Here is a 57,427-nt window from a genome sequence, read left to right on the forward strand (position 1 = left end):
CAGGTGAGATCGAATTTTACATAATTCGTTTCTCCACCTAAAAGGGAGCATATCAAAAGCAGGTGACTTTTTTGGTTTGCGCTGCATTAGATCAAGCCTAAGGCCCCAACGGCAGAAAAAAGCAGGGAACCCAACATGGCGATTAACATCAACCAAACGGCGATCATTGTAATTTTTTGAAAGCGCGTCTTCTTTTTCTTTTGCATATTCTCGATCCTTTACTGCCAAAAAATAATTCCTTCCTAGTGTAATCAATTTGGCGCGAAATTTCAAACTGAACAATGGCGTGGTACAATGAAGCGGCGAGAAAGGGTGGAAATGGATCGTGGAAATTAAGCAGTTACTATTGGAATTTCTGATCGGGGCGGCCTTTTGGGGCTTGGAATGGTTGGTCCAGCGGCTGTTTGGTCGCCCCAAGCAACACTCCCGGGCTGGCTGGGCTTTGCTCTTAATGGCCTTGACGGAAGCCAACCTGGGCTTTTATTGGTTTGCCTACCCGATGATTGGGTGGATGGTGCTCGGGATTGGGCTGGTGATTTTGCAGTTGACGGCCCGCCGGGAGTTCTTATACCAACGCTACTGGCCAGCCTTTTGGCGCTTGTCGTTTTTGTATGCCAGCGTAGTTTGGGCGGGCTCGTGTTTTTTGATGCAGTTGCCAACGCCGTAGTGGCTGGCCAATCGTTTGATCAGGCGGTGGCAAGGGGCGCTGAGTGGTGCTGGCTGGGCCAAAAAATGTTCCAAAATAATGAAGAAAGCAAAAATAATTTCGGCCGACAGCCGGCTTAAAGACGCGAAATTGGGTGACCGATATCGCGTTTTTTATTTTTTGGGGGAATTCAGGAAATTGCGTGGTGAGAAGTGGGGGATTGTGGTAGACTTGACTTGTGATCGCAAGGGAGGTGGCTGCTTTGTTTATGGGTGAGTTTAATCACACGATTGATACAAAGGGGCGCCTGATTATTCCCGCTAAATTCCGCCAGCAATTGGGGGAGCGGTTTGTCATTACCCGCGGTTTGGATCAGTGTTTGGCTGGTTGGCCGCTGAGCGAATGGGAAAAATTACAAGCCAAATTGCGGGCCTTGCCGATGACGAAGAAAAATGTCCGCCAGTTCGTCCGCTTTTTGTATGCGGCCGCGGTGGAATGTGAATTTGATAAACAAGGCCGGGTCAACCTGTCGGCAACCCTGTTGGATTATGCCCAATTAAAGCAAGCGTGCGTAGTCGTGGGGGTGGCCACCCACTTTGAAATTTGGGATACAGCCACCTGGCAAACCATCAATCAGCAGGCCGCGGCAGATTTTGCGGCGGTGGCTGAGGAATTGGATTTTGATTTTTAAGCACTTCGGGTAGCCAAAGGAGGATCTGGTTAATGGAATTTGCACACGTCACCGTTTTGTTGCACGAAGCGGTCGATGCCTTGGCGCTTCAGCCAACGGGGACTTATGCGGACGCAACCTTGGGTGGCGGGGGCCACAGTGGCTTGATTGCCAGTCAATTGCAGCCAGGGGGGCACTTATATTCATTTGACCAGGATCAAGTGGCGATTGATTACAACCAGGTTAATTTAAAAGCGCCGTTGGCGGCGGGGACCGTAACCTTGGTTAAAGCTAACTTCCGCCAGTTAAAGGCAGAATTGGCAGCCCGCGGCGTGACGGGCTTGGATGGGATTGTTTATGATTTGGGGGTTTCATCGCCCCAATTTGATGATGCCAAGCGGGGCTTTTCTTACCAACACGAGGCCCCCTTGGACATGCGGATGAACCAAGCCCAGGCCCTGTCAGCCAAGGAAGTCGTGAATGAATGGTCGTATGCCGATTTGGTGCGGATCTTGTATCGTTACGGGGAGGAATCCTTTGCCAAATCGATTGCCCGGGCGATTGAACGCCACCGGCAGCAAGCGCCGATTGAAACCACGACGGAATTAGCCGAGATTATCAAGGAAGGGATTCCCGCCAAGGCCCGTCGGCACGGTGGGCACCCGGCTAAAAAGAGCTTCCAAGCGATTCGCATCGCCGTCAATGATGAATTGGGGGCTTTAGAAAGCTCCTTGGAGCAAGCCCTCGACTTATTGAACGTCCACGGGCGCATCGCGGTGATTACCTTCCAATCCTTGGAAGATCGGTTAGTCAAGACGATGTTTAAAGAACGCACGTCGCTTCCGGAATTGCCCCCAGGTTTACCGGTGATTCCTGCGGCCAGCCAACCGGCTTATCGCTTGGTGAATAAGAAACCGATTTTGCCTTCGGCCGCGGAATTGGCGGCCAATCACCGCGCCCACAGTGCAAAACTCCGAATTATTGAACGCGTAAAGAAGTGAGAATAGGAAAGTGGTCTGAATGGATGAAAATACGGCACGTGAACTGAGACAGCAAACCCAGCCCACCCCCGCGGCGCAGCCAACCGCAACGGCGCAGCCAACGGTGGGGCGGGTTCCGTTTTCAAAATTTGAAATTCTCTTAGGGGTGGTCTGCACGGCGCTAGTGGCGTGGATGGTCGTTAGTTTAATCTCGGCCAAAATTGCGTTGAACAACCACCAGCACACTTTGCAACAGGTTCAAAACCAAATTGCCAAGGTTAACAGTTCAAATACCAGCATCCAGCAAGAAATTGCCGAGGCCACCAGTCAAGCGAACCTGCAAAAGGTTGCGAAGAAGTACGGTTTGACCGATGCCAATTCAAGTGTAAGGAACGTTAACCGATGAATGAACAACAGTCTCCGAAACGAACGGTAAAAGAGGAAAGTCACCGGAATCACCGGGCCTTTGGATTAGGCCTGTTTCTGATTACGCTTTTGATTTTTTCCTTGTTTATCGTTCGTTTTGGCTATATCGCAATTTTTAAGGATGTTAAAAACCATAACCTAAAAGCGGCTGCCCAACGGATGTATACCAATACGCAAATTATTACCGCTAAGCGGGGCACGATTTTTGACGCTAATGGTAATGCGATTGCCCAAGATACCAGCAAATATACCGTCGTGGCCGTCCTTAGTCACACGATGAAGGAACCGGATGGCAAGCCGCTCTATGTTAAGGATAAGGAGCACACGGCGCAGGTTTTGGCTAAGTATTTGAAGGCAAAGCCGCAGCAAATCAAAAAAACTTTAAATACCAAGGGCGCCTTTCAAGTCCAGTTTGGCCCGGCTGGTAGCAATCTGTCGGTAGCCACGATGGAAAAGATCAAGGCGGAAAAGTTGCCGGGGATTTCCTTTATTAAAACGCCGGCCCGTGAATATCCGGAAGGGCAGTTTGCCAGCCAATTGATCGGCTTGGCGGTCCCCAAGACCAATCACGGGACCACAAAATTAGTGGGCCAACTCGGGCTGGAAGCCACGAAAAACAAGCTATTAAGTGGGAAAAATGGGCTAAAAAAGTCGATTAATGACGTTTACGGGACCCAAATGGCGGACTCGACCAGCCTGGGCCGACCGGTCCAAAATGGGGCCAATATTACCACGACCTTAGATAACAGTCTGCAACACGACCTTGAAACCCTGGTCGGAAAAGTGTATGGCAGTGCCAAACCAGCAGGGTTAACCGCCGTGATCATGGAGGCCAAGACTGGTAAAATCCTGGCGGCAACGCAACGCCCCAATTACAAGTCAGATGCGCCGGCGTGGACCAATGCCTTGGTGCAAGATACCTATGAACCAGGGTCAACGATGAAGATGCTGACCCTGGCCGCGGCGATTGATTCGGGCCACTTTAATCCCAATGCCACGTATAACTCGGGGGTCTGGAATATTGGCGGCGGCCGGGTAACTGACTGGATAACGTCTGGTTGGGGCAGCATTTCTTACAAGGAAGCCTTTTATCGGTCCAGTAACGTCGGGTTTGCCCACATTGAACAAAATATGGGCTCTTCGACTTGGATGACCTACCTCAAGCGCTTTGGCATGCTCAAAAAGGTGGGGGTCTATGGCATGGGCGGTGAACAAGCCGGCTATACCAACTTCAAAGGAACCTTGGAGCAGACCAACACCGCCTTTGGGCAGGGGATTACGGTCAACGTGATGGAAATGGTGCAGGCCTTTTCGGCGATTGCCAATCACGGGAAAATGGTCAAACCGTATTGGATTCAAAAGGTGGTTGATCCGAAATCGGGCAAAGTTCTCAAGCGCGTCAAACCCCAAACGGTCGGCCACCCCATCAAGGCCAGCACTGCCAAGCAAGTGCTTAAGTACATGCAAGGGGTGATTTATAACAAGGTCGGGACCGGGGGTGCCTACAAAGTTGATGGGTACCGGATTGCCGGGAAGACCGGGACGGCCCAAATTGGGGGTGCCAGTGGATATGAAACGGGGTCGACGGCCTACATCTATTCCTTTGCTGGGTTTGCCCCCGCTAAGGATCCCAAGTACATCATTTACATCACCATGAAAAAACCCACCAAGGTCAATGGTTCGGCCGAGCAGACGATTGCTTCGATCACCACGCCGTTGATTAAGGACTTGCTGGAGAAAGAAAAGCTGAAGACCGCCAAAGAACAAGGCCTGGTGAAGTTGCCGAACTTGGTCGGGATGACCACGGCGGCGGCCCAAAAAGGGATGACCAATAAAGGCCTGATTCCGGTCGTCTTAGGTAGCGGTGAAAAGGTCCAGGCCCAATCGCTGGCCGCGGGCAACCAGGTAACCTTGCATAACCGGGTCTTCTTATTGACCGGGGGGCAAGTTAAGATGCCGGACTTGACGGGCTGGTCGCAAGCTGACGTCAGCCGCTTGGCCCAGGTGTTGGGTTTGAAGTTGGAAAGCAGCGGCGGGGGCTTTGTCAATAAACAAAATCTCAAGAAGGACAGTGTCGTCAAGCCCGGGCAAACCTTACGGGTCACCTACCAGGACCGGGGCAGTGTGACGGCGAAAAAATAACACCAAAAAGAGGAGGAGATTATGATTTTTAATATCTTGTTATGGGGTGGCGTGGGCTTCGCCCTGTCATTTCTAATTACCTTTTTGTTGATGCCACGATTGATTGCCTACTTCCGGGCAAAAAAAGAGGGGCAACAGATTCGCGAAGAAGGGCCAACCTGGCACCAAGTTAAGGCAGGCACGCCGACAATGGGGGGCCTGTTATTCTTGATCAGTACGGTGATTGGGACGTTGGTGGCCGGTTTTGCCACGAACCTGCTGAACAACACCCTGTGGGCCTTGCTCTTTACCTTGGTGGTCTTTGGCCTGATTGGGATGTGGGACGACAGCATCAAGATTTTTAACCACCAAAACGAAGGCTTTAAACCCTGGCAAAAGTTCTTAGCCCAAGTGATCGCGGCAATGATTTTTACCGTCATTTACCAGCACGAAGGCTTCCAAATGGGCTTTGGCAATATGAATCTCGGCTGGTTATATGGTCTGTTTATCATTTTCTGGATGGTCGGGTTTTCCAATGCCGTTAACTTAACGGACGGGTTGGATGGCCTGGTTGATGGCCTGGCCACCGTGTCGTTTGCGGCCTACCTGGTGATTGCGTTAGTGCAAGGGCAAGGGGAAGTCGCCTTGTTCTGTTTGGCAATGATTGGGGGCTTAGTGGGCTTCTTTAAGTACAATCACAAGCCCGCCAAGATTTTCATGGGGGACATGGGGTCCTTAGCCCTCGGGGGCGCTTTGGCCGCGGTGGCCTTGTTGCTGCACCACGAGTGGTCCTTGTTGTTAATTGGGATCGTCTATGTGATTGAAACGGCCAGCGTGATCCTGCAGGTGGCGTCCTTTAAGACGACGGGAAAGCGGATTTTTAAAATGACGCCGATTCACCACTCCTTTGAAATGGATGGGTGGAGTGAATGGAAGATCGACGGGGTCTTTTGGGCCTGCCAATTATTAATCAGTGCCATTACGGTCGCAGTCATCTGCTTTATTTAAGAAAGGTTTATGAAGGAAACAGCAATGAAAAACATCAGTAAGTATCAAGGAAAAAAAGTCCTGGTAATTGGGTTTGGGATCAGTGGGATCAACGCGGCCAAGTTGTTGGTTAAACTCGGCGCTACGGTCGTGGCCAACGACCAAAAGGTGCCGACTGACCCAAGCATCGAAGCCGATTTACAAGCTGCGGGGATTGAAACGCTAACCGGGTCTAACCCCTTGAGTTTAGCCGACGCGGGCTTTGATTACGTGGTCAAGAACCCGGGGATTCCCTATGATGTTCCGTTAGTGGCCAAGTTTGTAGCCCAGGGGACCCCGATTATTACCGAAGCGGAATTGGCCGCCGAAATTTTCGCGGGCAACCTAGTCGCGGTTACGGGAAGCAATGGGAAGACTACGACGACAACCTTGATTCAAAAGATGTTGGCCGCTGGTTTGCCCCACCGGGTGGAATACGCGGGCAACATTGGGGTCTCTTTCTCCAAGGTGGCCCAAGAATTGACCGCCAGCGACACGATTGTGACGGAGCTCTCCAGCTTCCAACTGTTGGGGGCACCAACGTTGAAGCCCCACGTGGCGGTGATCACGAATATTTTTGCCAACCACCTCGATTACCACAAGACGCGCCAAAATTACGTTAACGCGAAGTTAAATATTACCCGTCATCAGACCAAGGAAGATTACCTGGTTATTAATTGGGACCGGGAAGAATGGCAACAATTGGCCCGGCGGACGGACGCGACGGTGGTCCCGTTTTCCCGGGAGATGAAATCGAAGGCTGGTGCCTACGTGGAAAATGGCAACTTCTGTTGGCGCGGTGAAGTGATCATGCCGGTGGCCAAGCTGCGGTTGATCGGGCCGCAAAACGTGGAGAATGCCTTAGCCGCCATTGCCGCAGCGAAGCTCAGCGGGGTCGCCAACGAGGCAATTATTGAGGTTTTGACGACCTTTGCGGGGGTGCGGCACCGTTTGCAGTTCGTGACGGAATACCAAGGCCGCCTCTTCTACAACGATTCCAAGTCCACCGATATTGAAGCAACGGAGGTAGCCTTGCAAGGTTTTAGTCAACCGGTGATTCTCTTGGCGGGGGGCTTGGACCGGGGCTACACGTTTGAACGATTGGTGCCATACTTTAAGGCCCACGTGAAGCACCTGATTGTCTTTGGGGAATGTGAAGACAAGATGGCTGCAGCCGGAATGGCGGCCGGGGTGCCGGTGACCCACGCCGCGGATGCAGTGGCAGCCGTCCCGGTGGCCTGGCAATTAAGTGCGCCTGGTGACGTGATCTTATTGTCCCCGGCCAATGCCAGCTGGGACCAATTCCCGAGTTTTGAAGTCCGGGGCGATAAGTTTATCGCTGCGGTCGAAGCATTACAAACCGAACCAAAGGAGGGTTAAGCATGCGATTAATGGTTTCTGGCGGGGGGACCGGGGGACACATCTATCCCGCCCTGGCTTTAATTGAACGCTTAAAGGAACTCGATCCGACAACGGAAGTCCTCTACGTTGGGACGACCCGGGGCTTGGAAAACCGGATTGTTCCTGCGGCGGGACTAAAATTGGTGACCTTGCGGACCCAAGGCTTTAAGCGGTCTTTATCCCTTGAAAACTTTAAGACGGTTTATTTGTTCTTAAAGTCGGTTCATGAAGCCAAAAAGTTGATCAAAGACTTTAAGCCGGATGTAGTGCTAGGGACGGGGGGCTACGTCAGCGGGGCCGTGCTGTATGCGGCGGCCAAGCTGCATGTCCCAACGGTGATCCACGAACAAAACAGTGTTGTGGGGGTCACCAATAAGTTTTTAAGCCGCTACGTCAATGAGATTGCCATTGCCTTTGAAGCAGCGCGGGACCAATTTCCGGCGGACAAGGTCACCTTGGTCGGCAACCCGCGGGCCCAACAAGTGGCCGCCCAGCACCAATCAGATTTTCGCTGGTCGTCGATTGGCTTGCAAGATGACGTGCCGACTTTAATGGTCTTTGGGGGCAGCCAAGGGGCGCCAAAGATCAACCAAAGCGTCGTTGAAGCGATTCCGACCTTTAACCAACGGCCCTACCAGGTCCTGTTTGCGACCGGCCAAAAGCGCTATGACGCGGTCCAAAAGGCGTTGGCGGATGTGAAAGTAGGTGCGAACGTGAAGGTTGTGCCATACATTGAGGACATGCCAAAGAAGTTGCCAAAAGTGGCGACCTTGGTTTCCCGGGCGGGCGCAACCACGATTGCTGAGATTACCGCCATTGGGGTGCCGACGGTGATGATTCCCAGTCCGTACGTCACGGCCAACCACCAGGTGAAAAACGCCCAAGCCTTGGTTGACCAGGGAGCCGCGCGGATGATTGTTGAAGACGAATTATCGGGCGCAACCTTATTAGCGGCGGTGGATGATTTGATGACCGATCAGGCCTTGCGCGCTAAAATGGCAGCGCAATCCAAGGCGATTGGCCACCCGGATGCGGCGGACGCCCTGATTAAAGTCTTAAAAAAGGCCCAACAAGACTAGTTTTTTGTTTCCATGAAAGGGGGGACCCCAATGGCCACGGATTATCAAAATAATGACCAACACCGGCGTTACAATGAACGCTTGGCCCGGTTGGAAGAGCGGAGTGTAATTGCCTTACAGCAGGGGAAGAAAACCCGCCGCCCGCGGTTGAAAAAACGCTTGCCTCAAATCAAGCAGTTTCGGCTGCGCAGTAATCTGCGGCGCATTTTAAGCATTGTGGTTCCCTTTGGCTTGATTTTGTTGTTTATGCTTTATATCGTCTCACCCTTGGCCCGGATCAAGACGGTGACGGTAACGGGGAATCACCATCTAACCGCGCGCCAGGTGCAAGCGGCCACGCAAGTGCGGCCGGGGCGCTTTATTTGGGCGACGTTGGCGATGAAACCAGCTCGCTTGACCCAGATTCAACACCGGAATTCCCAATTAAAGCAGGTCAAAATTATCTTGACGGGACCGCAAAGCGTCGAAATTGCGGTCAAGGAATATGATGTGATTGGCTTGGTCAATGCCGGCAAACGCCCGCAGCTTTTGTTAAGCAACGGCAAGTTCCGGCCGGTCACGGGCCAGGTGGATCAATTTGTGGCTTATGCGGGCTTTAACGATCATTACCCGATGCTAAAGACGACGGCCAAACGGATTGGTAAATTAGCCCCGGCCGTGCGCAACGGGATTTCGGAAGTCACTTATTCGCCGACGACCTTGGATAAACAACGCCTGAAGTTACTGATGAATGATGGCAATACCGTCTTTGTCAAGGCCAGTGAAATTGATGAAAAGATGAGTTATTATCCGTCAATTGTGGCCAACACCGATGGCAACCGGGTAATTAATCTGGAATTTGGCGCGTATTCTTATGAATACAGTTCAAAAGATAAGTAAAATGACAGGGTTTTCACGCCGGACGCGTGGTCTTCCTGAGAAAAGGTGGTTAAATCGCGGTGAAATCCCGATTGAACCACCTTTTCTCGCATAATCTGTGGTAAAATTTAAGCATAAATACCATTAGAAAATAATAATAAAATTAATATTCAGTATTAGGAGGGTTCCGGAGAGATGAATAACTCACAAATCTATGTTGGTTTAGATATTGGAACCGCCTCGATCAAAGTATTGGTGTGTGAAAACGTCAAGGGAAAACTAGAAGTGGTTGGGGTTGGCTCTCATCCGACTGGCGGCCTCAGCCATGGGGCAATTGTCGACATTGATAAGACGGCGCAAGCCATTAAGGCGGCGGTTGAACAAGCCAAGGCCAAGTCAGGCGTCGATATTCAAATGGTGACGGTAGGGTTACCAGCCAACTACTTAAAGCAAAATGAAGTCCACGGGATGATTACGGTTGCCGATCAAGGGCAACCCCGTGAAATCAGCGACCGCGACGTCTTGGCGGTCACTCAATCGACTTTGTCGCAGGCGTTGCCGCCGGAGCGTGAAGTGATTGATTTGGTGGCCAAGGATTTTGCGGTTGATCAATTCCGGGGAATTCAAGACCCCCGTGGAATGGCCGGGGTGCGGTTAGAATTGTGGGCCACGCTGTATTCTGGTTCGAAGACAATTGTGCACAACACTAAGAAAGCGGTCGCTGCCGCGGGGCTCAAGCTACAAGACTTGGTGGTGGGTCCAATGGCCACCGGCTTCAACCTCCTGTCTGATGGTGAACAAGACTTCGGGACCTTGTTAATGGACTTTGGGGCGGGCCAGACGACGACCAGCATTATCCATGATCACCAGTTAAAATTTGCCTTCGTTGATCCAGAGGGAGGCAAGTACGTGACCAAGGATATCTCAACGGTCCTCAATACCTCGCAAAAGAATGCGGAACGGCTGAAGCTTGATCATGGCTATGCTTTGGCCAGTGTGGTTGAAGATGACGTTCAATTAGCTGTCGATGTGGTTGGCAAAAGCCAGCCAGTCAATTACACTGAAAAGTATCTGGCCGAAATTATTGAAGCGCGTTTGCGGCAAATCTTCCGGCGGGCCAAGGATCGCTTGGATGCGATCGGGGCACCAGAATTACCAGGGGGCTTGGTCCTCTTGGGCGGTGGCGCTGCGATGCCAGGTTTGCGCGAATTGGCCAGTGAATACTTCCCTGGCAATATTCGCGTGGTGGTCCCAGAACAAATGGGGATTCGCCATCCGGGGTACGCGACGGCCCTTTCGTTGACGATGTACGAAGCCAGCTTGAGCGATGTAGCGCGGCTGATTAAGCAAACGCTGCATGATGACGCTCTGATTGAAAGTCCCAGTCAGCGGACAGTTAATCAACCAGTGGCTCCGCAGCCCGCACCGGCTAAAAAGAGTAAGCCCTTGAGCTTCCGCCGGCCAGCGGCCCCAGCGGCAAAGCCAGCGACCCCGCCATCTGAAGAAGCACCCGCACCGGCACCGACGAAAAAAGCCAGTGCCAAAAATGGGCTGCGCAGCTTCTTCAGCAACTTTTTTGATTAATAAACCACATACGGAGGAACACTTTTTATGGATAACGTAACCAGCACTGACCAAATGGAACTAAAAGGCGCCAGCATCAAAGTCATTGGGGTTGGTGGCGGTGGGGGCAACGCCGTCAACCAAATGATCAATGAAAAGGTCAAGGGGGTTGACTTTATTGTTGCCAACACTGATCTGCAAGCCTTAGATGGTTCCGCGGCGCAAACGAAGATTCAACTGGGGCCTAAATTGACCCGGGGGCTGGGGGCCGGCTCTAACCCTGAAGTTGGTTCGAAGGCCGCACAAGAAAGCGAATCCCAAATTTCAAAGGTCCTGGAAGGGGCCGACATGGTCTTTGTTACCGCCGGAATGGGCGGGGGCACTGGGACGGGGGCGGCTCCCGTCATTGCCAAGATTGCTAAAGATTCCGGGGCCTTAACGGTGGGGGTCGTGACGCGGCCCTTCTCCTTTGAAGGGAGTCGCCGGGCCCAGTTGGCTGAAGAAGGGTTGGAACGCTTGAAGAAGAGCGTCGATACCTTGATCGTGGTGGCCAACAACCGGCTGTTGGAAATGATTGATAAGAAGACGCCGATGATGGAAGCCTTTAAGGAAGCTGATGATGTGCTGCGCCAAGGGGTGGAAGGGATCTCAGATTTGATCACCAACCCGGGGTACATCAACTTGGACTTTGCCGACATTCGGCACACGATGACCAACCAAGGTTCTGCTTTGATGGGGATTGGTTCGTCGACCGGCGAAAATCGGGCCAGCGAAGCAACGAAGAAGGCGATTTCTTCGCCGCTGTTGGAAGTGTCAATCGACGGGGCCGAACACGTCTTGGTCAACGTTACTGGGGGCAAGAACTTATCAATGTTTGAAGCCCAAGAAGCTTCCAGCGTCATTCGCCAAGCGGCCAACACCAATGTGGACATTACCTTCGGGATGGCCTTGGATGACAACCTGGGCGATGAAGTGCGGGTCACGGTCATTGCCACCGGGATTGACAAGAAGAAGCAAGAACAACGGCGGGCGGCCCAAGAACAATCGCAAACGCCTGCGGCAGAAGAAACTAGTGAACCGGCGCCAACCGCTGGCACTAGGGCCCCAAGTGAACAAGCGGCGCCAGTCAAGGAAGATCCGTTTAGTGGTTGGGATGATGATTTAGGTACGGAATTGACCAACCGCCAAACGGATAACTTCAATAACGTGGAAAAACCGGACTTTAGTGTTCAAAACGATAATTTGAGCAACGTCGATGACGGGGGCGAAGATTTATCAACGCCGGCCTTCTTTAAGAACCGGCGCAAGTAATTGACAAGGGGGTAAGCAAATGGCCGGTAAATTTTTGAGTAATTTCTTTGGCATCAGTGACGAACCGACTGCTACGGAGTACTACGCCGAAAAGAGTCCAGCCACCCCGGTCAAACCAGTGGTCCAACCCAGTAATCATAAGGTGGTTTCGATTCAGCAGGGCTTGAATCGGGAACCCGGCCGGATTGCGTTGTTCGAACCACGGATTTACAGCGACGTCAGAGAAATTGGCAAGCAATTGTTGAATGGGCAAGCGGTGATTGTCAACTTTACCCAAGAAGATCAAAAGACCGCGCTGAAGACGATTGATTTCTTAAACGGGGTTGTGTTTGCCATTGACGGGAAGATGAAACGGATTGGGGAGCAAATTTTCTTGTGCACCCCGAAGAATTATGAGGTCAGTGGCCGCACGATTGATGGGCACCGGGATACCCCGGACCTGTAAGCAGTGGCCCGGACGGCTTGAGGGGGAATAGTGTGATTAGTTTTTTAGTAATGGTGGTCGGCTCCCTGTTGGACCTGTACACCATGGCGATTGTGGTTTGGTGTATTTTAACTTGGTTCCCAGGGGCGTTGAATTCCACGTTTGGCCAGTGGCTGACTAAACTGGTAGAACCTTATTTAGGCTTCTTTGAGCGCTTGATTCCATCGATTGGTGGGGTTAGCTTTGCGCCCGTAGTGGCCGTCTTGGTCCTTTGGTTGGCTCAATCGGGACTGCGGTTCTTAGGCCAGTTGCTGGTGGCAATGTAAGCTTGGTCCCCAAGCGCCGCGTGGGTGAAGGAGAGAAAAATGGCACGTGATTTTCGACAGCACTTCCGGGCGGAAGAAGGGGCGTTTATTGATCAGGTTCAGGATTGGCTCCAGCAGGCCAGTGGCGAATACCGGCCGGTGCTAACGGATTTTGCTAATCCCCGCCAGGTCTACATTGCCCAAACCTTGGTGAACCAAGTTGATGACGTAAAATTAGCGCACTGGGGTGGGTATCCCCGGGCGGAAATGCAACGCTTGTTGTTTTATCCGGCTTACTTTGAACCGACGGCCGCTGATTTTAACCTGGCCTTGTTGGCGCTAGCTTATCCGGTGAAGTTTATGGAACTTCATCATCGGCAAGTCATGGGGACTTTAATTGGTGAAGGCTTAGAGCGAACGGCCTTTGGCGACATTTTATGTCAGGAGCAGCGCTTTCAAGTGGTGGTCAAGCAAGAACTGGCGCCCTTTATTCGCCAGGAAATTACCCACGTGGGTAAGGCGCGGGTTAAGTTTGTCCCTGTTGATTTTGCGGTCGTGTTAACGCCGGATGTGGATTGGGAACCATTGCAGACCACGGTAGCGTCCTTACGCTTGGATGCCGTCGTGGCCGCGGGCTTTAATTATTCGCGGAACCGGGCCAAGCAAACGATTGAAAAGGGCTTGGTGCGGGTCAACTGGGAAACGATTGATCGCCCGGACTATGAGTTAGACGAATATGATTTACTTTCGGTTCGCCACGCTGGGCGGCTGCGCTTGCAAGCGGTTGGTAATCGGAACCGCAAGGATAAATTGCGCGTGGAAATGGCGATCGTGAAAGCATGATTTGGAGGAATTTGAAATGACGTTAACGGCGGATGAAATTGCAAACAAGAAATTTGACACCAAGATGCGGGGGTTCAACCCGAATGAAGTTAACGACTTTTTGAAGCAAATGGCTGCTACGGTAGCGGATTTGACCGAAAAGAATCGTGAACTGAGTGAACAAGTCAAGGCCAACGAAGAAAAGCTCAAGTACTTCACGGACTTGAAGGATTCTTTAAACAAGTCGATTTTGGTTGCCCAAGAAGCGGCTGATAAGGTGAAGAGCAACGCGAAAAAAGAAGCCGAAATTGTCGTTCGGGAAGCCCAAAAGCAAGCGACCGATATTGTTTCGGAGGCCAACGACAAGGCCAATGCGGTGATTGAAAACGCGGCCAGTCAAACGCGCAAGTTGACGACGGAAACCAATGACTTGAAGAAGCAAACCCGGATTTTCCGCCAACGCTTGCAAGTCATGTTGGAATCCCAATTAGAAGTCGTTAAGAGCAAGGATTGGGACGAGCTGCTGGCCAATGACGATTTAAGTCAATATGATGAAATTGAAAAGATCTTGGGCTCAAGGGTTGACAAGGTTTCAAATGAGAGTGTAGAATCAACGGCAACTGATCAACCAGCAGTCAGCGCGGCAACGCCCACGCCACAAGCAACGGCCGCGGCGAGTGAAGCACCGGCCCCAGAGGGCGAAACGGTCGTTATCTTCCCGGAAGCAACGGAGAAGTCGGCTGACTAATGGTAAAGGCTCCAAAGCAATGACGAGGACGGGCAAACGGCAACGGATGACAGCGAACCGGTGGATGGTGCAAGGCCGGTGATCCAGCTTGTTTGTAAATCACCTCGAGTGTGTCGCTGATCCGTAGGCGATGCCGGTTCATGACCGTTAGCAAATGACTGAGTTTAGGGGGCAACCCCTAGAGAACCAGGGTGGTACCACGAAGACACTTCGTCCCTTTTGTTGGACGCAGTGTCTTTTTTATTTCGGTTGGGCCAGGGGCCGTGATTGGCAAAACATAGCAATTTCTAAGTCCGATCGGCTTGGAAAAATTAATTAGGGGGAAAGCAAGATGCGCGTTAAGGACACCTTAAACTTGGGGAAAACCAAGTTCCCGATGCGGGGCCGCTTGCCGGAAACGGAAGGCAAGCGCGAACAGCTGTGGGAAGAAAATAAAGTATATCAACTGCGGCAAAAGTTAAACGAAGGGAAGCCAACCTTTGTACTGCACGATGGCCCACCATACGCCAACGGGAACATCCACGTTGGCCACGCCATGAACAAGATTTCCAAGGACTTTATCGTCCGTTACAAGTCAATGAGTGGCTACCGGGCGCCATACGTCCCCGGTTGGGATACGCACGGGCTGCCAATTGAACACCAATTGACCAAGGCCGGTCACGACCGTAAGAAGATGTCAACGGCGGAATTCCGCAACCTGTGTCGGGACTTTGCCTTAGAACAAGTGCAAAAGCAAATGGCCGGCTTTAAGCGCCTGGGGGTCAGCGGGGACTGGGAACACCCTTATTTGACTCTGCACAAGGAATTTGAAGCGGCCCAAATCAAAGTCTTTGGTGCCTTTGCCAAGAAGGGCTTGTTATACCAAGCTAAGAAGCCCGTTTACTGGTCCTGGTCTTCCGAATCGGCTCTGGCCGAAGCGGAAGTCGAATACCACGATGTTGTAGCCAAGACGGCCTTCTTTGTGGAACAAGTCAAAGATGGTAAGGACCTCTTGGATGACAATACTTACATGGTGGTTTGGACGACGACGCCATGGACGATTCCCGCCTCAGAAGCCGTCGCGGTGAACGCGGATTACGAATACGTCGTGGTCAAGCCAGCCAATGATGACCGGAAGTTTGTCGTGGCCGGCAGTCTGCTGGCTAGTCTAACGGAAAAGTTAGGCTGGGAAGACGTCGAAACCCTACAAGTCGTTAAGGGACAAGCGTTAGAAGGGATGACGACCAAGCACCCATACTTGGACCGCGAGCTGTTGGTTGGGTTAGGTGATTACGTTACCGATGATACCGGGACGGGGTTAGTTCACACCGCGCCTGGTTACGGGGACGATGACTACCGCTTCGGGAAGCAATACGACTTACCGATCTTTGCCCCAATCGACGACCAAGGGAAGCTGACGGCCGAAGCGGGCGAGGGCTTTGAAGGGGTCTTCTACCAAGACGCGGATGATATTTCCCTGGCCAAGTTGGCGGAAAATAATGCGCTCTTGTTGCAAGAACCGCTTAAGCACTCCTACCCATTTGACTGGCGGACTAAGCAACCAATCATTTTCCGGGCGACTGACCAATGGTTTGTTTCCATTGACAAGATGCGTGATGAAATTCTCGCGGCAGTTGACGAAGTGGAATACAAGCCAGAATGGGGGAAGGTCCGCCTCTACAACATGCTCCGCGACCGGGGCGATTGGGTGATCTCCCGGCAACGCGTCTGGGGGGTTCCTTTGCCAATCTTCTACGCGGAAGACGGTACGCCAATCATGACCGAAGAAACGATCAACCACGTTTCCGATCTCTTCCGGGAATACGGGTCCAACGTCTGGTTTGAACGGGAAGCCAAGGACTTGCTGCCGGACGGCTTTACCAGTGAACACTCACCAAATGGCGTCTTTACCAAGGAAACCGACATCATGGACGTTTGGTTTGACTCGGGTTCCTCCCACCAAGGGGTCCTGGCTGAACGCGACAACCTGACTTACCCGGCTGATCTGTACTTGGAAGGTTCTGACCAGTACCGGGGTTGGTTTAACTCCAGTTTGATCACCAGCGTGGTGGTCTCGGGTCACGCCCCGTACAAGCAGATCTTGTCGCAAGGTTTCACCTTGGATAAGAAGGGCAACAAGATGTCCAAGTCCCTGGGGAACGTGATTGATCCGGCCAAGGTGGTCAGTGACATGGGGGCCGAAATCATCCGGCTCTGGGTCATGTCCGCAGACACTTCCGCTGACGTGCGGGTTTCGATGGGGACCTTCCAACAAATTTCGGAAGCCTACCGGAAGTTGCGGAACACCTTCCGTTTCTTGTTGGCCAACACGGCTGACTTTGCGCCAGCCCAAGATACGGTTTCCTTTGAAAAGCGGCTCGAAGTTGACCGTTACATGACGGTGAAGTTCAACCACTTCTTAGCGGCCATGCGCCATGACTTTGACCAATACGACTTCTTGAATGCTTACAAGCGCTTGATTAACTTTGTTAACAACGATTTGTCGGCCTTCTACATGAACGTGGCCAAGGACGTGCTCTACATCGAACCAGCCAAGTCCTTAGCTCGGAAGTCGATGCAAACGGTCTTCTATGAAATTCTGACGACCTTAGTCAAGTTGTTGACGCCGATTTTGCCACACACGACCGAAGAAGTTTGGGAATACATGGATGAACCAGAAGCCTTTGTTCAATTGACGGAGATTCCAGAACCGCAAAGTTTTGCGGATGAGACCGCCTTACTGAGCCGGTGGGAAGCTTTCATGGAATTACGTTCGCATGTCTTAAAGGCTTTGGAAGAAGCCCGGAATGCCAAGCTGATTGGGAAGTCTTTGGAAGCCAGTGTCGTTTACTACCTGACGCCAAGCCAGTTAGAACTGGTCAACAGCTTGGATGCGGATGCCGCCTTGCTGTTTGGGGTTTCGAAGTTAACTTTAGCTGCCGCCGATGAAGCGCCAGCTGAATTGGAACGCTTCAGTGACCAAAGCGCCGTGGCTGTAGCCGCTGCGCCAGGTGAAGTCTGTGATCGGTGCCGGATGACCAGGGAAGACGTCGGCAGCGACGAAGCTTACCCAACCCTGTGTGCCCGTTGTGCTCACGTTGTGCGGGAAAACTTCCCGGCAACGGTAACGGAAGGTTTGGAAAAGTAGTCATTCCGGCGCTGAGGGCGCGAATGTTGTAAAATAAGAGGCTGGGAGAAAACTATGTTTTCTCCCAGCCTCTGTTGGTTTTTCGAATATTACACAGATCACGTGGGAAATAACCGCAAGCCTAGTGGATAAGTATGAACGAAGAACGACGCGTACCGCGCCAACCTTCGTCCTAGCTTATCCATCCGGCTTGCCGAGAAGGTTATTTCCCACTCCCTTATTTGCATTGAGGGGGCAGATTTGAAAAGCCCGGCCGAAAATGGTATTTTGGAAAAATAAGTTAATGAAAACGGAGGGAACAGCGTGGAAGGAACAGTAACAAGATTTGATCGGGCCAAGGGCTGGGGCTTTATTGAAGTCCCAGACGAAGGCGAAGTGTTTGTCCACACCCAAGCCATTGAACCCGCCAGCCGGGGCTTGATGCAACCGGGCCGGGTGGTTGAACTGGTCTTGGTCGCTGGCCGGCGGGGCTGGCAAGCGGCTCACGTGCAAGTAAAGGCGGTGCGCGGAAATGAAATTTGAAGAAACCCTGTTGAGTCGTCAACCCGTGTTTGACGGGCGGCTGATTCAAGTCGAAGTCCAACAAGTTAAAACCCCCAATGGCCGCCAGGCCCGCCGCGAAGTGGTCCACCATGCCCCGGCCGTGGCGTTGCTGATGATTGATGAGGCCGACCGGGTGATTTTAATGAAGCAATGGCGGGCGCCCATTCAAAAGTTGACCTATGAAATTCCGGCCGGGAAAGTCGACGCGCGCGATGGGGGGGATCCCCGCCTGGCCGCGATCCGGGAAATGAATGAAGAAACCCGCTTGCAAGCGGCCCGCCTGGAAAAAATCAATGGCGCCTATACCTCAATTGGCTTTTGTGATGAATATATGACGACGTACTTGGCGACGGGGCTGAGTCCAGTCGCGGATCAATTGCCCCAGGATGCGGATGAAGAATTGGCCATGGTCAAGCTTGATCGGCCAACGGCCCTGACGATGATCGAGCGCGGTGAAATTGAGGATCAAAAAACAATTAGTGCAATTTACTATTGGCTCGCCCGGGGGTAAAGTATGCCAGAAGAACCATTAACCCGCAAAGAATACCGGCGCCGCCAGGCCCAAGCCGCCCAGGCTGCACCGTCGACTCCCTCCCCGCGTGATCTGAGTCGCGAAGCCCACTTGCAGCAAACCAAGCAGGCCTTGGAAGCCGAGCGGACAACGCGCTTAAAGCACCGGTTAAACTGGGCGATCGGGGGCTTGAGTGTGGCGATCGTAATTGTCTATTTGATCTTATTCTTTGTTGGATAAGCAAAACGGAGGAAAGAACATGAAATTCGGAATTATTTGTGCCATGCCAGAGGAAATCAAAACGCTGATCGCCCAACTGGTCGATGAAAAAGTGACAACGTTAGGCGATAAGCACTACCACCAGGGAAAATTAAGCGACCAGGCCGTGATTCTGGTGGAATCTGGCATCGGCAAGGTGGAAGCGGCCTTGACGGCGGAACATTTGATTGTCGACTTTGGGGCCGATGTCGTGATCAACTCTGGCTCCGCGGGGGGAATTGGCGCTGGCTTAAAGGTCGGCGACGTGGTAATTTCCACGGCCACGGCCTACCACGATGTTGATGTGACGGCCTTTGGCTACCAGTATGGGCAATTGCCCGCTGGTCAACCCGCGGTCTATGCAGCTTCTAAGAAGTGGGGGGCGGCCTTGGCCCAAGCGGGCGCGGCTACGGGGTTGACCATTAAGCAGGGCTTGATCGTAACTGGTGATCAGTTTGTGGCCAGCCAGGCCCAAATTGCCAAGATCAAGGCCCACTTCCCGGATGCGTTGTCCGCTGAAATGGAAGGCGCCGCGGTGGGCCAGGTAGCCTTTGATCACCAGGTCCCATACGTGGTGGTCCGGGCAATGTCGGACACCGGGGACGAACAGGCCAGCGGCTCCTTTGACGAATTTATTTTAGAAGCTGGGCGGCGTTCGGCCGCGATGCTGTTGCACTTATTTGCAGCCATGAAAGAAGGTAAGTTGGATTAATGGCGGAAATTTATCTTGATAATGCGGCGACGACGCCGATGACCCAGCCGGTGATTGACACCTTGGTCGAAAATCTGCACCAATCCTGGGGGAATGCCTCAACGGGCTATGGCTACGGCCGGCAGGCCAAGCAGGTCTTAGAAGACGCCCGGCACGTAATTGCGCAGAGCATTCACGCCTTGGATGATGAGATTGTCTTCACTAGTGGGGGCACGGAAAGCGATAATACGGCGATTATTCAAACCGCCTTGACCCGCCAGCATTTGGGCAAGCACATTATCACGACCGCGATTGAACATGAAGCGGTCCTCAAGCCGATGAAGTACTTGGAAGCCCAAGGGTTTCGGGTCACTTACCTGCCGGTCGATGCAGCCGGTCAGATCTCCTTGGCCGACTTTGAAGCCGCTTTGGATGACGAAACGATTCTGGTCTCGATTATGATGGGTAACAATGAAGTCGGCAGTCGGTTGCCGATTGCCGAAATTGGGGCCTGCTTGGCTGATCACCAGGCCTGGCTCCATACTGATGCGGTGCAAGCCTATGGGCTATTAGACATTGATGTCCACCGCGATCACATTGACCTTTTGTCGACTTCGGCCCATAAACTCAATGGCCCCAAGATGCTGGGCTTCTTGTACCGGCGGCGCGGGATCAACTTCCCGAGCTACTTAAAGGGGGGCGACCAGGAGACCAAACGCCGAGCCGGCACGGAAGACGTGCCAGCGATTGCGGCCTTTGCCAAGGCGGTCGCCCTGGATACCCCGGCGGAAAAAGCCGCCCGTCAGGCGCGCTACTATGATTTTAAGCAGCAGATCATCGCGGGCTTGACCGCGGCGGGGATTGACTTTGAAATCAACGGCAGTGTGGCGCCAGATAACCTCAATCACGTGCTGAACCTGTGGTTAAAGGGCGTTTCGACTTATATTATGCAGACCAACCTTGATTTGGCTGGGATTGCGGTGTCGGGGGGCTCGGCTTGCACGGCCGGCAGCCTGGAACCTTCGCACGTCTTAACGGCGATGTACGGGGCGGATTCACCGCGAATCAGTGAATCGATCCGGGTCAGCTTCGGGGCTTTAAATACCGCGGCCGAGATCGAGCAGTTTGTCGCGACCGTGGTGAAGATCATTCGCCGGATCAAAGGATAAATTGGGGGAAGATTGATGGAATACCAAGCACAAATCAAGTTGGCTGGCGATGCCGATACCTACCGGATCAGCCCGCAAATCAAGCCGTACACGCTGTTAGACCTGGGCTTTGAAAAATCCAAGCGGGGCAATTACAAGTACAGTGGTTCTTTGGATCGCACCAATCCCTTTCAGCCGGCAGCCCGGTTGATCATTACCGTAGCCGGTGATTTAAGCGGCTTTAAGATGGAGACGGTGAATGCGACGGGATTCAATAAGGTCAACATCTTTACCCACGCCCGCCAGGCGGAATTTACCCTCCAATACCACTTCATCTTGGATGAAATGGTAACGCGGGGGATTTTCGAAAAGATTTAAGCTGCCCATGAGCAAGAATAAGGGCTTTGCCATGACCTTTGGGCCAATCTTTGGTACAATGGTCGTTACTGGACATGCGACCTTCAATCGTAATTCGTTCCAGAATCTATGAGAAATGATGGTGAGAATGCATGGCTGATAACAGTCAAACCCGGGTTGTCGTGGGGATGAGCGGGGGCGTGGACTCTAGTGTCACGGCCCTCTTGCTCAAGCGCCAAGGCTATGATGTCGTGGGCGTCTTCATGAAAAACTGGGATGATACCGATGAAAATGGGGTTTGTACGGCAACGGAAGATTACAAGGACGTCGCCAAAGTTGCGAGTCAAATTGGGATTCCGTACTACTCGGTCAACTTTGAAAAAGAATACTGGGACCGGGTCTTCACGTACTTTATTAACGAATACAAGAAGGGCCGGACGCCGAACCCCGATGTAATTTGTAACAAGGAAATCAAGTTCAAGGCCTTTATCGAATACGCGACCCAATTGGGGGCCGATTACGTGGCAACGGGGCACTACGCTGACTTGATGCGCGATGAAAATGGCAATACCCACTTGATGCGGGCCAAGGATACGCATAAGGACCAGACCTACTTCCTGTCCCAATTGGATCACTCCCAATTGGCCAAGGTAATGTTCCCGCTGGCCCACTACACTAAGCCAGAAATCCGCCAAATTGCCAAGGAAGCTGGCTTGGCGGTGGCTGATAAAAAGGATTCCGTGGGGATTTGTTTTATCGGTGAAGATGGCCACTTCAAGGAATTCTTGGGGCAATACCTGCCGGCCCAACCTGGGAAGATGGAAACGCTGGACGGCAAGGTCGTGGGTGAGCACGCCGGCTTGATGTACTACACGATTGGGCAACGGCGCGGCCTCGGCTTGGGCGGCACCAAGGAAAATAATGATCCATGGTTTGTCGTGGGGAAGGACATGGCCAAGAATGTCTTGTACGTCGGGCAAGGCTATGAACATCCGAACCTCTACGCCACCCACCTGGAAGCGTCGGACCTTCACTGGGTCGACGACGTGGTGACCCGCTACGGGCGTCATTTCCACTGCACGGCCAAGTTCCGTTACCGTCAGGTCGATGAAGGGGTGACGGTGACGATTGCGGATGATGATTCGATGGTTACCGTCGAATTCGATGATCCGGCTCGCGCTATCACGCCTGGTCAAGCGGTTGTCTTTTACGACGGTCAAGAATGCCTGGGTAGTGCCATTATTGACCGGGCCTTCAGTGGACAAAAGCAGTTGCAATACGTTTAAAATTTTGAAAGACCGGGAGCAACCGGTCTTTTTTGCGTCCTCCATTCGTAGATGGGTGTGTCGAATTGTGGTATAATGATTGGTATGAAAGACATGAATAGACTAACGTATGGACGGACTTCTGTCTATAATCTTAATTACCACATTGTTTGGGGAACCAAGTACCGGAATAAAGTTCTAAATGGGCGAGTTGAAGAAGCATTTAAGCGCATCGTCTACGAAATCGCTGACAAGTATGGCTTTAAGATTGCCCACATGGAAATCGGGAAAGACGATCACGTTCACTTGTTAGTGAGTGCTCCGCCAAAGCTATCGGTCACGAACATCGTCCGTTGGCTTAAAGGTGGGACGGCCTACCAACTTTTCCGTGAATGCCCCGAATTACAACGAAGTTACTGGAAAAAAGAAGGACGACATTTGTGGTCGCCAAGCTATTACGTAGAGAGTATTGGGGCCGTTAACGAGCAAGCGGTGGCTAAATACATCGACGATCAACGAAAGAAGGAGGAATAGCTAATGGTTAAGCTACCAAAGAAAACTAAATATCTACGGGTCCGCAGGTTTCGTTTGGTAGCTACCCCAGCGTTGATTGCCAAGCATTCGCGTAATTTGGAAGTTGAGAACCAGCTTCATAATTATGCCGTACGTTACCTCGAAAGGACTTACGGTTGTAAGCATTTAGGGCGACCTTTTCCAACCACTAAAATCGATAAAGCCTTTCTGATCAAAGATGAAATTATTCCCAAATTTGCGCGGGATATTTACCAGCATGAAGGCCGCTGGAATGGTAAGCAGCTTGGTTTACATTCGCAAGCGGCGCAAGAATTCTTAGTCACCTTGATTACCAACTTTGGTGAGTATCGGAAGATACTTAAGAAGGCTGCTAAGATGACCGACGAAGAAAAAGAAGCCTACCGTAATAATCGTGATGGTAACAATCCACAACACCGTTCTTGGTATCGGAAAGGTTCATTATCTTACTTACGCAACGGAGCGAGTCACAAGACGGTTTCTTTACCGGATAACGGTCAAATTGAAGTCTTGTCACCCCACTGGATTAAGATCCAAGATTACGGCGAAATCCAAGTCGTTGAGAATATTCAACATTTAGCAACCGCGCGGCTAGTAACGTCTAAAATCAAGCGCAAGGACGATGGAACTTACGAACTCCAATTAGTGCTTAAGAATGAAATTGAGCGGAAACCGCCGCGTACCATGATTGGCGCCGACTGGAATATGAAGGATAACAAAGTCTTTCACACTTCTGATGATGAAAAAGTTTACCTTAATTACCTTGAATTGCCAGATAAGCGATTAGTTGACGTTAATGTCAAAGCAGACCAGTATGAGACAACCATCAATAAGCTTAAGCGTTGCCGTTCGATCAAAGAAAAGCACCTTAGCGCAGATAGTAAGCAACTTGCGGACTTGAGTAAGCAAATCCGTTATTACTCGGCTCGGCGGGCCAACTTACTAACGGAGCGGTACCGTCAGATTGCGTGGCAGATGTTTGCCAAGTATGACTTAATTGTCATTGAAGAGCTTGATGCCAAAGAAATGCGCAAAGAGAATCAAGCGTGGTCAGAGGCCGCTAATCGTGGTAAAAATCGCAAGTTGGCAAAAATCAAGCCTTATGAAATCGCATTGCTTTTGAAACAAGTGGCCGATCGAGAAGGCAAAACCCTCCTGAAAGTTGATAGCTATAAGACCAGTCAAGTGGAATTTGGCACGCAATACCAAGAAAAGCATGACCCGAGTGAACGGCAGTGGATTTCAAAGCACACCGGTAAGCTCATTGATCGTGATTTGAACGCTAGTCGCAACATTCTAACTTGGTCTCTTGATCCCAAGAAGCATATTAAATATCGCGAACGTCAAGCGGCAATCAAAGCTGCTAAAAAAGCCGGCATCGCTAAAGACAAATTACCTAAAGCGATTCCGGCTAGTGCATTAGTGACGGTAAACTAATGAATCAACGGGCGGGGCAGAACCTTGCCGTCCTTAAGGCTTCGAGAGTTACTGTTGGCGTATCACCCTGAGCGTGCAAAACGGGTGCGAAACAGTAATTAAGATCAAACTGATCTCAACGGCGTTAGTCGTTGCATTGCCTAAACGTCTTCTGAGCTTAAGAGGTACTTAGGTGCCTTTTGAGCCAGAAGCTCGGTCATTTATGGCCGAGTAGTTCACACACGCTAAAAGGCGATAAAATTTCGGCTTTTTTGGTAAAAGTTGACCCGGGCTGGCGAATATTTGCTATCATAGACCTAGAATTTTGGTAAAAGGATTGATTGGTGCACGATGACGAAGCTTTATTTTATTCGACACGGCAAGACAGAATGGAATCAGCAGGGCCGCTACCAAGGGGCCCATGGTGATTCACCGTTGTTGGCGACCAGCTTAAAAGAAATTGATGCCTTGGCCACTTATTTGGCACCAATTCCCTTTGCCCACGCCTATGTTTCCCCGCTTCCCCGTGCGCAGGCCACGGCGCAGCGCTTAGTGGCGGCTTTACCTGAGCCAGTTGCGCTTACGACCGATGAGCGGTTGCGCGAGTTTGATCTCGGGCAGATGGAAGGAATGAAGTTTAGCGAGGTGGAGGCGCGCTGGCCGGCCCAGCAGGAGAATTTTCACCGCCACCCCGATCGTTATGATGCCGCCTTGGTCGGGGGCGAAAGTTTTCCCCAGGTGATTGCCCGGTTTAAAGCGGCGGTGCACGATTACGTGACCCAGTTCCCGCAGCAAAATATCTTGGTCGTCTCCCACGGGGCCGCGTTGAATGCGGGCGTCAATGGGTTGTTAGGCCTTCCCTTGGCCCATCTGAAGGATAAGGGGGGCTTGAGCAATACTTCGACGACGATTTTAGCGACCGCCGATGGGGAGCATTACCAGTTGGTGCAATGGAATGAGACGGGATACTTACACAAGGATCACGTTGATCCAACCGATACGATATAAGTTCCGGGGTGGCTTAGGTCCCTCGGAGAATTGAGAGGTGTAAAGATGACAGAAAAAGTACAAAAGCAAACCGAACAACTCGTTCACCGGTTGGTCGAAGCAATCAATGAGGCACCGGACAAGTTCAATAACTACTACGATTTGGGCTCGTTATTAACGCGGTTGCAAGACTACGAACAAGCCGAAGAACTCTTTATGAAGGCGCTGGGGATTTTTGAACCCAAGGGGGACCAAAAGGCGGTCAACTTGCTGAAGTATGGGCTAGGGAATCTGTATTATTCCGTTGGTCACGTGGACCGGGCGATCAGTTACTACAACCAGATTGAGGATGCCAAGCTCAAGGGCGACGCTTACTTGATGTTAGCCCAAAGCTACATGAAAAAGCAAGCCTACAAGCAGGCCGTCGCCTATGGACTGACGGCCCTGGATTTGCGGCCCACTGATCCAGAAATCGCCCAAGTCCTGGGGGACTCGTGCTTGGCGCTGGGCGAATTTAAGCCGGCTAAGGACTACTATGATCGGATTTTAAAGCGGCACCCGGGGCGGGCCGATACCCAGTTTAATCGGGGCCTGGTTGCCATGGCGTTGGGCGAACCGTACGAATCTTTCCTGACGCAAGCCAAGCAATTGGATCCAGACTACTACGCGAAGAGTGAACAAAAGATTGCCGAAATTGAGCACACTTTGCAGGCGTTGGGCGGTCATGACGAAAAGTAAATCAACACCGGAAGGGTCATTGACGGGGGTGGTAAAGCGAGTCGCCTTCGCCGATGGCTTCTTTCGTATTTTGGAAGTAATGGTGCTGACCACTGACTTACCTTGGCCGCAGCCAATGATTACGGTCACCGGCCCCGTTGGCACGGTCAGCGAGGGCCAGGTTTACCGGTTTGTGGGGTATTTGACCACCAACCGGCGGTACGGCGCCCAAATGGTGGCCCGCTTTAGCGAAACGGTGGCAAATTAAGAAAGGACAACGGGATGGCGTGGGATAAATTACCAGTAGAACACAGTGAGAAGGTGACCACCACTGGGCCGACTTCGCTGATTGGCAAGGTCAAGGTGGTCATTTTTGAGCGGGGCTTATTCCGGATCTTAGCGGTTAAAGTGGAAGAGGCCAATTTTGAATGGGACCAAAGCGAGATTACCGTCAAAGGTCAGTTGGGCGAAGTGGTTGAAGGTGATCGCTACGAATTTGAGGGCCGGGTGGTCGAAGACAAACGCTACGGCTTGCAGTTTGCTTCTTCGGGTGTTCACGTCGTTTTGCCGCAAAATCCGCCCCAGTTAGCGACCTTTGTCAAATACCACGGGGTAACGCTGCACGCTCCCAAGAAGTCGAGTCAGGCGGTCTTTAAGGGCCTAGGGGAGCAGGCAATGAAGCAGGTCACCGATGATCCGCAAGTTTTAAAGACGATCACCGGCTTTGGGATTGGCGATCAGCAGCGGTTGATCGATTTTTTTACCAGCCACGACTTTGGCAATACGACCGGGAAGATCATTGAACAACTGAAGGGATACGGGCTGTCTGAGCGGCTGGTCAACGTGGTGTTTGACCGCTTTGGCACCCAGACGTTGACGCAGTTGACCACTGATCCGTACGCTCTGTTAAAGCTAGAAGATGGTGAGCTGGGCTTTGAGCGGGTCGATGAGTTGGCACGACGTTACTATCAGGTATCCGCGACCGATTCACGCCGCTTGCAAGCCGCCCTGCTGACCAGTGCCCGGCAGTTGACAAACCAAAGCGGGGACAGTTGGGTCGATCAGGAACGCTTGTTAAGTGCGGCCCTGCGCTTGGTTAGTCGCAGCGGGCAAGTCAGCCGCGCGCAAGTCAGTGCGGCCTTTGCCAGCCTGCTGACGGCAGAAAAGTTGGTGGCCGATGGGGAGCATATCTATCCGGCGGCCCTGGATACGGCGGAATGGCAGATTGCCGCTTGTTTGCATGAATTGATTGAAAAATCAACCCTCAAGGCGCCGACGCCCAAGCGCCTGCAGGCCAAATTGGCGGCGGTGGAAGCCGACCAGCCCTACGAATACGATCAGATCCAAAAAGAAGCGATTGAGCTGGCGTTGACCAAACCGGTCATGTTGCTGACCGGAGGGCCGGGGACCGGGAAGACCACGATCGTCAAGGGAATTGTCCAAACCTTTTTAAAGTTGCACCCGAAAGCCCAGCCCAGTGAGGTCTTGTTGGTGGCGCCGACTGGCCGGGCCGCCAAGCAAATCAGTGCGGTGACCGGGATTGAAGCTTCAACGATTCACCGTTTGCTGGGGCTGACGGCGGAAGTGACCGACGAAACACTGGTTAATGAAGTCCATGATGAATTGCCGGGGCAATTATTGATCGTCGATGAAATGTCGATGACCAGTTTGACCTTGTTCGCGGCGCTCTTGCGCGCGGTTGGCCCCAAAACCCGGGTCGTCTTGGTCGGCGACTTTGATCAGCTGCCATCGGTCGGGCCCGGGCAGGTCTTTCGGGACTTGCTGGCGGTCCCAGCCCTACCCCAGATTCGCTTGACCCAGATCCACCGCCAGGCGGCGGATTCGTCGATTATCCCCTTGGCGCGGGCGATTAACGCTGGGGAAGTCACAGCCGAGCTGTTTGCCCCGGCGGATCCCGCCAAGTATCAGCGGCGGCGTTTTTTCCGCGCACCAATCACCGCGGTCCCGGCGATGATTACGGAGGCAGTGAAGCTTTATCACGAGCGCCATGGTTTGTCCTTAATGGAAATTCAAATCCTGGCCCCGATTCATGCGGGACCGGCCGGGACGCAGTATTTAAACACCTACTTGCAAGCGCAGCTGAATCCTGAAGCCACCGATAAACCTCAGGTCACCTTCGGCAACGGCCGGGTTTTTCGGGTTGGCGATAAGGTGATGCAGACGGTCAACGATCCAGATAAGAACGTCTTTAACGGCGACCTCGGGATGATCCAATCAATTGAAGGGACGACCGCGGAACATACCAACCGCCAGAGCAAGGCGGCCTTAAAATTAATCGTCGATTTTGATGGCACGGAAGTTGAGTACACCCGGCCGCAAGACGTGGGGGCCTTGCAGTTGGCCTATTGTATGACGATTCATAAGGCCCAGGGGAGCCAGGCGGCGGTCGTTATCTTGCCGCTGGTGCCGGAATATTTCCCGGCGAGTCCGAACGCCCCGACGATTATGCAGCGCAACTTGCTGTATACGGCGGTGACCCGGGCCGCCCGCGCCCTGATGTTGATTGGTGATCCGCAGGCCTTTGTCTACTGTGCCAATACGCCGCCCAACTACCGGCATACGACCCTGACGGAGCGGGTGGCCGCGGCCTTTGCGGGCGAAGCCAACCCACCAGCGGCGCCAAAAGGGCCGCGTGCGGCGGTACCTGACGTCCCTAGTACGACAGCCAACCTGGCCGCAGCTGCTGATCCGAACCTTTCAACTGGAGCGGATGCCTTGCCGTTTGACCACCAGGCGCCAGAGCCGGTGCCCCCGGCTGGCCCCGCTGAATTAACCCCAGCGTTGGTTGAAGCCCAGACCATCGACCCCATGATCGGGATGGTCGACCTTTCGCCCGCCGATTGCTAGGTCAAGCTTGGTTGCACATTGCGCTTGCAATTAGACCAGGGAATTGTGATAATAATTGGTGAATTGGTGTAATTGTTGATCAGAAGGGTGGAAAAGATGACGGAATTGAAAAATGCGGCGCAAGTGCGTCTGTTTGCTTTAAACTCAAACCGGCCCCTGGCCGAAAAGGTCGCTGAGTTGTTGGGGTTGCCACTGAATGAATGCACGGTCAGCCACTTTGCCGACGGGGAAATCGCGGTGACGATTGACGAAAGTGTGCGGGGCTGTGAAGTCTACGTAATCCAAGCCGTTTCCGATCCGGTGAATACAAACCTGATGGAACTGCTGATCATGGTGGATGCCTTGCGGCGGGCCAGTGCCAAGAAGGTTAACGTCGTGATGCCATACTACGGGTACGCGCGCCAAGACCGCAAGGCCCGCTCCCGTGAACCAATTACGGCCAAGTTGGTAGCCAACCTCTTGGAAATGGACCAAATCGACCGGTTGATCACGATCGACCTGCACGCTCCGCAAGTGCAAGGGTTCTTTGATATTCCGGTCGACCACTTGATGGCGGCGCCGACCTTGATCCAATACTTCTTGGACCAAGGGTTAAGCGAGAACGTCGTGATCGTGGCGCCTGACCATGCGGGGGTTAACTTAGTGCGGCGCTTTGCGGAATTAATCGGTGGGGCCCCAATTGCCATCGTAGACAAGCGGACCGAAGACAACCGGACCGCCGGTGGTGAAGAACACATTCCAGATATGATTATCGGGGACGTGAAGGGGAAAACGGCGATTGTCGTTGATGACATCGTAGATACCGGCCACCGGATGACGGCTTCGGCAGCCCTGTTAAAGAAGTTTGGCGCCAAGGATATCTACGGGGTGGCGACTCACGCCGTGTTGTCAGGGGAGGCCGCGGCCGAACTGCAGACTTCCGATCTGAAGCAAGTGGTGGTAACCGACACGATCAAGTTGCCAGCCGCCAAGCAATTTGACAAGCTGGTGCAATTGTCAGTGGCGCCCCTGATTAAGGGTGCCTTGGTCCGGATTCACAACCATGAATCAATTCATGACCTCTACAAGTTGCCCGCTCACCAAAATGACCAATAATAACTAAACCGCAGTTCAGCAGCTGCACCGGATAATTTGATCTGGTGCAGCTACTTTGGCGTTAAGGGGCCAATTCCGGGGCGGCTTGTGAACCAGTCGAATTATTGGCCCCCGTTAAGCCCGTGGTGACTGCTTTTAATGGTGAAGTTAAAAAAGTTTGTGAAATAAAGTTAAAATTTGCCCTGTTTCGCGTATATATAATTAGGGAGGAAGCTCCCGAGTAAAAGCACCAGGTGCGCTTGAATTCCGCCGTGGATTATGATATTAAGGTAACAACGGGTGGCAAGACCACCATGTACTCTCTGTCAGTGGCGGACCAATAATCATTCAGTTCACGACCAAAAGCCGGGGCAGGGTTTTGCCCCGGCTTTTTTGAAAATTCCGCGCTCGTTCATCATTACCTCATCAAGTCCTGGTAAGCTAGGACGGTGAACGCAGGCGGTTTAACCAGAAAGGATTGCATATGCTGTATTTCTTGAACGATAACTTCCAGGAGAATAAATCGGGGATCGAACACGCCCAGCTAAAGCGTTTAAAATTATTTAAGCACTTTAACCAACCGGCCAAAATTGTGACCCGGCAGTACTCAAATGAATTTGCCCAGGTGATGGCCCACGCTGGCGTGGCGCCCGAAGATTACGTCAACTTATTTGACTACTTCCAAGAAGCCGTCGCCGTGCCCAGCAAAGCAGTGACCTTAGCCGATCTGCACCTCAACCCGAAGTGGCAAAAGAAAGCCGACGGGATCAACTATAACTTCTACCAACACGGCCAACGGGTGATGTACGTCCGCCGGCGCGACAACGCCCAAAAGACGATCATCAACCAACAAATCTTTGACCGCTTCGGCAAGCTGGTCAAGGTTGTCTGGTACGACGTCCGGGGCTTCAAGTCGGTTGAACAGCTTTATGATTGGAACAACCAGATCACGACCGAAAACTACTACACACCGACCGGCCGGCTCGCTTTGAGCAAGTTTCACTTTAAAAACCGCCGCGATCAGGACCTGGTCAGCTACCACCTCAATTTCCGCGGCCAGGACTACCACTTTAACGGGCTCGACGAATTGACCAGCTTCTTTTACGACCAAATTGTCGTCGATCCGGCCATCAACGAAGGCCAAAAGGTCGGGCTGATCGTCGACCGGGTCTTTGAAATTGGTTGGGCGGTCTTGCACATGCGCCGGCGGGTCTTCCGGGTGATGCAGCTGCACAACGACCAGGTTATCAATAATGACGACATTCTACACTCGGCTTTGAACTTTAACTACGACTGGGGGTTAAAGAACGCGGCCGCTTGGGATGGGATCGGTGTGTTGACCCCGCACCAAGAAGCGGACGTGAAGGCCCGGTGGCAAGATTCGAAGGTCTACATGGTGCCTAGTGCGATCGTCCCGGATGAAGTACTCAACGCGCCACGCGTCGACTTTGCCAGCCGCCAGTTGCACCAAGTCGTCGTCGTGGCCCGGTTGTCGCCAGAAAAGCAGCAGGATCACCTTTTGAAGGTGTGGCCGAAAGTCTTGGCGGCGGTACCGGATGCCCAGTTGGACCTCTGGGGGTATGCCAACGACAAGTTTGACGAGACCTTAAAACAAATCGTAGCCGAAGAAGGAATCGAGCAATCAGTCCACTTCCGCGGCTATGCCGAACAGGTGCCGGAAATCGATCAAAAAGCCCAGTTGATGGTCCTGCCGACCCGGGGCGAAGGCTTGGCAATGGCCCTGGTCGAAGCCTTGTCCTACGGGCTGCCGGTGATTGCCAACGATGTTCCGTACGGCCCTAGTGACATCGTGGTCGATGGTCATTCCGGTTACCTGACTGAAAATGGCAACCTCGACCAGCTGGCGGCCAAGATTATTGATCTGCTCAGCGACCAGGCCAAATTAGCCCGCTTTAGTGAAGGGGCTTATGAGGATGCTCACCGGTATTCCGAGGCCAAGATCATGGCGGCATATCAGACAATCATTAATGATTTAGCGGGGTGGCAAGCATGAGATACTTTGTCAATGAATATATTTTTGCGCGTAATTCCAGCGTGGAACACACGGAGTTTAAACGATTAGCCCTCTTTAAGCGGCACGGGGAACCCGCTAAGCTGGCCTTGACGGGCCACGCGCTGAACCTTGCGCAAACCTTAGCGGAATTGGGTTTGACCTATGAACAAGTGGTGACCCTGCATGATTTCTTTGGGGATGCGCAAAACGTCGCGGCCAAAGAACTCCACGTTGAAGACCTCCACTTGCCGGCCGCTTATTTAGTCGGCAGTGGTAACAATTTCCGCGTCGCTAAGGTCGGGAGCCAAGTGATCTGTGAAATTCACTTCTTCGGGGGCACCTTTGGCCAAGTCGAACACGTTGATTGGTACGATCAAACTGGCCAGCTGACGATGATCCAACGCTACGACCTGCGGGGGTTTAAGGCGCTGGAAGAATTTTACGGCACCAAGAATGGGGAAAAGTACTACGTTCGTTACTACCGGCCAGATGGGACGGTGTATTTGGAATCCTACTTGGTTGAATCGACGGCGGGGACGGCCCTGAACTCGCGCCTGGTCTTGCGGGATTACCAAGGGCAGGATTATTACTTTGAGCATGCTGATGAACTGACCGCCTTTTTCTTTGATGAGTTAAACCGGCAGGCCGGCGGGCAGGCGACCTTTATTGCTGACCGGCCCGGGACGGTTGTCCACCCGCTCTTGTTGATGAAGGCCAAGCGGGCCCAACGCTTTTTGTGGTTGGCCACCAACCACGTGGCGAGTGGGCAGGACCCGCTTACCGCTCCGTTCCTAGGGATTTATGCGGAAGCCTTGGCCAAGCAAAACCTTAAGGCGTGGACCGGGATTTTGGTACCCACGGCGGCTCAAACCGCGGCCTTGCGCCAGCGCCTTGGTAAGAAAGCTAAGCTCTACACCTTGCCATCCACCAGTGACCCGGTTGCGCCGGCCATTTCCTTTGACCAACGGCAAAGCGGCTTGGTAATTGCCGTGGGTCGGACCGGCGAAGATAAGGGGACGGCGGCCTTGATTTCGGCCTTTGCGACCGTCCACCAGACCCTGCCGACGGCGCGGTTGAAGATTTATGGCTACGGCGGCGACCATGAAGCCTACCAAGCCCAAATTGAAGCCGCGGGTCTGCAAGGGGTGGTCGAATTAGCCGACTACGTGCAGGATCCGGCGCCCGCCTACGATCAGGCCCAACTACTGGTTGATGCCAGCGATAGTGACAACCGGCCCCTAGCGATGGGCGAAGCGCTGGCGCACGGGTTGCCAGTCTTGAGTTACGATTACCCGTATGGCCCCCGGGAATTAGTCACAGCGGGGGTTAACGGCGAACTGGTGCCAAATGGGGATTTAGCGGCTCTGACCAGCCAGCTGATTGCCTTGCTGCAAGCGCCAGACCGCTTGGCGACGTTGAGTCAAGGGGCCTATGCGCGGGCAGCGGATCCAAAGGCTGAAGCGACCCTGTGGGCAAATTGGCAGGCGGCCCTGGGGATTGACTAACGTTCGGAATTTCTAAAGATTTATTAAGTCGTTTGTGAAAAGACGTCAAAGGCGTCGGGACTTGCTACAATGGTGATAAACTATGAAGCGAGGTGCACGATGGTTAATCTTTATTTTCACACGAATGATCCGTCGAAGCGCAAGGCGGTCAATTGGCTGACGGCGCATGGCATTGAGGTCAAGCAGCGCAATTTAGAAAAGCAACCGTTAACCAAGCGAGAAGTGCGCCAGCTGCTGGCGCTGTCGATTAACGGGACGGATGATTTAATCTCTTTACGGTCGCGGGATACCAAGGCCCTGGAACTGGATAAAAAGGTCGTCACAATTGATGAATTGACGGCGGCGATTCAGGTCGCACCGCGGATTTTGAAGAACCCGGTGATTTTTGACCGGACCAAATTAGTGACCGGCTTTGATAAAGAAAAAATGGGGATCTTTATCCCGCAACCCCAACGGCGCTTAGAGCTGTCGCGCTTATTAGCCAAATTTGCGCCCAGCCCCCAGCCGAAGGGACAGGTAAAGTTTGGCTAGTGGGGACCAAAAACAAGGTCCCTTTTTATTTTGCCGGATGCAGTGAAAGCACTAGAAATGAGAAGGAATTGTACCGATGAAAAAATTTCAAGATCAATATGATTTTACGGTTGATTTGAATCGCCGCTTTGCCAAGCAAAATTTAACGCGGTTAGTGCATACTAATGCGCGTTTTGAAGGGGTTAACACGACCTTGGCCCAAACCCAGACGATCATTGATGGAATGGGCGTAGCCGGGGTTTCTGTCCGGGACATTGATATTATTAAGTTGTTAAAGCAAGGCTGGGAGCTGATTGTCACGAATGATGAACCAGTCTCATTGGAATTGGCTAAGCAAATTAACGCTATTGTAGCGCGTGATGAAGCTCTCTTTCCGGGTGAATTTCGTACGGGACGCGGAAGTGTGACCTTAACTTCGGGAGCTGAATTTGTACCGCCATTGGTGGATCTAGCGGTGGAACAGGCTTTCTTTGAGCAATTATTGAAGGACTCGCAACGGTCGGCAACCGATCAAGCTTTGACTTTAATGTACCATTTGATGCGCAACCAACTTTTTTGGGACGGCAACAAGCGAACGGCGACGTTATTAGCCAATAAATGGATGATTGATCATGGGGCGGGGTTGATCAATGTTCCGCTTGACCGTTGGGGGGAGTGGAATGAATTGATTTCAAGTTTTTACGAAAGTGGAGATGTGACAACCATTAAAGAATGGACCTACCAGTACGGTATCCAAGGGATTGAGCTGATGAGAACCACAAGATAAAAAGTCTTAAAACTTCAAAAGCGCTAGCAATCACGTTACTGAAAACGTTGATTGCTAGCGCTTTTTGTTGTTGCTACTTGCTAAGCTTTAGCCGAAAAGATAGTTTCTTCTCAGCCGCTTTAGTTCGATTTAGTTTGATGGTGCGGGATTTGCCAGAAGGGGTACGCGATGGTGTCGAGGGTCAAATCGACAAAGCGGTTGCCCATTTCTTCCCCATCCATTTGGCCAAATTCCAAAGACGTCGTGGAATACCGCAGTTGGCGGCCCGGATAGCGGGTCGCAAAGCGGGATTGGGCCAGTTTGCCCCGGGCAAAGCACCACAGTTGGATGAAGGTGATCAGCCAATTTTGCCGTTCGGCGACCAATAATTCCAAGCCGGGCTTGGTTAGACTGGCTTCAGGCGCAATTTGAAAGCCTCCGCCGATGAAAGGATGATTGGAGGCGATCACGATGTAAGCCTTGCGGAAAAAGTCGCGGTGTTTCCCGTTTTCCACCATTAATTCAAAGGGCGCTTGGTCGTACAAGGCGCCCAAAGCATTGGCCACGTAGGAAAGGTGACCCAGGTGGAATTTATTCATCTTCTTTTTGCGCTTCGAGCTATTGGTCCGACTGACGATTGCAGCGTCAAAACCGATCCCGACGTTATTTAAGAAGTAGCCCTCTTCGTTTTTAATTCCTTCAACGTAGTGGCCCACACAAATCATGTGCGGACTGGTGGCCGCCAGGATTTGGTCCAGGGCTGCCACGGGGTCCATGGCAATCCCAAAGCCTCGGGCAAAGTCGTTTCCGGTGCCACACGCGATGTAGGCCAACGGGAGGGGGTGGGCGTGATTAGCGGGACATTGCATCAAGCCATTGATCACTTCATGCAAGATCCCATCGCCACCAACAACCAGCACGATTTCCTCAGTCTGACCGGCAAGCCGCTCGGCCAATTTGCGGCTAAGGTAGATGGCATGGCCGGGCTCTTTGCTAATGTAGGGGGTGTAGGCAACGCCCCGTTGGTTCAGGGCGGTTTGCACTTTTTCCCAGGCACTGGCAGCATTGCCGCTGCCGGCCACTTCATTGATAATTACTGAAAAATGCATACCACAATTTTCCTCCGTTTCCAGGAAAAAAGGGACTGGGGTCTTTGCCCCAGCCCCGCTTTTCTGGATCCGTTTAGAACGTCGTGAGCTTGAAGGCCGGACTTTGCTTCTCGTATTCCAGCGCCTTGTCGTTCAGCAGTTCAATGTATTCAATGTTGTATTCCGTGTTGGCTTCCACCAGTTGGCGAGCTGCCGCTTCGGATTCGGCTTCAACGTAGATTGATTGCGTGTTTTCCCGCCGGGGAGTCATCGTCTTGTCAGGTTGGAAGTAGATCTTAAAAGTCATTCTTAACGCTCCTCTTCTCGTGGCCAAGATATTTAGGGCCGCGCTAATTTTAATTTTGTCAAATACTAATCTATTCTAGCACACTTCACCGTTAAAGTCGTCCCCAATCCGCCCAAAGCGTGGTATCATAAAGAAAAAGCAAGAAATGGGGTGGCGGGGATGCAATTAATTTTGACCGTGCTGATTGCCTTTTTAGTGGTGGCGGGTTTGTATCAGGTGATTCACCGGCTGTTAGTCAAGCGTGCCACGTTGATGGTGCAACGACAAGCGGCCGCAAGTACCGATGCGGTGGTCCTGCCGATTCTGCGAAATTTAGTTGGCCAACACGCCCCGACAACGTCGCAATTAGTGGCCGACGTGTGGGGCAAAGGGGTCTTAGTTTTTGAATACATTGTGGACTTAACCCAACTGACATCGGCGCAGCAAGCGAGCTTAACCCAAGCTACCGTGACTGCGCACATACAAGCGCACGATCGAATGTATCAAGTGACTGACTGGTGGACCTATGAAAAAAATCTCCATATTGAAGTTGCCCAGTTGTCCAATGAAGCAACCCGGGAATACGTCCATGATTTGAAAAAGTTAGAACAATAAGGTCGGCCGAGCTGAAATGCTCGCCTTTTTCTGTGCCCTTCAGTAAAATAAGGTTACGAATGGGGGAAGAGCAATGGAAATAACCAGGAACGATTTTAAGCAACTGTACCAAACCCTGCGGGCGGAATTGGGGCCCCAAGGCTGGTGGCCGGCTGATAATGACGTCGAGATGTTGTGTGGGATGATTCTGGTCCAAAATACCAATTGGCAAAACGTGGATCAATCCCTAGCGAACTTGCGCCAAGCGACGAATTTTGATTTAGCAACGCTTTTAGGGTTGCCGGAAGCAGAATTGCAGGCTTTGATCCGGCCAAGTGGTTTTTACCGCAATAAGGCCCGCGCAATCCGGAATGTTTTGACGATGTATCACGACGAGTATCCCGCGCTGCGGACTTGGGCGACGTCGGCCTTACGTAAGCACCTATTGGCGATTAAAGGGGTCGGCTTTGAGACGGCGGATGTGATGCTGGTCTATTTGTTTGACCGGGCAGTGATGGTAGCTGATAATTACGCGCGGCGGGTGGTCGCTGCCCGCTGGGGGCTGACTATGACTTACCAGTCCTTATGGGCGGCCGCCATGGCGGATTTTCCGTTGACGGCCGCTGAAGCCAAGGAATTCCACGCCCTGTTGGATGAAGCGGGGAAACGGCTGCCCCGGCGGTGAAAATTAGTAAAAGAAAAAAGTAATAAATCGCCTTTTTTCGCGTATATATAAGTGAGGGGGAATTTCCACTCAAATGTGAAAAAGGGGGGATTACGATGGGAAAGCCACGTCGTAAACGTCGCTATACGGCCGCGGAAAAGGCGGCCGCTCTACAAAAATTTGAGCAAGCCACGCTCAGTAATGATTACTTATTTTTTCGAGTGATGCAGCAGAAGGCCGCTTTATTGCCAACTTTGCAGCGAGTCTTGCCAGAACTAGGGATTGTCAAAATTTGCCAGGTCGTTGCTCAGCGGCACTTAAAAGCAACTTGGCAAAGTAAGGAATTTATTTTTGCTGAGGATCAAGCGGGCAACCAATTCAACGTTGAGATGCAAGTAGCTAATGAGCATAATTTAATTCAGCGCTCCTTGGCCTATTTTGCTGGGATGGTCAATAATCAATTGGATCAGGGGGTTAAATACCGAGATTTAAAGCCGATTTATGTGATTTTCTTTACGCGCTTTGATCCACTGGGCTATCAACACCAGTTCGAACGATGCAGGATTATGGCGGGAGAGCATCAGCCGGACCGTCTTTTAAATTTTATTTATCTTGACGTTACGGCCCCAACTGCTCAGGTGAATCCGGCCTTACAGCGCTTATGCGAGTTTATCGAAACGGGGAAAGTTGCTCCCAATGACCCGTTTATTTTAAAATTAGAATAGATGCAAGCCAAAGCTAAAATGAATAGTGAATGGAGGGACGAGGCGATGAAAATTAACTTACAGGAACAAGATATTGAGTACCGAATTGAAAAGGGAATTGCACAAGGTATCGAGCAGGGAGTTATGCAAGGAACTAATGAGACGACATTAAAGATGATTCGGGCGATGAAAGATGATGGTCTGGCTAAAGCCCCAATTGTCCGCTTAGTAGCCCAATCTCGTCAAATTTCAGAAGCTGAGGCCCAACGCTACTATACAAATGGCGATTGCGGGCTAGGTAAGGAAGATTGATGTGATAAGCCCCGCCTTCTTTTAGCTGATTGGCTGAAGAGGGCGGGGCTTTTATGGTTGAGATGGATAACTTTGAAACCGTTCTCGAAAAAGCGTATACTTAAATAAATTATTTATTGCATTATCAGTAACTTGAGGGAGAATCGGTAATGGAAAAAAGCGCACCGTTAAAAATTGCTGTGGCCGGCACGGGTTATGTAGGATTATCACTGGCCGTTTTATTAGCGCAACACCACCAAGTAACGGCGGTCGACATTATTGCCAAAAAAGTAGCGCAAATCAACCGCCGGCAATCCCCGCTCCAAGATGAATACTTAGAGCGTTACCTACGGGAGAAGCCGCTTCAGTTGACGGCGACGTTGGACGCTGCAGCGGCCTATCAGGATGCAGATTATGTCATTATTGCCACCCCGACGAATTATGATCCCCAGCAGAATTACTTTGACACCGGCGCAGTCACCAGCGTGATCGAACAAGTCTTGGCTGTTAATGCCACGGCCTGGCTGGTGATTAAGTCGACGGTCCCCGTTGGCTTTACCGCGGAAATGCGCGAACGCTACCACACTAACCGGATTTTGTTTAGCCCGGAGTTCTTACGGGAGTCCAAAGCCTTATACGATAATTTATACCCGAGCCGGATTATTGTTTCAGCCGCTCCAGCTAATGAAGATGAGCAAGCCGCTGCGCAACATTTTGCCGCCTTGTTGCAAGAAGGGGCACTAGCGCCGGACGTGCCAACCTTATTGATGCCACCGACCGAGGCCGAAGCTGTCAAGTTATTCGCCAATACGTACCTTGCCTTGCGGGTGGCTTACTTTAATGAATTGGATACCTATGCGACTACGCGGCATTTAGCGGCGCAAAAGATTATTGAAGGAGTGGGGCTGGATCCGCGGATCGGCAGCCATTACAACAATCCTTCTTTTGGCTACGGGGGTTATTGCTTGCCAAAGGACACGAAGCAATTGTTGGCTAATTACGATCAGGTTCCAGAAGAAATGATTTCCGCGATTGTGGCGGCGAATCGGACCCGGAAGGACTTCATTGCCGATCAGATTCTCCAGCGGGTTGGTTACTATGACTATTCGGCTAGTGTGCAGTATGATCAGGCCCACGAAAAGCCGGTCACGATTGGTATTTATCGGCTCACGATGAAGACGGATTCGGATAATTTCCGCGAGTCTGCCATCCAAGGAGTGATGAAACGCCTAAAGGCTAAGGGGGTGCGCTTGGTAATCTACGAACCAACCTTGCCAAGTAAGACCACCTTCTTTGGCAGTCCAGTGGAAAATGATTTAGCTAAGTTTAAGGCGCAGAGTGCTTTGATTGTTGCTAATCGGTATCATGAAGAATTAGCAGACGTGGCAGATAAGGTCTATACCCGGGATTTATTCCACCAAAATTAAGCTTTGACCAGTTTGAGGCATTAAGTTGATAATTACGAAAAAAGTGGGATCGGTTAACTGGATGCCAGTTTTAATTAACGAAACTGGGATTCATTCGGCTCGCTAATTTCATTATACAAGAACATAAACATTTTATTATCAAAAGATAGTTAAAGGCGGGCTCCGACGTTACTTTCTGAAATTAACTCTTTAAATTGGCGAAGAAAACTGCTATAATGGAAAGCATTAGAAAGTGTTCAAAAACGGGCAAAAAAGAAAGGCGGATCACCAATCGTTGGTGGTTCGCCTTTTTCTTGTGTTGATTTGTTAAAATAGGTTAGGCTTCAGCGGCTGCTTGGACCAGGGCGTTCTTGGCATCGGCAATCCCGTTTTCGTCCATGTAAGTCAAGATTTGGTTGATCGTGATGTAAGGGACGTCCAAACGGTCAGCGACCTTAAACAGGTCGTCGCGCCGCGCCATCGTACCGTCTTCCTTCAGGACTTCAATGATGACGGCAACCGGTTGAGCGCCCGCCAGGTAGGCCAGGTCAACGGAAGCTTCGGTGTGCCCAATCCGTTGGCGCAGCCCGCCGTCTTGCGCGTAGAGGGGTTGGATGTGGCCGGGGTGGTTAAAGTCGCTGGCCGTGGCCGTTGGCTTGGCGATTTGGCGAATCGTGGCTGCCCGATCAAAAGCAGAAACCCCGGTCGTCACGCCAGTGGCTTCAAACGTCCCGTCGCAAGTGGTCATGAAAGGCGTATCGTGCGGGTCTGTACTGTTTTCGACCATCTTCGTGAAGCCTAATGCGTGAGCCCGTTCCATTGTCAACGGTACGCACATTAAACCGTTGGCTTCCTTTAACATTTGGTAGACCGTTTCGGGGCTGATCCGATCAGCCAGGGCGACCAGGTCCCCTTCATTTTCACGATCTTCATTGTCCGATAAAATGATGAACCCACCGTTTTGCAAGGTCGTCAGGGCTTCTTCAACGGTGTTAAATTCATTTGCCATTTTGATAAATCCTCTCTCTCTATCGCTATCTCTGGTGAAAAGCCGAACCAAAACTTGATTCGTGACTTTATTATACGTAAAAATCGGATGATGTAAACATAAAGCGACGAAAAGTTCGCGATTGACGAGCGATTTGTAATTTTGTTTTGTGAAAATTCGGCTAGAGTAAAGTGAAACCGCCGTCAAACTTTGCACATCATTGTTCGGGTGGGCTGGGGTTGACGGGCAAAAACTTCGTCCCACTCGAAACGTTCGGAACCAAAAACCACCGGCTACTACCGGTGGCTAAAGCTTAATCAGCGCGATAAACTTCTTGGCCCGCTAGCCAAGTTGCTTGGACGCGGATGTCTTTGATTGCTTCGTGCGGGACGGTAAAGATGTCATCGCTTAGGATCACAAAGTCGGCTGCTTTGCCAACGCTCAGGCTACCGTTATGGGTAAACTGGCCCAGTTGGGCGGCCCACTTAGTATAGCCAAGGACTGCTTCGGGAACCGAAATGGCTTGGTCAGCATTCACCACCTGCCCATTCGCCGCCCGCCGGGTTACGGCTGCGTAAATACTGTAGAAGGGGCTGTCTGGCTCGTACCATGGGGTGCACGGGGCATCAGAACTGAGTGCTGTCAAGGCCTTAGTGTGCAGCATTGCCTTGAGGCGGTAGGCCAAGCGGAACTGCTGCGTGTTTAAATAGGTCCGGTAGGATTCGTCTTCGGCAAAGAAGAAGATCGGTTGGGTGGCCAGGCCGTACGTCATTTGGGCCTGATCAATTTGGGCCAGCATGGTGTCACTCAAAAGCGAAGCGTGCTCAATGCGAACAGACGGGGTTCCGCTCAGCCACGGGGTGAGGTCTTTGGTGGTATCAATGACCAATTGAATTGCCGCATCCCCCATGGCGTGAATCGCTATTTGCAAGTGATGATCTTTAGCGTAGGCGACGGCTTGGGCTAATTTTTCGCGGTCCGTCAGTAGCACGCCCCGTTTGCCAGAGGGGTAGGGCGCTTGATTATCAGCCGTTTCGCCCGAAATCGAGCCGTCCATGAAGACTTTGATCCCGGCAATGCGCAACTGGTCGTCGGCCCCAGCCGCCAGGTCTTCACCGTTGAGCTCATCATAGACGTAATACAGTGAGGCCCGCGGTTGGAAGCCCGCCGCCTTGGCATCACGATACAGCTGGAGGGAATCGTAAGGGTGCAAGCGGCCCATCATTTCACCGATGGCCACGATCCCGTTTTGTAAGTAGTGCTGGGAAGATTGGGTCAGGTTGGCAACGTCGGTCTGGTAGCTTTGGGCGGACTTGGCGCGAATCAACAGTTGCGTGGCCGCCACTTCGCGCATAAAACCGGTTGGCCGTCCGTCTGCAAAGCGTTCAATCTTGCCACCGACCGGATCGGGGGTCCTGGCATCAATGCCGGCGAGGGCTAAGGCTTTGGAATTTCCGACGGAGGAGTGACAATCCGAGCGATACAAAAAGATCGGTTGGGTGGTGGAGACTTGATCCAGGTCGTCCACGGTCGGAGCCCGGTGTTCAACCAATTTGGTTTCGTCAAAGCCCCAGCCTTCGATCCAAACGTCCGGTCCCTGGCCATAGGCGGGCGAGGCTTTTAGAGCGGCGATCAGTTCAGCAATGCTGTTAACGTGGGGTGGGGTACAAGCCACCCCGTGCAAAGCGTCGGCAATGTACTTGGGATGGGTGTGGCAGTCGATCAAGCCGGGCAAGACCGTTTGGCCCTGCAAGTCATTTGCCGCCGGATCAGTGACGTCTGCTTGGTCACCAATCCAGCTGACCTTTCCATGGTCAATCGTCATGGCCGACGCGAAGCTGGTCGCATCGGTACCGAGGAAAATTTTGGCGTTGGTGAATGTTGTTGGCATAAAAAATAAAACCTCCCTTTTTGTGTTTGATTATATACTTAATATTAATGGTACCGCTACCATTATTTTATGAAAGATGCTGAAAATTTAATTGGCCGCACTTTTTGTAGCTTCAAGCTTTGTGGACGGTGATCGCCGACGTTGAAATCCTAGCTTAAAGTCATTAAAATAATCATGTAAACGCTATCATTCAGATGCCGCCGGGGCAAGTGATTTGTCAGGGGGCAGGTTTAAAGGAGGTCTTTTTCATGGTTGAACGCGAAAACGCCAATGTGTTGTGGTTTGACGAATTGCGGCGGGCGGACGTCGATTTGGTCGGTGGGAAGTCATCTTCCTTAGGGGAAATGACGTCGGTCATGGACGTCCCGGTACCGTTTGGGTTTGCGACTACGGCCGCAGCTTACCGGCGCTTCATGCAAGAAACCGGGATCAATGATCAAGTCAACGCCTTGTTAGCGGCTTTGACGGATTATGAAGACTCGGATGCCTTGCATACGACTTGTAGCCAGATTCGCCAAATTATTGTCGATGCGACCATGCCCGCTGACTTGGCGGCGGAAATCGAAGCGGCTTATGAACAGCTCGGGCAACGAATGGGGGAAACGGATCCCTTTGTCGCGATTCGCTCCAGTGCCACCGCTGAAGACTTACCCGATGCTTCCTTTGCCGGCCAACAAGAATCTTATCTGAATATCAAAGGGGCCCAGGATGTCGTCAAGAAGGTCCAAGAATGTTACGCCTCGCTCTTTACCGACCGGGCGACCTATTACCGGCAAAAGCAAGGGTACCCGCACGAAAAAGTGGCCCTGTCAGCAGCTGTGCAAATGATGGTCTTCTCCAAAGCGGCCGGGATTATGTTCTCCGTGGACGTCACCAACGGGGATGATTCCAAGATTGTGATTGACGGGATCTATGGCCTGGGTGAATATATTGTGTTGGGGAAGGTAACCCCAGACCACTTTGTTGTCGACAAGGCCAGCTTAAAAATTGTCGAGCGGGACCTGACCACCAAGTCGGTGCGGTTGATCCGCAAGCCGGGCAGTGGGGTAAAAGAAGAGCCGGTCCCAGCGGAATTACAAGCTCAGCCGGTCTTAACGGATGCGCAAGTCGAAGAACTAGCGGGCTACGTCAAGCAAGTCGAAGCCCACTATGGCTGCTACATGGACATGGAATTTGCCCTGGATGAGCGGACGGATAAGCTCTGGATCGTCCAAGCCCGGCCGGAAACGGTCTGGTCCCAAAAGAACAAGCAAGCTGGTAGTAAAAAGGAGGCAACGACGATGGCAACAACGGATGCAAAGGTCTTGGTCAAGGGCTTGCCTGCCAGCCCAGGGTTAGCGGCCGGAGTCGCCCACGTGATCGAAAATCCTGAAGATATTGATACCTTCAAGGAAGGCGAAGTCTTAGTGACCTTGATGACTTCCCCGGACTGGGTACCCGCGATGAAGAAGGCTAAGGCAATTGTGACCAACAACGGGGGGATGACCTGTCACGCCGCCATTGTCTCCCGGGAAATGCAGATCCCATGCATTGTCGGAACCAAGAGTAAGGGCCAAGCCGTGACGGAAGCGGTTAAGACCGGTGAGGTGATTACCGTCGACGCCAAAAGCGGGATCGTTTACCAGGGGGATATTACGGCTAGCTTGCAACCAGCTACCCCAACGGCCAGTGCGGGGGCAGCTGTTGCGGCTGAATACTTCCCGCCTACGGCAACTCACGTAATGATGAACCTGGGGGACCCGGATTTAATCGATAAGTATGCCGACCTGCCGGCCGATGGGATTGGCCTGATGCGTGAAGAATTCCTGTGGACGACTTACATTCACGCCCACCCGCTATATTTGATTGAAAAGGGAGAACCAGACAAGGTCGTCAACATGCTGGCGGACGGGATTGCCAAGGTCGCCCGGACAATTGCGCCGCGGCCGATGGTCCTGCGGCTGTCTGATTTCAAGTCCAGTGAATACTGCAATTTGGAAGGCGGGGAAAAGTATGAACCGCAAGAGCCAGCCGACTTGCTGGGCTGGCGGGGTGCTTCGCGTTACTATGACCCGAAGTACATCGAAGCCTTCAAGTTGGAACTGGGGGCTGTGAAGAAGGTTCGCAATGAATTCGGCCTGAAGAACCTGAACGTCATGATTCCATTTGTTCGGACGGTTGACGAAGCCAAGAAAGTCACTGACATCATGGCGGTGGAAGGTTTGCAACGGGGGGCTGATTTCAAGGTCTACATGATGGCCGAAATTCCATCCAACATCATTTTGGCGGACCAATTCAACCAATACATTGACGGGTACTCAATTGGCTCCAATGACTTATCGATGTTGATCTTGGGCTGTGACCGGAATAATGATACAGTCGCCCACCTCTTTGACGAACGGAACTTAGCCGTGAAGCGGGCCATTCGCCATTTGATCAAGACGGCGCACAAGGACGGCAAGACCGTGTCGATTTGTGGGCAGGCGCCATCCGAATACCCAGAATTTACCGAATTCTTGATCCAAAGCGGGATCGACTACGTTTCGGTTAACCCGGACATGGTCAAGTTGACCAAGCGCAACGTTGCCCACTTTGAACAACGAATTCTGCTCGACCAAGCTACTGGGCGGGGGCGGCAAGATCCAACCAATTATGCTTGGGAATAGTTGACCGATCACTAACTTCAACTGAACCCCTCAGCCAGCGATGAAAAATTACAACACGAAAAACCGTTAGAATTACGTTGCGCAACGTTGATTTCTAACGGTTTTTTTACGCGTGCTAATATTGCGCTGCTAAGTTAGCTTAGTCCTTACCAGCTCGCTTTTTTGACGCCAGGTAATTGGCCGGCATGGGCCAACCGGCGAAAATTTAAGCGCGAAAGGCCAAACGCGCGGAGGTAGCCACGGGAGCGCCCATCGAGGTGATCCCGGTGGCGTAAACGCGTTGGAGAGGCATTGCGCGGCAGCTTGGCCAGGCCAGCATAATCGCCAGCGGCTTTAAGAGCGGCTCGCTTTACTGCATATTTCGCCACCGTGGCTTCCTTACGTTTAGCTGTTTCAATTTTTCCTTTTCGCGCCATTATTTCCCTCCTGCTTTTTTCCGCCGTTTATATTCATGAATAACTTTAAGGGCCCGTTTTCGAGTTTTGATATTGGGGCTTTTCAGCATGCGATAGGCAGTTGAAAGATCCATATTGTCCCTCCTTGAGAGTAGTTAAGGTTAATAGTAATAATTACCATTAAATATTTTAGCGAAGTTAGCTTCTTTTGTAAATAGTAACTTTTACTATTTACAAACAAACTCTTTGCATGTGTTGATCACCAGAAGCGAAGCAAGGCTTGATTTTCAAGTAAATGTTAGAACTAATAACAAAAATTTCTTGCTAGTTACAAGTCAACTCGCATGAGGGAAACTGAAAAGCTCCCTAGCAACACTTGTTATCAGTGTTGCTAGGGAGCTTGGCGCTCATTGACTAATGAAATGCGTTGGGTAAGTTCAGGTGCTTACTTTTTCTTGGTGTTAACGATAGGCTTGTTGTCTAAATCCGTCCGGACCACGAGGACGTCACAAATGGCCGTCCGCGTTACAAATTCAGTAACTGAACCAATCAAGATCCGTTCCACCGCGTTTAACCCTGTGGCCCCGATCATAATCAGGTCCGCGTGGGATTGTTGTGGGACTTCCTTGGCGATCAAGGTCTTTGGTGCCCCATATTCGATCGTGTAGGAAACGTTGTCGACGCCTTGTTGCTTAGCGTAGTCGATGTATTGTTCCAAGGTCTTCTTTGCCGTCTTGGTAACTTGTTCGACCATGGAGCTGTCAAAACTGGAAATATTTTGGAAAGCCCGGGTATCAACAACGTGCAGCAATTGTAATTCCGTATCCTTCCCATTCCGCTTCGCAACAGCGACCGCTTTCTTAAAGGCTAATTCGGCTTCCTTTGAGCCATCAACTGGAACCAAAATGTGGTGGTATTGTTGAACAGCCATAAGACTACCCCCTTATTCTCTTTGTTACCTATATTTTATACCTTATACAGGAATTCGTAAAGAAAACTAAGGTTTTAAGAGCAAAGAACTGACTGAAATCGCCATCAATAATTCGACGATACAGCCTAAGATCAAGGTCGCAAAAATCAAGGGCAAGTTCAGACTGATGGTCGCCGCTCCAGCTAACAGGGTCATGGCCGCCATGATCACCAGCCAGAGCTGGCTGATCGTTTTAACGCTGGCCGGGTGTTTCATAGGCAGCCCGAAGTACATCTTGGTGCGGTGGGTGGCAAAGTAGCTGGCTTCGATCAAAAAGATCAGGGCACAGGCCCCCAGTAAAAGGCGAATCACAAAAAATTCCTCCTAAATTAATGCTGTTTTTATCGTACGGGTCAACTGCGCGCTGGTCAAGCGAAAATAAAAAAGCAACGTAAGTTACGTTGCTCCTGGAATTAATGGTATGTACAAGCTCCGTTCGTGCCGTTGGTTGTCCGACAGTGTTGACCTGTGTGTAAGACAGGTGGGGTACGGTTGCCTAGTGTTCAGCTACCAAGTGAAAAGGCATGCCGGCAACCAGGTTAACACTAACCCCAAGGTAATAAGACTGTAAGGCAAACCTGCGAAATGGACAATGCGTACACAACAGAACTTCTGTCATTATGATAGCACACCTGAGGCCATCAGGCAATCTTTGCAAGGGTTTTCATTGGCGACCGCGTTGGGCTTGCAAGAGCCGTTGGTATTGTTTGGCGTAAGCCGTCTCAAAGGTCCCATTTTGCTTGGGTTGGTAGTAGCGGTCGTTTTGCAACCGGTCGGGCAGGTACTGCTGGCGGACCCAGTCCTCGGGAAAGTCGTGCGGATAACGGTAGGTCACCCCATGACCGAGTTTTTTGGCGCCAGCGTAGTGGGCGTCTTTGAGGTGGGCCGGAATTTCGCCGGTGTTCCCCTTTGCCAAGCGCGCCAGGGCACTGTCAATGGCGGCAATTGCTGAGTTGGACTTGGGGGAAAGGCAAAGCTCGATCACGGCGTTGGCCAGCGGGATCCGGGCCTCGGGGAAGCCGAGCTGTTGGGCGGCTTGGACAGCTGCCACGGCCCGTTCACAGGCCGGCGGGTTGGCCAGACCGATGTCTTCATAAGCAATCACCATTAAGCGCCGGGCGATGATGGGCAAATCGCCCATTTCCACCAGCCGGGCCAAGTAGTGTAAAGCCGCATCGGTATCACTGCCGCGGATCGACTTTTGAAAGGCCGAGATCACGTCGTAGTGAGCATCACCATCTTTATCACCGGCAATCCGGCGTTGCTGGATGCTTTCGGCAATGATCTGGCTGGTTAAGTGGATCACCCCATCATCCCCCGGGGCGGTCGAGCGGGCCGCCAATTCCAAGCCATTCAAGGCGCTGCGCAGGTCACCATTGGCCGTTAGAATCAACTGTTGCTTAGCGTCTTCGTCTAACTCCAATGGTAACTTTCCTAGCCCCCGCTCGGGATCACTGACCGCCCGGTCGATGGCGGCGGTCATATCATCAATGGTCAGCGGGTGGACCTCAAAGATCTGGGTCCGCGAGCGGATGGCCGGGTTAATGGTAATGTAGGGGTTTTCCGTGGTGGCCCCGATTAAGATGATCCGGCCGTTTTCCAAGTGGGGTAATAAAAAGTCCTGCTTGGCCTTGTCCAACCGGTGGATTTCGTCGAGCAACAAGATAACCGTCCCCGACATTTTGGCTTCTTCGGCCACTACTTGGAGGTCTTTTTTGGTATCCGTGGCTGCATTGAGGGTACGCAAGGCGTACTTGGTCGAGCCGGCAATTGCACTGGCAATGCTGGTCTTACCAGTCCCCGGGGGTCCATAGAGAATCATCGACGACAGCATTTTGGCTTCGACCATCCGCCAAATGATTTTGCCGGGGCCGATCAAATGTTGCTGGCCGACCACTTCCTCCAAGCTACGGGGGCGCATTTTAAACGCGAGGGGTTGCAAGACTATCCTTCCTTTCCAAAGTGAAATAACCGCTGCCACCACGGTTGGTTCGCCGGGACCGGGGTGGCTGGCGTGGGCGTGAAGCGTTGGGCAATATCGACGACGGGTTCATTAATCGCGGTTTTAGCGGCAATTACAATCGCTAAACTAGCTGCCGTCGTCGTAAATTCCGGCCCGGTCTTAATTGTAAAATTGATTTGGTGCTGAGCCGCCAGGCGGAGGTACGGTCGCAAGACTTCGTCGGGTAAGTTGCCATTGAAAAAGACGACCCGTTCAGCGCTAGCGGTAATGACTCGTTCAAAGACGCTGGCCCAGTCGTCGGTCAGTTGGGCCACACTGATCGTCAGCCAGACCCGTTCGCGAAAAGTCCCCAAGTAGTGGTGTTGCTCGGCCGCCTTTAAGGTTGGCGTGCCACTTAGGCCGTGCTCAAGGTGCTGTTCTAAGGCCGATTGGTGTTCGCTCATGTTCCCATCCTTTCTGGTGCAGCGTAGTCGTACTTATTATTGTAGCATTTTCCTACGCTTATTAAGATAATAGATTCCTGCTAACTTGATATATAATGGTATCAGCTGACACCATATCAAATCATGGCTTAGGCAACCCTTGTTCGCAACCTACTTTGATCAACCCATCCACGCTTAAAGCGAGCGTCCATCGTCGAGTGACGACTTTCTCCGGGACAACTTTACGATCAGTCCGGCAGTTGAACTTCTTTCGGAATCTTTTGGAAATGGTCGACCCTAAAATTGCAAGGACCATTTGACTGGACATAATCCGATGCCCGCTATCCCGTCCGCAAACGCATTCGGGACTACTTTTTTGATGATTTGTAAGGCGCCGTTTACGTCGGCGTTGATTTGCTGGCCAGTATCAGCCCTGTAGAGACCGCGCTTCAAGCGCCGTTTGGCTGGGCTTAACCCCTTGCGTTTCCGCGCTTGATCCCCATTCGCGCGAATCGGCTCTTCCCGGTCTAAGAAGGACGTTTGGCTGGTGTAGGCCTCGCTATGCTGGATCACCACGATCCCGGCCAGATTAGCCTTGTACTTGATCAGATTGATCATAACTTGATGGGGAATCCCAATGAAATTTTGATTGTTTTGTTTGTTCATTCGGGAACGTTGCTTTTGTCCTTTATTTTTCCCGATGATGATCGTGTTTAACCCATGGCTTAGCGCAAAATCAACAATCCGCTTACTTGCTTCATGGGCAAACCGGCTCATCTTTTGGTTCCGATAAAAGTCAAGGCGAGCTAAACGATGACTGACCCGGCTTTGGCCTAATCGAGCATAGAGACTGGTCAACCGGGCGCGTTGCTTGTTATAGAACTGGTTAACTGACTTGACGGGTTTACCGTTGATAATCACCGGCGTAATTCCCGGTACGTTAGTTGCCAAGGTAAAGGCGTTGTTCACTCCCGGATCAATTCCTAAATAGCGACCGTTATCTGGCTTATATTGGGTAACTCGGTTGGTTTTGTAGACGACTTCGACAATAAAACGGCGGTTCTGTGGAACGATTCGAACTTCTTGGATCGCCGTCGTCTCTGGGTGGGCCAGTTTGACTTTGAATTTGTCCATGCAAGGAATCTCAACGTAGCCATTCTTGCGTAACTTAGCCGTTTGGTTGTCGACAATAATCGTACTCAATCCTCCCTTGGTTCGATATCTTGGTAACTTCGGTCGTCCCGTGAACTTGCCGGGATTCTTAGCGTAGGCCTTACGTGCCTTATTCCAGGAATCCATACTGCGAGCGACCAACTTGAGCTGTTGTTGAACCAAGTGGACGTTGCTCATCGAGCCATAGATCATACTGTCCTTTTGTCGTTTGGATTTTTTCAACGATGCGTCCAGCTTTTGATACGACAGCCACTCGCCTTTGAATAGGGCTTGCCGCGCGCGATAGAGCCCTTGGTTATAGACATTATTAGCTAAGTGGCTGAAGTGATCTAACACCGCATACTTAGGGTGGGAAGGACAAATGACATGGCGTTCCGTCAAGTACTCATACTGCTGTTCCGTTTGGTTTTGCCGCAGTCGCTGATAACGTCGCAACTTATTACGATACGTACGTTGCCCCATACTCAATCCTCCTCGTTGTAATTATATCAAAAATACATTCCCTAAACCAAACAAAAAGGGAATGGGTTTGTGAAAATGATTAAAATCATAGCAACTGGCACCGAAAGGCATTAAGTTTATCAAAAATTATGACTATAATTAACCGCTTAAAACTAAATCAACGCCCCGCACAATGACCGGCGGGGCGTTGATTTAGTAAAGGGTTGCCTAATGCTTGACGATAAAGTTCAATAATTGGGCCATCACGGCTGGATTTTCGCTCGGGACCCCATGCTGAATAATGTCAGCGCTTGTTTGGTGCAAGGCATTATGAGTCAAAGGATATTGATCATCATTGATCGCGATTTCGCGGACGTTATCCGCCGTTGGTTCAAAGTGGAATTGCAGACCGATCACATTCTCGTTTAAGAGGAAGCCTTGGTTAACCACCAGGTCACTGCTAAACAATAATTCCGCGCCGGTCGGCACTTCAAACATTTCTTCGTGCCAGTGCAGGGCGGTTAATTGGGATGGTAGCCCGGGGATTGCGTTATTCTTTAAGTAGACCGGTGCCCAGCCGACTTCTTTATGCGGGGCTTTAGTTATGGCGGCACCTAAGGTCTTGGCAATTTGTTGGGCCCCAAAGCAAGCGCCAAACATCGGCTTGTGGGCGGCCAAGAGTTGCTGAATCAACTGGCGTTCTTGCTTAATCCAGGCCAAATCATCATTGGGACTCATCGGCCCTCCTAAAATAACGAGCAAGTCCGTTTGGTCCGCCGTGGGCAAATTGCCGAATTGGTAAGGATGGTAAATGTACAGTTCGTGGTTGTTGGCGTGCGCCCAGTCTTGAATGGAGCCGGGCCCTTCATTGGGCGTGTGTTGTAAAACATTGATTCGCATCGATTGTCCTTTCCTTCACCGGCAATGTTGGGCTAGGTTTCGCCTGCAAGTACCTAAGATGACCATAGTTTATCACCAAAGCCAATTGCAAACAATGCGCGGTGTGGTAAAGTAAACAGGCATGATTTTTCGGGCTAGCTGGGGCCCAAGGTTTGAGGTGAGAATGTGAAACGTGTTTTTAAAATTGCGGCGGCCCTCGGGCTGGTTGGCGCCTTGTTAGCAGGTGGTTATTTGGCCTACCTGCAAGTCAATTACTACCGGATTTCCGATCACCAAAAGTTGACGGTGACTAATCCCCAACGGGCGCAATTAGCCGTCGATCATCCCTATACGGCCACGACCTACAACATCGGCTTTGGGGCCTATAATGAGCGTTATTCCTTTTTTATGGACACCGGGACGACCAAGCAGGGCCACCACACCCGTGGTAAATATGGTAAGGCGACCAGTCGGGCGGCGGTGCAACGTTCAACGACCTTTGTAATTAAACAAATCAAGGCCCAGCACCCGGATTTTGCCCTGTTTCAAGAAATTGATACCAATTCAACCCGGTCGTACCACGTCAATCAAGTCCGCCGGGTGGCCGCGGCCTTTCCGCACTTGGGGCGGGTCTTTGCTTCCAACTTCCATTCGGCCTACCTTTTGGTGCCGCCGACGGATCCGCACGGTACGGTGCGCTCGGGCTTGCTGACGCTGAGCCGCTACCAGGTGCAAAGTGCTCAGCGCCGGCAGTACCCGGTTTCGACCCACTTGATTGAAAAATTTGTCGACCTGGACCGGTGCTTTGTGGTCTTGACTTTGCCGGTACAAAACGGGCGGCACTTGATCATGATCAATTCGCATATGTCGGCTTACGACCGGGGTGGCAAGATGCGAGCGGCCCAACTAAAGCTGTTGACCGGGGTGATGAAGCATGCCCGGGCCCGGGGAGATTACGTGATTGTCGGGGGTGATTTTAATCATGCCCTGGGCAAACAAATCATGACCCACTTTCGGACTAATCAACGGGTGCCGAACTGGGTCTCGAAGATGAGTAATCAGGATTTGCCGGCGGGCTTTCGGATTGTGCGCGCGGATAATTATTGGACCACGCCGACCGTACGGGCGACCGACACGGCCTATGTACCGGGGAAGACCTACACCACGGTGGTCGATGGTTTTATTGTCTCGGATAATGTAACGGCGACTGCCCATAATCTGGCTACCCACTTTCAAGAAACCGACCATAACCCGGTCAAACTGACTTTTAAATTACAAGCCGAATAGGCTATGCTAACCGGTTAGAGCGCCGCGGTCGCCTGCGGAAAGCAAGAAATTTTAAGAAAAAGTAAACATGCGCCGGGGTTTTGTGGTAATTTAGATGGTAGCAAAAACGTAAATGGATGGGTCCAATCTTGGGATCCACCGGCAATATTAATCCCCAAGGGGTGAGTAAAGATGGATAAAGCAAAACTGCAAGCGGCGTGTCACGAACCGGCACTGCAGAAGTTACTGTATGAAGGCCGGTTTGGCCTGCGGATGGAAGCCCACCGGGTGGTCACCAACGGTCGAGCTAGCCAGTATCCGTTTCCCAAGACCTTGGATCGGCGGGGAATCAACCCTTATTTGACCAGTGGGGTCACTGATAATTTGATGGAATTTAACGCGGTCATTATGAAGGAAGCCAAGGCGGCGGTTCGCCAGTTGGAAATTCTGCAGCAAATTGTCGACCGCCAACTTCATGAGACCGAACGGCTGTGGCCGTTGTCCATGGCGCCGGCGCCGGTCTACTTACACGATTTAACGTACCTGACTGATCACACCACCAAGCCCGGTTCCGTTGAATTTAATCACTACCTGATGCAAAAGTACGGGCCAACCCGCCTGCTGACTGGGGGCGTGCACGTCGGTTACTCCTTGCAAGAGGAATTGATTGAAAGCTTGTACGAACGCTTTGGCAAGGCCGAACACGCCAGTTTGGCGGCCTTTAAGAACTACTTGTACTTTAAGCTGGCCCAGGGTTACATTATGTGGCAGTGGCTGTTTACCTACTTATTCGGGGCCAGTCCGGTCCCGGAAGACGCCAAGGCGGTGCTGTTGCCTGAGCTTGACCACCAAGTCCGCAGTTTTCGCAACAGTCAGTATGGGTATGGCAACCTACCGACGGAACGCTTGGACTATGCCTCCTTGGCAAGCTATGTTGCCAGCTTAAAGGGGCACTTGGCTTCGGGCGCTTACCAGAGTCCGCACGAAGTCTTTGCCCCGGTCAGTTTGCGGGGAGCAACGGATGATATTGATGCGACCTTGGCGGCCGGGGTTGATTTCATCAGCTTGCGGATGTTTGACCTTGATCCGTTTGCTGCCGCGGGGATCAGTGAAGATACCCTGAACTTCTTGGAATTAGTGATGGTCTACTTATTGTTGACGCCCCAACCGGACTTAACGGCAGCCGATCTGCAAGCTGCCCAGGCGCGCAATGAGGAAGTGGCCCTTCAGGATCCTACCGAACAAACGGCGTGGATGAAAGAAGAAGCCCAGGCCTTTACCCAACGACTGGCGGACTTCTGTGAGGCTTATGATGCCCCCCGGGCGTACCGCTTAGCCTTGAAGTTTGTGCAACGGCGGATTGAAGACCCAAGTCTGACTTTGGCGGGGCAACTGTTGGCGAAGGCCGAACACGGGACGTTCCTGTCCTTTGGATTGAAGGTCGCCAACGACCGCTACTCGCACCTGTTGCAATCGGGACAAACCTTAAGCGTGATTGCGGCTGGTTACTCCCCGAGTGTGCAACGTTTAATCCGGGCGGCCATCCTGCAGGGGATCCAGGTTTGGCTCAACGAGGACGTCGCCTTTGAATTTGGCGGTCAAACCGTTCACGTTCCGGCCGACGCGGAATTGGCCTTACCGGATGGGGCCGCGGCTTACCTTAAACAATTGTTACCGGACTTGTAAAGGACAACCAGCCCTGCCTGGCACTTGGTGGTGGGCTGGTTTTTGCTGTGAAGGGAGCGATTCAAGTGCGGACGTTAGCGATTTATGGTTTAGGGAGTGTGGGGGCGCAGTTGGCCTTGACCCTGGCCAATCAAGTTGACGAATTATTGTTGTTAGATCCGGATGAGCAGCGGGCCGTGGCGGTTGCCAACGACCTGCAGAGTGCGGGCCTAGCCCTGCCGGCCAAGCAGATTAAAGCCCAAGCCTGGGCGGATTTAAAGCGCGCTCAGGCCTTAGTGGTGGCCCTGGGCCCCGCCGAAGTAGTCCAACCGGACTTAAGCGCGGTAGTGGCCGCCGTCCAGGCGGCCGCCCCGCAAGTGCAGGCGGCGGACTTTACCGGGGTGGTGGTCAACCTTACCCAGCCGAATGAAGCAACGACCGCCTGGCTGCAAGCGACCTGGCAATTGCCCCCGCAACGGGTGCTCGGGAGTGGGACCCTGGTTGATACCCAGCAGTTACACCAAGCGGTGGCGGTAGCGTTGCACGTAGCACCGGCTAGTGTGACCGGTTATGTTTACGGTCAGCACGCTGGGCAAATTGTGCCGGCTTGGTCGACGGTCCACGTGGACGGGCGCCCCCTCAGTGCCCTGCCGGGTGGTCACTTTGACCAGCAGCAGGCCCAAACCAACGCGCGGTTGATGGCGTATTATGTGACACGGGGCCAGGCGGGTCAATTAGCCGCGCAAACGGCTGCGGGCCGGTTGCTTGGGGCGATCTTTCAAGATCAGCAACTGGTAGTCCCCGCGGCCGTTTTTCACCCCCAGTATGGCGGCTACGTCAGTTTTCCGGTCCGGGTGGGACGCCAAGGGGTAGGTACCTACCTCTTGTTGGATCTTTACCCGGTGGAGCAAGCCCAAATCCAGGTGGCGGCCGAGACAATTGCCACCCAGGTAGCGGAGTTACAACAATTAAACGGAGCACAGCCGTAAATTTTCAAAAAATTAGCGGTTGCAAGCGCTTTAATATGCTATAATTTAGCTACAGGTTTGTTTACTAAAATTTTACTTAAAGAAAGGGAGATTGCATTATGGCAATTCTTGTTGCAGGTGGGGCCGGTTACATCGGTTCGCACATGGTTAAACGATTGGTAGAAAAGGGCGAAGACGTGGTCGTTGCTGACAACCTGGCCACGGGGCACCGTAAGGCGGTTGCCAAGGAAGCCAAGTTCTACTACGGTGACATCCGCGACCGGCAATTCTTGGACCGGATCTTTACCAACGAAGACATTACGGCCGTAGTGCACTTTGCTGCCTTTTCAATTGTGCCCGAATCGATGGCTAAGCCATTGAAGTACTTCGACAACAATACCGGGGGGATGATTACGCTCTTAGAAGCCATGCACGACTTTGGGGTCAAGTACATTGTCTTCTCCTCCACGGCGGCGACCTACGGGATTCCTGAGCACATGCCGATTAAGGAAACTGATCCGCAAAAGCCGATCAATCCGTATGGCCTCTCGAAGCTGATGATGGAAGAAATGATGGCTTGGGCGGACAAGGCGTACGGCATCAAGTTTGTGGCCTTGCGCTACTTTAACGTCGCTGGGGCCGCGCCAGATGGTACGATTGGGGAAGACCACGGGCCAGAAACGCACCTGGTCCCAATCATCATGCAAGTCGCTGAAGGCAAGCGCAAGGAATTGAGCATCTTTGGGGATGACTACGACACGCCGGATGGAACCAACGTGCGGGATTACGTCCACGTGATGGACCTGGCGGATGCCCACATCCTGGCAATCAAGTATCTGGAAGCCGGCAATGAAAGCAACGCCTTTAACCTCGGTTCGTCAACGGGCTTCTCCAACAAGCAAATGCTGGAAGCGGCCCGGGAAGTAACCGGCAAAGAAATTCCTGCCAAGATGGCACCGCGGCGACCAGGGGATCCAGATTCCCTGGTCGCGGCCAGTGACAAGGCCCGCGAAGTCCTCGGCTGGCAACCACAATATGATGATGTTCACGACATTATCGCCACGGCGTGGAAGTGGCACGAAACGCACCCGGCGGGTTACGATGACCGCGGGGAAGCAACCCTGTATTAAACTGAATTTAACGGTGGGATCCTGGTTAGTGCAACCAGGATCTTTTTTTTGCCTCGGGGGGAAGAAGTTTGTGAAATTTCCGAAATGCGTTGACAATTTTCCGAAAAGTGGTATCTTAAATGACACACATATTAAATTTTTCTCAGTTAATTTTAATTTAATCACAGAAAGGGAGCATACATATGACACGAAAAGTTGCAGTTGTGGGAATGGGCCACGTGGGGGCCACCGTTGCGCACTACTTAGTTTCCGGGGGCTTTGTTGATGAATTAGTCTTATTCGACACCAATGAAGCCAAGGTGAATTCTGACGCCTTAGACTTACGGGATGCGATGGCGAATTTACCGACGCACACTAATTTGTATGTGAACGATTGGGATCAAGTCGCAGATTGTGACGTCGTTATTTCGGCGCTGGGCAAGTCAAAATTAGTCGATACGCCGGACCACGATCGCTTCGCCGAATTTAAGTTTACCCGGACCCAAGTCCCGGTGGTCGGCCAAAAGCTCAAGGACCACGGCTTCCACGGCAACCTTGTGGTGATCACTAACCCGTGTGACGTAATTACGGCCATGTACCAAAAAGCGACGGGGCTGCCCAAGCACCAAGTCTTAGGGACCGGGACGCTGCTGGATTCGGCGCGGATGCGGGCCACGGTCGGGGAGACCTTGCACGTCGATTCCCGCTCCGTGGTCGGCTACAACTTGGGTGAACACGGTAACTCCCAGTTTACGGCTTGGTCGACGGTCCGCGTCTTCGGCAAGCCCTTACTGGAGTACTTAAAGCAACATCCAGAAGTCAAGGCGGACCTGGCCGCGATGGAAGAACGGGCCCGGCAGGGGGGCTACACGGTCTACAAGGGCAAGAAGTATACCAACTACGGAGTGGCCACGGCGGCGGTGCGCTTAA

At 52.1% G+C, this 57,427-nt stretch carries 58 protein-coding genes and 1 other RNA gene (1 of these 59 cut by a window edge); 45 read left to right on the forward strand and 14 right to left on the reverse strand.

Going from position 1 to position 57,427, the window contains the following annotated elements:
- Positions 1–86: 86 nt before the first annotated feature.
- Positions 87–206 carry a DUF4044 domain-containing protein gene (locus FC43_RS10760; RefSeq protein WP_019205091.1) on the reverse strand — a complete coding sequence of 40 codons (120 nt, stop codon included), beginning with the start codon at positions 204–206 and terminating at the stop codon, positions 87–89.
- Positions 207–325: 119 nt separating this feature from the next.
- Here FC43_RS10760 and FC43_RS04395 point away from each other — a divergent pair, with 119 nt between their 5' ends.
- From FC43_RS04395 to FC43_RS04560, 34 genes are all read left to right on the forward strand, one after another.
- The gene (locus FC43_RS04395) at positions 326–667 is read left to right on the forward strand and encodes a DUF3397 family protein (RefSeq protein ID WP_056954372.1); all 342 of its coding nucleotides are present in this window, start codon (positions 326–328) and stop codon (positions 665–667) included.
- A gap of 241 nt (positions 668–908) precedes the next feature.
- The gene (gene mraZ / locus FC43_RS04400; RefSeq protein ID WP_056954374.1) at positions 909–1,337 is read left to right on the forward strand and encodes a division/cell wall cluster transcriptional repressor MraZ; all 429 of its coding nucleotides are present in this window, start codon (positions 909–911) and stop codon (positions 1,335–1,337) included.
- A 32-nt stretch (positions 1,338–1,369) separates the two neighbouring features.
- Positions 1,370–2,317: a 16S rRNA (cytosine(1402)-N(4))-methyltransferase RsmH gene (gene rsmH, locus FC43_RS04405; protein ID WP_056954376.1), complete on the forward strand. Its 948-nt coding sequence runs from the start codon at positions 1,370–1,372 to the stop codon at positions 2,315–2,317.
- A 19-nt stretch (positions 2,318–2,336) separates the two neighbouring features.
- Positions 2,337–2,702 carry a hypothetical protein gene (locus tag FC43_RS04410; RefSeq protein WP_056954378.1) on the forward strand — a complete coding sequence of 122 codons (366 nt, stop codon included), beginning with the start codon at positions 2,337–2,339 and terminating at the stop codon, positions 2,700–2,702.
- Positions 2,699–4,864, forward strand: a complete 2,166-nt coding sequence (locus FC43_RS04415) for a penicillin-binding transpeptidase domain-containing protein (protein ID WP_056954380.1) — start codon at positions 2,699–2,701, stop codon at positions 4,862–4,864. Before FC43_RS04410 ends, FC43_RS04415 begins: the two co-directional genes overlap by 4 nt.
- Positions 4,865–4,885: 21 nt before the next feature.
- On the forward strand, positions 4,886–5,851 hold the full coding sequence (gene mraY / locus FC43_RS04420) for a phospho-N-acetylmuramoyl-pentapeptide-transferase (protein ID WP_056954383.1): 966 nt from the start codon (positions 4,886–4,888) through the stop codon (positions 5,849–5,851).
- 9 nt (positions 5,852–5,860) lie between these two features.
- Positions 5,861–7,249 (forward strand): UDP-N-acetylmuramoyl-L-alanine--D-glutamate ligase, encoded by a 1,389-nt coding sequence (gene murD, locus FC43_RS04425; RefSeq protein ID WP_268872345.1) that lies wholly within the window; start codon positions 5,861–5,863, stop codon positions 7,247–7,249.
- Between the two features lie 2 nt (positions 7,250–7,251).
- Positions 7,252–8,349, forward strand: a complete 1,098-nt coding sequence (gene murG / locus FC43_RS04430; protein ID WP_019205100.1) for an undecaprenyldiphospho-muramoylpentapeptide beta-N-acetylglucosaminyltransferase — start codon at positions 7,252–7,254, stop codon at positions 8,347–8,349.
- Positions 8,350–8,379: 30 nt separating this feature from the next.
- Positions 8,380–9,228, forward strand: a complete 849-nt coding sequence (locus FC43_RS04435) for a cell division protein FtsQ/DivIB (protein ID WP_056954396.1) — start codon at positions 8,380–8,382, stop codon at positions 9,226–9,228.
- Positions 9,229–9,402: 174 nt separating this feature from the next.
- Positions 9,403–10,791, forward strand: a complete 1,389-nt coding sequence (gene ftsA, locus FC43_RS04440) for a cell division protein FtsA (RefSeq protein WP_056954401.1) — start codon at positions 9,403–9,405, stop codon at positions 10,789–10,791.
- 27 nt (positions 10,792–10,818) lie between these two features.
- A complete protein-coding gene (gene ftsZ / locus FC43_RS04445) occupies positions 10,819–12,081 on the forward strand; it encodes a cell division protein FtsZ (protein WP_056954408.1) in 1,263 nt (420 codons plus the stop codon).
- 19 nt (positions 12,082–12,100) lie between these two features.
- The gene (locus FC43_RS04450; RefSeq protein ID WP_019205104.1) at positions 12,101–12,526 is read left to right on the forward strand and encodes a cell division protein SepF; all 426 of its coding nucleotides are present in this window, start codon (positions 12,101–12,103) and stop codon (positions 12,524–12,526) included.
- A 32-nt stretch (positions 12,527–12,558) separates the two neighbouring features.
- Positions 12,559–12,831: a YggT family protein gene (locus FC43_RS04455; RefSeq protein ID WP_019205105.1), complete on the forward strand. Its 273-nt coding sequence runs from the start codon at positions 12,559–12,561 to the stop codon at positions 12,829–12,831.
- 39 nt (positions 12,832–12,870) lie between these two features.
- The gene (locus tag FC43_RS04460) at positions 12,871–13,653 is read left to right on the forward strand and encodes a YlmH family RNA-binding protein (RefSeq protein WP_056954415.1); all 783 of its coding nucleotides are present in this window, start codon (positions 12,871–12,873) and stop codon (positions 13,651–13,653) included.
- Positions 13,654–13,669: 16 nt separating this feature from the next.
- On the forward strand, positions 13,670–14,380 hold the full coding sequence (locus FC43_RS04465; protein WP_056954423.1) for a DivIVA domain-containing protein: 711 nt from the start codon (positions 13,670–13,672) through the stop codon (positions 14,378–14,380).
- 331 nt (positions 14,381–14,711) lie between these two features.
- Positions 14,712–17,507, forward strand: a complete 2,796-nt coding sequence (ileS, locus tag FC43_RS04470) for an isoleucine--tRNA ligase (protein WP_056954428.1) — start codon at positions 14,712–14,714, stop codon at positions 17,505–17,507.
- 303 nt (positions 17,508–17,810) lie between these two features.
- Positions 17,811–18,029 (forward strand): cold-shock protein, encoded by a 219-nt coding sequence (locus FC43_RS04475; RefSeq protein WP_019205109.1) that lies wholly within the window; start codon positions 17,811–17,813, stop codon positions 18,027–18,029.
- The gene (locus FC43_RS04480; protein ID WP_056954431.1) at positions 18,019–18,561 is read left to right on the forward strand and encodes an NUDIX hydrolase; all 543 of its coding nucleotides are present in this window, start codon (positions 18,019–18,021) and stop codon (positions 18,559–18,561) included. Before FC43_RS04475 ends, FC43_RS04480 begins: the two co-directional genes overlap by 11 nt.
- A gap of 3 nt (positions 18,562–18,564) precedes the next feature.
- Entirely contained in the window at positions 18,565–18,801 is a 237-nt protein-coding gene (locus FC43_RS04485) for a hypothetical protein (protein ID WP_019205111.1), read from the forward strand.
- Positions 18,802–18,820: 19 nt separating this feature from the next.
- Positions 18,821–19,531: a 5'-methylthioadenosine/adenosylhomocysteine nucleosidase gene (locus tag FC43_RS04490; protein WP_056954435.1), complete on the forward strand. Its 711-nt coding sequence runs from the start codon at positions 18,821–18,823 to the stop codon at positions 19,529–19,531.
- Positions 19,531–20,679 (forward strand): cysteine desulfurase family protein, encoded by a 1,149-nt coding sequence (locus FC43_RS04495; protein ID WP_056954438.1) that lies wholly within the window; start codon positions 19,531–19,533, stop codon positions 20,677–20,679. The genes FC43_RS04490 and FC43_RS04495 overlap by 1 nt, the downstream gene beginning before the upstream one ends.
- A gap of 15 nt (positions 20,680–20,694) precedes the next feature.
- Entirely contained in the window at positions 20,695–21,036 is a 342-nt protein-coding gene (locus FC43_RS04500; protein WP_019205114.1) for a hypothetical protein, read from the forward strand.
- Positions 21,037–21,167: 131 nt separating this feature from the next.
- Positions 21,168–22,301, forward strand: coding sequence for a tRNA 2-thiouridine(34) synthase MnmA (gene mnmA / locus FC43_RS04505; RefSeq protein WP_056954440.1), 1,134 nt, complete (start codon positions 21,168–21,170; stop codon positions 22,299–22,301).
- Between the two features lie 84 nt (positions 22,302–22,385).
- Positions 22,386–22,814, forward strand: a complete 429-nt coding sequence (tnpA, locus tag FC43_RS04510) for an IS200/IS605 family transposase (protein WP_056954524.1) — start codon at positions 22,386–22,388, stop codon at positions 22,812–22,814.
- A gap of 3 nt (positions 22,815–22,817) precedes the next feature.
- Entirely contained in the window at positions 22,818–24,269 is a 1,452-nt protein-coding gene (locus FC43_RS11235; RefSeq protein ID WP_056954442.1) for a zinc ribbon domain-containing protein, read from the forward strand.
- 330 nt (positions 24,270–24,599) lie between these two features.
- The gene (locus FC43_RS04520) at positions 24,600–25,256 is read left to right on the forward strand and encodes a histidine phosphatase family protein (RefSeq protein WP_019205116.1); all 657 of its coding nucleotides are present in this window, start codon (positions 24,600–24,602) and stop codon (positions 25,254–25,256) included.
- Positions 25,257–25,301: 45 nt separating this feature from the next.
- The gene (locus FC43_RS04525) at positions 25,302–25,973 is read left to right on the forward strand and encodes a tetratricopeptide repeat protein (RefSeq protein ID WP_019205117.1); all 672 of its coding nucleotides are present in this window, start codon (positions 25,302–25,304) and stop codon (positions 25,971–25,973) included.
- Complete coding sequence (locus FC43_RS04530) at positions 25,960–26,220, forward strand: YrrC family ATP-dependent DNA helicase (RefSeq protein ID WP_156648270.1); 261 nt, start codon at positions 25,960–25,962, stop codon at positions 26,218–26,220. Before FC43_RS04525 ends, FC43_RS04530 begins: the two co-directional genes overlap by 14 nt.
- A gap of 14 nt (positions 26,221–26,234) precedes the next feature.
- Positions 26,235–28,820 carry an SF1B family DNA helicase RecD2 gene (gene recD2 / locus FC43_RS04535; protein ID WP_056954448.1) on the forward strand — a complete coding sequence of 862 codons (2,586 nt, stop codon included), beginning with the start codon at positions 26,235–26,237 and terminating at the stop codon, positions 28,818–28,820.
- 96 nt (positions 28,821–28,916) lie between these two features.
- Complete coding sequence (locus FC43_RS04540; protein WP_056954453.1) at positions 28,917–29,915, forward strand: ribose-phosphate diphosphokinase; 999 nt, start codon at positions 28,917–28,919, stop codon at positions 29,913–29,915.
- 463 nt (positions 29,916–30,378) lie between these two features.
- The gene (locus FC43_RS04545) at positions 30,379–31,908 is read left to right on the forward strand and encodes a glycosyltransferase (RefSeq protein WP_056954459.1); all 1,530 of its coding nucleotides are present in this window, start codon (positions 30,379–30,381) and stop codon (positions 31,906–31,908) included.
- On the forward strand, positions 31,905–33,413 hold the full coding sequence (locus FC43_RS04550) for a glycosyltransferase (RefSeq protein ID WP_056954464.1): 1,509 nt from the start codon (positions 31,905–31,907) through the stop codon (positions 33,411–33,413). Before FC43_RS04545 ends, FC43_RS04550 begins: the two co-directional genes overlap by 4 nt.
- A gap of 99 nt (positions 33,414–33,512) precedes the next feature.
- The gene (locus FC43_RS04555; protein WP_056954471.1) at positions 33,513–33,944 is read left to right on the forward strand and encodes an ArsC/Spx/MgsR family protein; all 432 of its coding nucleotides are present in this window, start codon (positions 33,513–33,515) and stop codon (positions 33,942–33,944) included.
- Between the two features lie 76 nt (positions 33,945–34,020).
- Positions 34,021–34,710: a Fic family protein gene (locus tag FC43_RS04560; protein WP_056954481.1), complete on the forward strand. Its 690-nt coding sequence runs from the start codon at positions 34,021–34,023 to the stop codon at positions 34,708–34,710.
- A 119-nt stretch (positions 34,711–34,829) separates the two neighbouring features.
- On the opposite strand, the gene FC43_RS04565 is transcribed toward FC43_RS04560, so the two are convergent.
- The gene (locus FC43_RS04565) at positions 34,830–35,798 is read right to left on the reverse strand and encodes a diacylglycerol/lipid kinase family protein (RefSeq protein ID WP_056954488.1); all 969 of its coding nucleotides are present in this window, start codon (positions 35,796–35,798) and stop codon (positions 34,830–34,832) included.
- A 73-nt stretch (positions 35,799–35,871) separates the two neighbouring features.
- Positions 35,872–36,084 carry a DNA-directed RNA polymerase subunit epsilon gene (locus tag FC43_RS04570; RefSeq protein WP_019205125.1) on the reverse strand — a complete coding sequence of 71 codons (213 nt, stop codon included), beginning with the start codon at positions 36,082–36,084 and terminating at the stop codon, positions 35,872–35,874.
- A 159-nt stretch (positions 36,085–36,243) separates the two neighbouring features.
- On the opposite strand from FC43_RS04570, the gene FC43_RS04575 reads away from it, so the two are divergent.
- The 5 genes from FC43_RS04575 to FC43_RS04595 all read left to right on the forward strand — a co-directional run bounded on the left by FC43_RS04575 (position 36,244) and on the right by FC43_RS04595 (position 39,743).
- Entirely contained in the window at positions 36,244–36,678 is a 435-nt protein-coding gene (locus FC43_RS04575) for a hypothetical protein (RefSeq protein ID WP_056954494.1), read from the forward strand.
- Between the two features lie 73 nt (positions 36,679–36,751).
- Positions 36,752–37,342, forward strand: a complete 591-nt coding sequence (locus FC43_RS04580) for an endonuclease III domain-containing protein (protein ID WP_056954496.1) — start codon at positions 36,752–36,754, stop codon at positions 37,340–37,342.
- 95 nt (positions 37,343–37,437) lie between these two features.
- Positions 37,438–38,046, forward strand: a complete 609-nt coding sequence (locus FC43_RS04585; protein WP_056954497.1) for an Rpn family recombination-promoting nuclease/putative transposase — start codon at positions 37,438–37,440, stop codon at positions 38,044–38,046.
- Between the two features lie 45 nt (positions 38,047–38,091).
- Positions 38,092–38,337, forward strand: coding sequence for a hypothetical protein (locus tag FC43_RS04590; protein WP_056954498.1), 246 nt, complete (start codon positions 38,092–38,094; stop codon positions 38,335–38,337).
- Positions 38,338–38,486: 149 nt separating this feature from the next.
- On the forward strand, positions 38,487–39,743 hold the full coding sequence (locus tag FC43_RS04595; protein ID WP_056954500.1) for a nucleotide sugar dehydrogenase: 1,257 nt from the start codon (positions 38,487–38,489) through the stop codon (positions 39,741–39,743).
- 316 nt (positions 39,744–40,059) lie between these two features.
- On the opposite strand, the gene ribB is transcribed toward FC43_RS04595, so the two are convergent.
- Together ribB and FC43_RS04605 are read right to left on the reverse strand one after the other, a co-directional pair.
- Positions 40,060–40,731 carry a 3,4-dihydroxy-2-butanone-4-phosphate synthase gene (ribB, locus tag FC43_RS04600; protein WP_056954501.1) on the reverse strand — a complete coding sequence of 224 codons (672 nt, stop codon included), beginning with the start codon at positions 40,729–40,731 and terminating at the stop codon, positions 40,060–40,062.
- Positions 40,732–41,023: 292 nt separating this feature from the next.
- On the reverse strand, positions 41,024–42,601 hold the full coding sequence (locus tag FC43_RS04605; RefSeq protein WP_056954502.1) for an amidohydrolase: 1,578 nt from the start codon (positions 42,599–42,601) through the stop codon (positions 41,024–41,026).
- A 248-nt stretch (positions 42,602–42,849) separates the two neighbouring features.
- Here FC43_RS04605 and ppsA point away from each other — a divergent pair, with 248 nt between their 5' ends.
- Positions 42,850–45,246, forward strand: a complete 2,397-nt coding sequence (gene ppsA, locus FC43_RS04610; protein ID WP_056954503.1) for a phosphoenolpyruvate synthase — start codon at positions 42,850–42,852, stop codon at positions 45,244–45,246.
- Positions 45,247–45,392: 146 nt separating this feature from the next.
- Here ppsA and rpsN read toward each other — a convergent pair whose 3' ends face one another.
- From rpsN to FC43_RS04645, 9 genes are all read right to left on the reverse strand, one after another.
- Complete coding sequence (gene rpsN / locus FC43_RS04615; protein WP_056954505.1) at positions 45,393–45,662, reverse strand: 30S ribosomal protein S14; 270 nt, start codon at positions 45,660–45,662, stop codon at positions 45,393–45,395.
- A complete protein-coding gene (locus FC43_RS11185; protein WP_019205144.1) occupies positions 45,662–45,775 on the reverse strand; it encodes a putative metal homeostasis protein in 114 nt (37 codons plus the stop codon). Before FC43_RS11185 ends, rpsN begins: the two co-directional genes overlap by 1 nt.
- Before the next feature lie 311 nt (positions 45,776–46,086).
- Positions 46,087–46,572, reverse strand: a complete 486-nt coding sequence (locus tag FC43_RS04620) for a universal stress protein (protein ID WP_019205145.1) — start codon at positions 46,570–46,572, stop codon at positions 46,087–46,089.
- Between the two features lie 66 nt (positions 46,573–46,638).
- Positions 46,639–46,923, reverse strand: coding sequence for a hypothetical protein (locus FC43_RS04625; RefSeq protein ID WP_056954506.1), 285 nt, complete (start codon positions 46,921–46,923; stop codon positions 46,639–46,641).
- A gap of 113 nt (positions 46,924–47,036) precedes the next feature.
- Positions 47,037–47,224, reverse strand: a non-coding RNA gene (gene ssrS, locus FC43_RS10775) — 6S RNA.
- Between the two features lie 51 nt (positions 47,225–47,275).
- Positions 47,276–48,532, reverse strand: coding sequence for a replication-associated recombination protein A (locus FC43_RS04630; protein ID WP_056954526.1), 1,257 nt, complete (start codon positions 48,530–48,532; stop codon positions 47,276–47,278).
- Between the two features lie 23 nt (positions 48,533–48,555).
- The gene (locus tag FC43_RS04635) at positions 48,556–49,017 is read right to left on the reverse strand and encodes a YueI family protein (protein WP_056954507.1); all 462 of its coding nucleotides are present in this window, start codon (positions 49,015–49,017) and stop codon (positions 48,556–48,558) included.
- Between the two features lie 276 nt (positions 49,018–49,293).
- Positions 49,294–50,631: an RNA-guided endonuclease InsQ/TnpB family protein gene (locus FC43_RS04640; protein WP_056954509.1), complete on the reverse strand. Its 1,338-nt coding sequence runs from the start codon at positions 50,629–50,631 to the stop codon at positions 49,294–49,296.
- A 207-nt stretch (positions 50,632–50,838) separates the two neighbouring features.
- A complete protein-coding gene (locus FC43_RS04645) occupies positions 50,839–51,510 on the reverse strand; it encodes a type 1 glutamine amidotransferase (protein WP_056954510.1) in 672 nt (223 codons plus the stop codon).
- Between the two features lie 165 nt (positions 51,511–51,675).
- On the opposite strand from FC43_RS04645, the gene FC43_RS04650 reads away from it, so the two are divergent.
- From FC43_RS04650 to FC43_RS04670, 5 genes are all read left to right on the forward strand, one after another.
- On the forward strand, positions 51,676–52,776 hold the full coding sequence (locus FC43_RS04650; RefSeq protein ID WP_056954511.1) for an endonuclease/exonuclease/phosphatase family protein: 1,101 nt from the start codon (positions 51,676–51,678) through the stop codon (positions 52,774–52,776).
- 171 nt (positions 52,777–52,947) lie between these two features.
- Positions 52,948–54,441, forward strand: coding sequence for a glutamate--cysteine ligase (locus FC43_RS04655; protein WP_056954512.1), 1,494 nt, complete (start codon positions 52,948–52,950; stop codon positions 54,439–54,441).
- Positions 54,442–54,506: 65 nt separating this feature from the next.
- Positions 54,507–55,409: a Rossmann-fold NAD(P)-binding domain-containing protein gene (locus tag FC43_RS04660; RefSeq protein WP_056954514.1), complete on the forward strand. Its 903-nt coding sequence runs from the start codon at positions 54,507–54,509 to the stop codon at positions 55,407–55,409.
- Between the two features lie 98 nt (positions 55,410–55,507).
- Positions 55,508–56,518, forward strand: a complete 1,011-nt coding sequence (gene galE / locus FC43_RS04665) for a UDP-glucose 4-epimerase GalE (protein ID WP_019205153.1) — start codon at positions 55,508–55,510, stop codon at positions 56,516–56,518.
- Positions 56,519–56,700: 182 nt separating this feature from the next.
- Positions 56,701–57,427, forward strand: partial view of an L-lactate dehydrogenase gene (locus tag FC43_RS04670; RefSeq protein WP_019205154.1) — the 5' portion only. It continues 224 nt past the right edge of the window; 727 of the gene's 951 nt are visible here — the first part of the coding sequence; its start codon is at positions 56,701–56,703; the stop codon falls past the right edge of the window.

This window comes from Limosilactobacillus ingluviei DSM 15946 (assembly GCF_001435775.1).
Lineage (GTDB): Bacteria > Bacillota > Bacilli > Lactobacillales > Lactobacillaceae > Limosilactobacillus > Limosilactobacillus ingluviei.

Excerpts from the sequence above, each read along its gene's own strand:
- FC43_RS10760 (WP_019205091.1), bottom strand. The coding sequence starts at position 206 with ATGCAAAAGAAAAAGAAGACGCGCTTTCAAAAAATTACAATGATCGCC.
- rsmH (WP_056954376.1), top strand. The coding sequence starts at position 1,370 with ATGGAATTTGCACACGTCACCGTTTTGTTGCACGAAGCGGTCGATGCC.
- FC43_RS04410 (WP_056954378.1), top strand. The coding sequence starts at position 2,337 with ATGGATGAAAATACGGCACGTGAACTGAGACAGCAAACCCAGCCCACC.
- FC43_RS04415 (WP_056954380.1), top strand. The coding sequence starts at position 2,699 with ATGAATGAACAACAGTCTCCGAAACGAACGGTAAAAGAGGAAAGTCAC.
- mraY (WP_056954383.1), top strand. The coding sequence starts at position 4,886 with ATGATTTTTAATATCTTGTTATGGGGTGGCGTGGGCTTCGCCCTGTCA.
- murD (WP_268872345.1), top strand. The coding sequence starts at position 5,861 with ATGAAGGAAACAGCAATGAAAAACATCAGTAAGTATCAAGGAAAAAAA.
- murG (WP_019205100.1), top strand. The coding sequence starts at position 7,252 with ATGCGATTAATGGTTTCTGGCGGGGGGACCGGGGGACACATCTATCCC.
- FC43_RS04435 (WP_056954396.1), top strand. The coding sequence starts at position 8,380 with ATGGCCACGGATTATCAAAATAATGACCAACACCGGCGTTACAATGAA.
- ftsA (WP_056954401.1), top strand. The coding sequence starts at position 9,403 with ATGAATAACTCACAAATCTATGTTGGTTTAGATATTGGAACCGCCTCG.
- ftsZ (WP_056954408.1), top strand. The coding sequence starts at position 10,819 with ATGGATAACGTAACCAGCACTGACCAAATGGAACTAAAAGGCGCCAGC.
- FC43_RS04450 (WP_019205104.1), top strand. The coding sequence starts at position 12,101 with ATGGCCGGTAAATTTTTGAGTAATTTCTTTGGCATCAGTGACGAACCG.
- FC43_RS04460 (WP_056954415.1), top strand. The coding sequence starts at position 12,871 with ATGGCACGTGATTTTCGACAGCACTTCCGGGCGGAAGAAGGGGCGTTT.
- FC43_RS04465 (WP_056954423.1), top strand. The coding sequence starts at position 13,670 with ATGACGTTAACGGCGGATGAAATTGCAAACAAGAAATTTGACACCAAG.
- ileS (WP_056954428.1), top strand. The coding sequence starts at position 14,712 with ATGCGCGTTAAGGACACCTTAAACTTGGGGAAAACCAAGTTCCCGATG.
- FC43_RS04480 (WP_056954431.1), top strand. The coding sequence starts at position 18,019 with ATGAAATTTGAAGAAACCCTGTTGAGTCGTCAACCCGTGTTTGACGGG.
- FC43_RS04485 (WP_019205111.1), top strand. The coding sequence starts at position 18,565 with ATGCCAGAAGAACCATTAACCCGCAAAGAATACCGGCGCCGCCAGGCC.
- FC43_RS04490 (WP_056954435.1), top strand. The coding sequence starts at position 18,821 with ATGAAATTCGGAATTATTTGTGCCATGCCAGAGGAAATCAAAACGCTG.
- FC43_RS04495 (WP_056954438.1), top strand. The coding sequence starts at position 19,531 with ATGGCGGAAATTTATCTTGATAATGCGGCGACGACGCCGATGACCCAG.
- FC43_RS04500 (WP_019205114.1), top strand. The coding sequence starts at position 20,695 with ATGGAATACCAAGCACAAATCAAGTTGGCTGGCGATGCCGATACCTAC.
- mnmA (WP_056954440.1), top strand. The coding sequence starts at position 21,168 with ATGGCTGATAACAGTCAAACCCGGGTTGTCGTGGGGATGAGCGGGGGC.
- tnpA (WP_056954524.1), top strand. The coding sequence starts at position 22,386 with ATGAAAGACATGAATAGACTAACGTATGGACGGACTTCTGTCTATAAT.
- FC43_RS11235 (WP_056954442.1), top strand. The coding sequence starts at position 22,818 with ATGGTTAAGCTACCAAAGAAAACTAAATATCTACGGGTCCGCAGGTTT.
- FC43_RS04520 (WP_019205116.1), top strand. The coding sequence starts at position 24,600 with ATGACGAAGCTTTATTTTATTCGACACGGCAAGACAGAATGGAATCAG.
- FC43_RS04525 (WP_019205117.1), top strand. The coding sequence starts at position 25,302 with ATGACAGAAAAAGTACAAAAGCAAACCGAACAACTCGTTCACCGGTTG.
- FC43_RS04530 (WP_156648270.1), top strand. The coding sequence starts at position 25,960 with ATGACGAAAAGTAAATCAACACCGGAAGGGTCATTGACGGGGGTGGTA.
- recD2 (WP_056954448.1), top strand. The coding sequence starts at position 26,235 with ATGGCGTGGGATAAATTACCAGTAGAACACAGTGAGAAGGTGACCACC.
- FC43_RS04540 (WP_056954453.1), top strand. The coding sequence starts at position 28,917 with ATGACGGAATTGAAAAATGCGGCGCAAGTGCGTCTGTTTGCTTTAAAC.
- FC43_RS04545 (WP_056954459.1), top strand. The coding sequence starts at position 30,379 with ATGCTGTATTTCTTGAACGATAACTTCCAGGAGAATAAATCGGGGATC.
- FC43_RS04550 (WP_056954464.1), top strand. The coding sequence starts at position 31,905 with ATGAGATACTTTGTCAATGAATATATTTTTGCGCGTAATTCCAGCGTG.
- FC43_RS04555 (WP_056954471.1), top strand. The coding sequence starts at position 33,513 with ATGGTTAATCTTTATTTTCACACGAATGATCCGTCGAAGCGCAAGGCG.
- FC43_RS04560 (WP_056954481.1), top strand. The coding sequence starts at position 34,021 with ATGAAAAAATTTCAAGATCAATATGATTTTACGGTTGATTTGAATCGC.
- FC43_RS04565 (WP_056954488.1), bottom strand. The coding sequence starts at position 35,798 with ATGCATTTTTCAGTAATTATCAATGAAGTGGCCGGCAGCGGCAATGCT.
- FC43_RS04570 (WP_019205125.1), bottom strand. The coding sequence starts at position 36,084 with ATGACTTTTAAGATCTACTTCCAACCTGACAAGACGATGACTCCCCGG.
- FC43_RS04575 (WP_056954494.1), top strand. The coding sequence starts at position 36,244 with ATGCAATTAATTTTGACCGTGCTGATTGCCTTTTTAGTGGTGGCGGGT.
- FC43_RS04580 (WP_056954496.1), top strand. The coding sequence starts at position 36,752 with ATGGAAATAACCAGGAACGATTTTAAGCAACTGTACCAAACCCTGCGG.
- FC43_RS04585 (WP_056954497.1), top strand. The coding sequence starts at position 37,438 with ATGGGAAAGCCACGTCGTAAACGTCGCTATACGGCCGCGGAAAAGGCG.
- FC43_RS04590 (WP_056954498.1), top strand. The coding sequence starts at position 38,092 with ATGAAAATTAACTTACAGGAACAAGATATTGAGTACCGAATTGAAAAG.
- FC43_RS04595 (WP_056954500.1), top strand. The coding sequence starts at position 38,487 with ATGGAAAAAAGCGCACCGTTAAAAATTGCTGTGGCCGGCACGGGTTAT.
- ribB (WP_056954501.1), bottom strand. The coding sequence starts at position 40,731 with ATGGCAAATGAATTTAACACCGTTGAAGAAGCCCTGACGACCTTGCAA.
- FC43_RS04605 (WP_056954502.1), bottom strand. The coding sequence starts at position 42,601 with ATGCCAACAACATTCACCAACGCCAAAATTTTCCTCGGTACCGATGCG.
- ppsA (WP_056954503.1), top strand. The coding sequence starts at position 42,850 with ATGGTTGAACGCGAAAACGCCAATGTGTTGTGGTTTGACGAATTGCGG.
- rpsN (WP_056954505.1), bottom strand. The coding sequence starts at position 45,662 with ATGGCGCGAAAAGGAAAAATTGAAACAGCTAAACGTAAGGAAGCCACG.
- FC43_RS11185 (WP_019205144.1), bottom strand. The coding sequence starts at position 45,775 with ATGGATCTTTCAACTGCCTATCGCATGCTGAAAAGCCCCAATATCAAA.
- FC43_RS04620 (WP_019205145.1), bottom strand. The coding sequence starts at position 46,572 with ATGGCTGTTCAACAATACCACCACATTTTGGTTCCAGTTGATGGCTCA.
- FC43_RS04630 (WP_056954526.1), bottom strand. The coding sequence starts at position 48,532 with ATGCGCCCCCGTAGCTTGGAGGAAGTGGTCGGCCAGCAACATTTGATC.
- FC43_RS04635 (WP_056954507.1), bottom strand. The coding sequence starts at position 49,017 with ATGAGCGAACACCAATCGGCCTTAGAACAGCACCTTGAGCACGGCCTA.
- FC43_RS04640 (WP_056954509.1), bottom strand. The coding sequence starts at position 50,631 with ATGGGGCAACGTACGTATCGTAATAAGTTGCGACGTTATCAGCGACTG.
- FC43_RS04645 (WP_056954510.1), bottom strand. The coding sequence starts at position 51,510 with ATGCGAATCAATGTTTTACAACACACGCCCAATGAAGGGCCCGGCTCC.
- FC43_RS04655 (WP_056954512.1), top strand. The coding sequence starts at position 52,948 with ATGGATAAAGCAAAACTGCAAGCGGCGTGTCACGAACCGGCACTGCAG.
- galE (WP_019205153.1), top strand. The coding sequence starts at position 55,508 with ATGGCAATTCTTGTTGCAGGTGGGGCCGGTTACATCGGTTCGCACATG.